This window comes from Pararhodobacter zhoushanensis (assembly GCF_003990445.1).
In the GTDB taxonomy this organism is placed as follows: Bacteria; Pseudomonadota; Alphaproteobacteria; order Rhodobacterales; family Rhodobacteraceae; genus Pararhodobacter; species Pararhodobacter zhoushanensis.
Genome location: NZ_REEZ01000002.1, coordinates 3121 through 57794, shown reverse-complemented (window position 1 = coordinate 57794; position 54674 = coordinate 3121). Strand labels below are relative to the sequence as shown.

Below are 54674 nucleotides of genomic sequence, written 5' to 3'. Positions count from 1 at the left end.
ATCGCGCCCGAGATCAGCAGCGCGGGCGTGGCGGTTGCGGTGTTCTCGAGCCCCGGTGCCAGTTGCAGCGCGGCAAAGCCCCAGACAACGGCGATCAGGGTAAAGATCAGACCGAAGCCCAGCACCCAGAAGATCATCCGCTTCATCGAGGCCATATCGCGCAGGATGAACAACCGCTGGCTGACCTGCGGGTTCGAGATGGCGAAGAAGAACCACGGCAGCGACAGGGCAACGAATGTGTTGAGGCTCCACAGGCCCGGACCGGGGACGCTGAGCCGCTCGCTTTGGGTTTCCATCGAAACGCGGGCGAATTCTCCCCAGCCGCCGATGGCCGCCACGGCGAAGCCGATTGCCAGCGCGGCCGAGACCACCATCACCACCGCCTGCACCGCATCCGTCCAGGCGACCGAGCGTAGACCGGCGAACAGCGTCCAGATTGCCGCCAGCAGCGCGCCGGTGGCGACGGCCTGAAAGAGCGAAATCTCACCGCCGGTGACACCCGACAGCAGCAGGCCGATACCGGCCATCTGTGTCGTGCAATAAGGCATCAGGAAGATCAGCCCGACCAGCGCCGCCGCCCGCGCGACCCAGACCGACCCGTAGCGTGCGCCGAGCATTTCCGCCGGCGAGATGAAGCCCCAGCGCTTGGCGGCCAGCCAGAAACGCGGGGCGAAGATGACCAGAAGGCCGAGACCGGCGAAATAGATCAGCTCGAACCCCAGCGCGCCGATGCCGCCGCGATAGGTCAGGCCGGTGAGCACGACCAGCATGAAGGCGGAATAGGTGGTGGCCGCATAGCTGAGCCCGGCGACGAGGCCGCCAAAGCTGCGGCCACCGAGGTAGTAATCCTCGGCCGTGCCGGTGTTTTCGCGCGTGGCGCGCCACGCAAGGCCAAGGCCAAAGACGGTAAACGCGGCGATCGCGGCCCAGATGGTGAGAGGTGACAGCATCATTCGTCCTTCCAGCCTTTGACGCCCGCGGCGATCAGCACCACCACGGCCAGACCAAAGCCGCCCCAGAAGAGCGTGGTGAACCAGCCCCGGTGACCGGCGAGCAGGCCGTAGGGGACAAATCCCCCGGCCACGACCAGAATGGCCAGGGCGGCCAGCCAGGGGCCGAAGTTGCGACCAGTGTTCATCGTTCCACTCTCCTTGCCCGTCTTTCGGGATGGGGTGGTTTAGGTGGGCACGGAAAGCCGTGCAAGAAGGAAACGGCTTTCTCTTTGAATTTGCTAGATTTTTGACTATACGGTCAAGCAATTGTCCCGGCAGTCAGGGTTTGCATCCGGCGCGGCGCGGCGCTAAACCGACGCCCGAGCAACCCCGGAGCGACCCCATGATCCTTTACCCCGCCATCGACCTGAAAGACGGCCAGTGCGTGCGCCTGTACAAAGGCGCGATGGAGCAGGCGACGGTGTTCAACGACGACCCGGCGGCGCAGGCCAAGGCCTTTGCCGATCAGGGGGCCGAGTGGATCCATCTGGTCGACCTCAACGGCGCTTTCGCCGGTAAACCGGTTAACGCGGGCGCGGTGGAGAGCATCCTCAAGACGGTCAGCGTACCCTGCCAGCTGGGCGGCGGCATCCGCGACATGGCGACGATCGAAGCGTGGCTGAGCAAGGGCCTGCGCCGGGTTATTCTGGGTACGGTGGCGGTGGAAAACCCGGCGCTGGTGCGCGAGGCGGCGCGGGCGTTTCCGGGGCAGGTGGCCGTGGGGATCGACGCGCGCCAGGGGCGCGTGGCGACGAAGGGCTGGGCGGAAGAGACGGATGTGATGGTGACCGACCTTGCCCGCGCGTTCGAGGACGCCGGGGTGGCCGCGATCATCTACACCGACATCGACCGCGACGGGGCGATGCAGGGGCCGAATGTCGAGGCAACGGCAGCGCTGGCGCGGGCGACCTCGATCCCGGTGATCGCGTCGGGCGGGGTGTCGTCGCTGGCCGACCTGATCGCGCTGCGCGACAGCGGTGCGCCGCTGGATGGCGCGATCTCGGGACGGGCGCTCTATGATGGCAAGCTGGATCTGGCTGAAGCGCTGGCGGCGTTGAAAGCGTAAGCGGGCGGTTTCGCCCTCGGCCGAGACGGCTGACGCCGCCGCGCCCTTGGGCGACCCGGCGCGCCGCTGGTGCGGCGCGCAAGAAGGGGGGGCTTCGGACCCCCCTCTTCGCTTGCAGCGAATTCACCCCCCGAGGATATTTAGGGACAGATGATCGGGCGCTCAGGCGGTGTCTTCGAGGCGTTGACGAAAGGCGCGCGGCGAAAGGCCGGTGGCGCGGGTGAAGACGCGGGTGAAATAGGCCGGGTCTTCGTATCCCAGCGCGTAGGCGATGCGCGATACGGGCAAGTTCGTGTAAACGAGGTTGCGGCGGGCTTCGCGGATCAGGCGATCCTCGATCAGGGCCGAGGCCGGGCGACCGGTGGCCGCGCGGGTGACGCGCGAGAGGTGGGCGGCGCTGACGGACAGTGCTTTGGCGTAGTCGGTCACGCCCCAGTGCCGCAGGTACTGCGCGTCGATCAACGTCTCGAACCGGGAGAGCAAGTCAGGGCTGGCATTGGTGCCGGTCATCGTGCCGAGCTGTGCCAGGGCGCGGGCGGTCTGGCCCAGCAGCAGCCCGGCCAGCGACCGCAGGATCTGCGCGCGGGCAAAATCGCGTCCGTCGTAAGCGCTGAAAATCGCCGCTATGGTGGGGGGGATATCCGCCTCGACCGTCAGGATCACCGGGTTTGCGAGGATTTCGCGCAGACCCTCGCCGCTCTGCAGGCTTTGGTCGAGCATCTCGGCGGCGAAGGTGACGACGAAGCCATGCGTCTCGGGGGTAAAGGAAAACCCGTGCACCACGCCCACCGGGACATTGACCAGCGAGCCGGGTGGCAGCGGGCGGCGCTGGCCATCCAGCGTGGCCGTTCCGCCGCCACTTTGCAGCAGCAACAACTGGTGCAGCCGGGCATGGCGGTGCACGCTGAGTTCCCAGTCGTGCAGGCGCGACCGGATGCCGATGGTTTCGCAATGCACCACGTCGGGCAGGTCGTCGGCCTCGCCGAAGAGGTTGAAGTTGGGGATCGGGGGGGCAGGGGCGCGGGTCATGCGCGATTTGTACAAGTTTTGGCCCGCCCAAGCCATTTCAAATATCCCGCATGCGCCTAATCTGGTCAGCAAGTGCTTCCTGGAGTCGGGGGCCTCGTGAGGAGGAGATCACCATGAAAACCCAAGTCTGTATCATTGGCGGCGGGCCGTCGGGGCTGCTGTTGAGCCAGCTTTTGCATCTCAAGGGCATCGACACGGTGGTTCTGGAGCGTCAGAGCCGCGAGTATGTGTTGGGCCGGATTCGCGCGGGCGTACTGGAGCAGGGCTTTACCGAGCTGATGCGTGAGGCGCAGTGCGGCGAGCGGATGGACCGCGAAGGCGAGATCCACGAGGGGTTCGAGCTGTCCGACAACGGCGTGATGCGGCAGGTCGATCTGAAGAAATACACCGGCGGCGAAACCGTGATGGTGTATGGTCAGACCGAGGTGACGCGGGATCTCTACGAGGCGCGCGAGGCGCTGGGCGGGGTGGTCATTCACAACGTCGAGGATGTGGCGCTGCATGATCTGAACGCCGACACCAAACCCTATGTGACCTATACGCTGAACGGCGAAGCGGTGCGGGTGGACTGCGATTATGTGGTGGGCGCGGACGGGTATCACGGACCGAGCCGCAAGGCGATCCCGGCGGATGTGCTGACCGAGTATGAGAAGGTCTATCCGTTCGGCTGGCTGGGCGTGTTGAGCCGCACCAAGCCGGTGAACCCGGAACTGATCTATGCCAAGCACGACCGCGGGTTTGCGCTGTGTTCGCTGCGCTCGCAGGTGCTGAGCCGGTATTACATTCAGGTGCCGCTGACCGACAGTGTCGAGGATTGGTCGGACGAAGCGTTCTGGGACGAGCTGAAGAAGCGTCTGCCCGAGGATGTCGCCGCGCGGCTGGAGACGGGGCCGTCGATCGAGAAGTCCATCGCGCCGCTGCGGTCTTATGTGGCCGAGCCGATGCGCTGGGGGAACCTGTTCCTGGCGGGGGATGCCGCGCATATCGTGCCGCCGACCGGGGCGAAGGGGCTGAACTCGGCCGCGTCGGATATCTATTATCTGTATCACGGTCTGGTCGCCCATTATCAGAACGGCGATGACAGCGGGCTGGACAGCTATTCGGAAAAGGCGCTGGCGCGGGTCTGGAAGGCGCAGCGGTTCAGCTGGTGGATGACCTCGATCCTGCACACTTTCCCGGACAATCTGCCCTATGACCAGAAGCTGCAGGGGACGGATATGGAGTATCTGTTCTCGTCCGAGGCTGCCATGACCTCGCTGGCCGAGAACTATGTCGGGCTGCCCTACTAAGGGATGTCCCACGATGGGACAGACCTGCGTTTCCTGAGATAACAACGGCTTGACCCGTCGCATTAACCCGGCCTTAGGATTTGTCCCAAGGCCGGGTTTCTTTGCGGCTACGCTGGTTTGCGGGTCTGGCGGAAGATCAGCACAGCAACCAGCGCCAGACCGACGAGACGGGCGGCGATGATTTGCGGTTCGCTGTCGGTGACCGGGCTGGGCCAGATGACCAGCGCCGAGCCGACGGCCAGAGCGAGGCGTTCCAGCCCCGACAAGGGGGCCAGGAACCAGCCGCCAAAGGCCAGCGTCAGACCGCTGACGCCGACGGCGGCCATAGCGGCAGAGAGGGTGATCTCTGTCGCGGTGCCCACCATCAACAGGCCCGGCATGGTGGCGAACAGGAACGGCACCAGCAGTTTTACAAAGCCCAGACGCACGGCTTCCACGGCGGTCTTGTTCGCATCCCCGCCCGAAATCGACGCCGCCGCATAGGCGGCCAGCGCGACCGGGGGCGTGATGGCCGAGACGAGGCCATAATAGAAGATGAACATATGGGCGACGATGGGCTCCATCCCCATGCGGGTCAGCGCGGGCGCGACCAGCACGGCGAGCAAGAGATACGCCGCCGAGGTCGGCAGGCCCATGCCCAGAAAGAACGACACCAGAGCGGTGAGGGCCAGCAGGCCAAAAAGGCTGCCCCCGGCGACATCGACGATCAGGCCCGACAGCATCAGCGCCAACCCGGTCAGGTTGAGCACGCCGATCACCACCCCGGCGGCGGCGACGGCAACGACAATGGGCAGCGTCGCCATCAGCGTGTCGCGGCAGACGAGGGTGAGAGCGACGAGGCCGACTCGCGTCTCGGCCCGGAACGGCGAGATGACCAGCGCGACCACCATGCACATCACGGCGGCGCGGGTGGGGGTGTAGCCCATGGCCAGAAAGCCGATCAGGCCCAGCAGCGGCAGCAGCAGATAGCCGCGCCGGATCAGCACATCCTTGAGCAGATGCAGCCCGGCGGAGGTGTCGCGCGCAAGGTTCAGACGACCGGCTTCCAGCCAGACGGCGATCATCAGGGCCAGCACGTAAAGCAGGCCGGGGATCAGCGCGGCCAGCGCGATGGTGGCATAGGGAACGCCGATGATCTCGGCCATCAGGAAGGCGGCAGCACCCATCACCGGGGGCAGGATTTGCCCGGCGGACGACGCTGCAGCCTCGATTGCGCCGGCAAGATTGGCCGAGTAGCCCGCGCGTTTCATCAGCGGGATGGTAAAGGTGCCGGTGGTCACCACATTGGCGACGGCCGAGCCGTTGATCGTGCCCAGCATTGTGGACGACAGCGCCGCCGTCAGGCCCGGCCCGCCGCGCATCCGCCCGGTGAGGCCGCGCGCGAGATCGACGAAAACCTCGCCGGTGCCGATCTTCATCAGCAAATTGCCGAGCAGGGCGAAGAGGAAAATATACTGCACGGCCACGCCCATCGGGACGCCGTAGATGCCCTCGGTTGAGAGCATCAGCATCGAGGCAAGGCGGCGCAGGGTATAGCCGCGATGGCCGTATTCGCCGGGGATCAGGTGGCCCAGCATGGCATAGCCGACGGCCAGCAGGACCAGAATGAGCAGCGCCCAGCCGACGCTGCGGATGACCAGCAGGACCAGCGCCGCCATCAGCCCGGCGAAGATCCACATATCAATGCTTTGCGCCATGCCACCGCGCATGACGATGGCCATGTAGCTGTCCTGGATGTGCAGGCCCGGTAGCAAGGCCAGCGGCGCCAGCGCATAGCTGAGGGCGCGCAGCCAGAGCCATTTGCTTTTGAGCCCCACCACCAGCAGGCCTCCGGCGGCGATCAGCGAAAAGAACATCGCGCGCAAGACGAGCGCGGTGATCAGGCCGAAATACGCGCCGTATATCACCAGTGCCGTGGCCGCCACCGCAAGGGTGGCGACCATGAGAGAGATCAGCGTGGTCTCGGCGGTTGAGCGGTTTGGCGCCTCAAGTCTGAGCGCCGAGAGCCAGTCGTTGATCATGGTTTCGTTCCGTTCAGTGAGCCGCGAAATAGGCAGCCGCGCCCGGATGCATCGGGATCGGCACGTTCATCGCGTCGGTGTTGTTGATCCGGCGGGCGATGCCGTGGACCTGGATCAGCTGGTCGAGGTGATCGAAGATGGCGGCGGTCATGCCCTCAACCAGAGCCGGGTCGGCATCCGTGCGGGTGAAGATCGTCGCCGGGTCGTTGATCACGGTCACGTCCTGCGTGACATCCGGGTAGGTGCCGCCGGGGATGTCGTAGAGCTGGTAGAACGGGAACTCTTCCAGCATGCCCGCCACGGTGGCCGGATCGACGCCGAGCAGCACCATATCGGCGCGCGCATCAAGGTCGATCAGCGCCGCGACCGGCGCACCGGCCAGCACGACAGCCGCATCGACAGTGCCGTTGGTCAGGGCATCGACGCCCTCGCTGTAGGACAGGAACTGCGCGTTGTTGGCGTCAAAAACGCCATAGGCTTCGAGCAGGCGCATGGCCAGCACGGCCGCGTTGGAACCCGGAGGGCCCATGCTGACCGGGTGCCCGGCGAGGTCCGAGATCGAGGTGATGCCGGTCTGCGCGGTCGTGGCGATCTGCAGCACCGCGGGGTAGAGATAGGCCATCGAGGCGACATCCTGCGGATCGCCTTCGAACGCGCCGATGCCGTTGGCGGCCTCGTACAGCGTCGACGAGGACGAGAAGCCCATCTCCATCTCACCGGCAGCGGTGCGGCGGATGTTCTCGACCGACGCGCCGGTGACTTCGGCGCGGGCGGTGGTGTCGGGCATGTGCTCGGTGATCAGGTCGGCCATGCCGGCGCCCAGCACGTAGAACAGCCCGCCGGTGCCGCCGGTGCCGATGGAGACGCGTTGCTGGGCCGTGGCGGGGACGGCGAGCGCGGTCGCCAGTGCCGCAAGGGCGAGAGTTTTGGTGAAATTCATGGTGTCCTCCCTGGGGTTGCAGAGCGTTCGGCTTTCGGGCCGGTGGGGCTCGGCGTGTCGGGCGAGTTAGTCGCAAATTGCGCCAATTGTCCAGTTGCGGGCGACAGGGGGGCTTAGAACAGCCGCTCGATTCCCGACCAGATCAGCCGTAGCGCCAGCAGGAACAGGATGATGTTCAGCGCCTGTTTGAAGCGGGCGTCGGTCAGGCGGTTGAGCACCCGTTTGCCGGTCCATGTGCCCGCCAGGCCGCACAGGATGAGGGCGGCGATGAACGGGGCCCAGGCGGCATAGGCGAAGCCGAGCGCGCCGAAGGCCACGGATTTGAGCAGGTGTTGCAGGGTCAACAGCGACGCGGTGGTCGCCACATGGGCGTGGCGGTCCATGTCGAGCGATTTGACATAGGTGTTCACGAAGGGGCCGGAAGCGCCGAAGAACATCGACAGGATGCTGGTGATCGTGCCCGTCACCAGCGGCCAGTCGCGCATCCATGCGGGCGGTTTGGCCAGCACCGTCCAGATCAGGAACAGCCCGACGCCGATCAGGAGGACCGAGGGCGGGATGGCGATGACGATGGATGCGCCGATGGCGATGCCAAGGATGATCCCGGCGGCGAACCACCAGACCGCGCTCCAGCGTATATAGCGCGTCATCATCGCCGTGCGCCCGGCGTTCGAGCCGAATTGCACCACGCCATGCACCGGCACCAGCGCCATGGGCGGCAACAGCGAGGCCATGACCGCCAGCATCAACCCGCCGCCGCCGATGCCGAAGGCGATGGTGATGAAGCTAGACAGGAAGCTCATCGCCATGAGGACAAGGGCGACGGTGAGCGAGACGTCGGGGGGCAGGTAGGGGGCGATCAGGTCCATAGCTGGGACTCGGCTGGCAAAAGATCAGACATTTGGCGGATCACGGTGTGAGATTGATTTTATGCTAGGTCTTCGACCGGTTTATCGGTCTGGTCGGCTTGGAATGTTGGAAAATTGCGATCATCGCCCCACCGCATAGGCCTGCATCAGCCGCGGTGTGGCCGCGCCGCGCAGCAGGCCGTCGGGGCGGCGGCTGACGGCGGTCAGGCGGCCTGCGGACCACGGGGCGGCGACTTGCAGGTCGTGTCCGGCGTCGCGCAGGGCTTGCAGCGTCGCCTGCGGAAAGGCCGGTTCGGCCAGCAGATGCGCCGCGCGAAAGCCGCGCGGGTCGAAGCTGGCCTGCAGATGCTCGGTGTGGAACAGCGGCGCGTCGATGGCCTCTTGCAGGTTCATGCCATGGTGAATGAGGCGCAGCAGGAAGGCCGATTGCCATTGGTCCTGCTGATCGCCGCCGGGTGTCCCGAAGGCCACGCGCGTCCCATCGGGGCCGCGCGCAAAGGACGGCGACAGCGTGGTGCGCGGGCGGCGACCGGGGGCGAGCGAGGTGGGCAAGCCCTCATCCAGCCAGAACATCTGGGCGCGCGAATTGAGCGGCATGCCCAGCCCCGGCACGACGGGCGAGCTTTGCAGCCAGCCGCCCGAGGGCGTGGCGCTGACCATGTTGCCCCAGCGGTCCACCACATCCAGATGCACGGTATCGCCGGGGGCTTTGAGGTGGCCCATCGTCGGCTCGCCAATCCCCGGCCCGGTGTTGTCGGCCCGCTTGGCCAGCCAGCGCTGGCGGAAGACGGCGGCGTCGGCCTGTCCCTCGAACCCGTGCAGCATCGAGGGGCGCAGCTGGTCCGAGGCGCGCTCGGAAATCAGCGCGCGGCGCTCAAGCCCATGGGCGCGCGAGAGCAGGATCTCGGCCGGGATCTCGGCATCGGCAGGGTCGCCGTAATGCGCCTCGCGGTCGGCGAAGGCGAGTTTGAGCGCCTCGGTGACAAGGTGAACGAACTGCGCACCGGTCGGGTCCATCGACGCGAGCGGGTCACCGGCAAGGGTTTGCAGCACCTGCAGAAGCACCGGGCCTTGCGACCAGAAGCCGCCCTTGTAGACCTGCCAGCCGCCATGACGCACAGTGAGCGCGGATTCGTAGCTGGCCGACCATCCGGCCATATCCTGCCCGGTGAGCACACCTTTATGACGCGCGCCGCTGGCGTCCATCACATGCGCCGTGCGCATCCAGTCGTCGATGGCCTGCGCAATGAAGCCTTGGGAGAACACTTTGCGGGCAGCGTCGATCTGCACCTCGCGGCCTTTGGTTCCGGCGACCTCGGCCAACAGGCGCTCCCATGTCGCGGCAAGATCGGGGTTGCAAAACAGCGCACCTGCCTTGGGCACCGCGTTATCCGGCAGCCAGACGGCGGCCGAGGTCGGCCATTCGTCGCGGAAGAAATCGGCCAGCCCCGCGATGGCGCTGGCGGCATTGGCCAGCATCGGCACGCCGTTGCGGGCATAGGCGATCGCGGGGGCGAGCACATCGGCCAGCGGCCATGTGCCATGGTCGCGCAGCATCAGCATCCACGCATCGAAGGCGCCGGGAATGACCGTGGCCAGCAGGCCCGAGCCGGGGATCAGGTCCAGCCCCTGATCGCGGTAATGGGTGATCGTGGCCCCGGCGGGGGCGGTGGCCTGACCGCAGATCATCGTCGGCTGGTCGTCATCGGCGGGCCAGATCATCGCGGGCATGTCGCCCAGGGGGCCGTTCAGATGCGGCTCGCAGACATGCAGCGTGAAGCCCATGGCAACGGCGGCGTCATAGGCGTTGCCGCCGCGCTCCAGCACCGACATGCCGACCGCTGAGGCGATCCAGTGGGTCGAGGACGTCATGCCGAAGGTGCCGGAGAGTTCGGGCCGGGTGGTGAAGCTCATGGCGCGTCCTTTTGACGGATGCGCATCAGGCGGGCGGCGATGGGAGCGCCGGTGATCACCAGAAGGATGCGCAGGATATGGTGGACAACCACATAGCCCAGATCCGCGCCCGCGACGATGGCCAAGACGGTCATCTCGGCCTGACCACCGGGGGCGAAGGCGAGAAACGCTTCGACCGAGTGGGCGAGGCCAAGGGAATAGACGATTTCCGACATGATCGCGGCCAGCAGGGCGAGGATCAGCACAAAGCCGACGCCCGCTGCCACGTCGCGCCGGATCTCGCGCATCGTGACGCCGGTGTAGCCGACGCCGATGGCCGAACCGATGAAGAACTGCGCGACATAGATCGCCTCGGCGGGCGGGCGGTGGTGGATGAACCCGGCCAGCGAGAGCGCGCCGGTGACGATCAGCGGGCCAAGGATCGACGCGCCAAAGAGGCCGATCTTCTCGCCGCCCTTCCAGCCGATCAGCCCGGCGGCGGCCATGATCAGCATCTCGCTGACCGGCAGATCGCGGGCGGGTTCGCCGACGGGGTGGGACATCGACGCGCCGAAGACCTGCGTGATCAGGATCGGGGCCAGCGTGACGATGATCAGCACGCGGGTGGCGTGGATCAGCGACAGGGTGCGCGGGTTGGCCCCGGCCTCGGCCCCGAAGATGATCATGTCCTGCAGCCCGCCGGGCATGGCTGAATACCACGCCGTCGCCGCGTCATAGCCGCAGACCTTGCGGAAGAAGGGCACGCCGATCAGGCCGATCAGCGCGATGTAGAGCGGGATCAGCAGGATCGAGCCGATCATCGACGGCAGGGTGGCGATCAGCGCCGGGGTCAGCGTGGCACCGACGGCGATGCCAAGGATCGTGCGCGCGCCGATGCCGATCTGGCCGGTGCCACGCAGGGGCAGGCCCAGCAGCGCGGCGAGCAGGCAGGCGAACATCGGGCCGAAGAGGAAAGGCAGGGGCAGGCCGATCATCCTGAACACGACAGCGCCGACCATGGCCAGCCCCAGTGTCAGCGCGCTGCGTTGCCAGGGTGAGAGCGAGGTGAGTCGGAGGGCGGGCATGTCAGCGTTCCTTGACGGGTATTGTGTGCGATTGTATACCTATGGATGCAATCTGCAAGGTGCCTATGAAACATTCCGAACCCAGTGCCGATCTGCCGCAAGGCCAAGACGCTTACCGCCGCCTGCTGGCCGAAATCCGCGCCGGGTCGCTGGTGCCCGGCGACCGGCTGCTTGAGGCGGATCTGGCCCGCCGTCTTGGCATCTCGCGCACCCCGGTGCGCGAGGCGATCCGCCAGCTTGAGGCGGACGGGCTGGTGATCCACGTCGCCCGTGTCGGCGCGGCGGTGCGCAGTCTGGACCCGGGCGAAGTCACTGAACTTTATGAGATGCGCGGCGTGCTGGAGGGGACGGCGGCGCGGCTGGCGGCGCGGGCGGCCTCGGTCGTCGAACTGGACGAGCTGGCGGCGATCAATGCCGAGATGGCGGCGGGGTTTGGCAATCCGGCGCGGCTGTATGAACTGAACCGGCAGTTCCACGCCGCCCTGCTGGACGCGGCGCGCAACCGCTATCTGGCGCGCTCGCTGGCCGGGTTGCAAAAGACGCTGTTGCTGCTGGGCCCGACGACACTGGAAGAGGATGAGCGCGCGCGCAACGCGGTGACCGAGCATGAGGCGGTGTTGGTGGCGCTGAGGGCGCGCGATGAGCTGGGCGCGGAAAGCGCGATGCGGGCGCATGTCGCCGCCGCGCATTCGATCCGGCTGCGGCAGTTCCGCAACCGGGCCGCGGGGACGGATCTGGAGAGCTGAGCGAAAGGCCCGGTGCCGGTGTGCTGGCGGGCCATGCAAAAGGCGCCCGGCGGGGTGCCGGGCGCCTTTCAGGGTTTTCAGAAGCGGTGAGGGGCTGCCAAGGGTGCCGTGGCGGCCGGTCTCAGCTCAGTCCAGATGGGTGATGAGGGAGTCGTGTGATTTGCGGACCTTGGCCATCGGCAGCAACCAGTCGCCAGCGGGTTCGCGGTAGCCCAGCGGCAACAGCACGACCGAGCGCAACCCGCGCTCGCGCAGGCCAAGGATCGCGTCCACGGCGTCCGGGCTGAACCCTTCCATCGGCGTGCTGTCGACTTCCTGCTCCGCCGCGGCCACCAGCGCAACACCCAGCGCGATATAGGCCTGACGCGCGGCGTGGGCATAGTTCACGTCGGCGTCACGCGGCAGGTACGCGGCTTTCAGACCTTCGTAATAGGTCGTGAGCGTCGGCGTTTCGCCGCGGGCTTCGACATTCAGCGCCAGCACTTCGTCGATACGCTCGGCGGTGTAGTTGTCCCACGCGGCGAAAACCAGAACATGCGAGCCGTCGGTGATCTGCGCCTGACCGCCCGCCGCTTTTGCAAGCTGCGCACGCAGTTCCGGGTTGGTCACGACGATCACTTCGAACGGTTGCACGCCGCTTGAGGTCGGGGCCATGCGGATCGCCTCGACGATGGCGTCGACCTTGTCTTGCGGCACTGCTTTCGCCGGGTCCATTTTCTTGGTTGCGTAGCGCCAGTTCAGGTGGTCGCTCAGGGTCTTGGTCGTCATGTCTTGGTTCCGATTGTCAAAGCCCGCAATGGGCGGTATTCTTTTGTAACCGACGATGTATTGAGAACCGAAGCGTGCTTCAAGAAGGCACATGTCTGACCCTCGGTTACAAAAAGGGAACCACCATGCTGGACAGCGAACAATGCCCTGACTGCAAACGGATCGGCGCCGTTCTGTCGCGGGTGGGCGACCGGTGGAGCGTGCTTGTCGTCGTCTCGCTGGCCGAGCACGGGACGTTGCGCTTCAACGAACTCAAGCGCACGCTGGGCATCTCGCAGCGCATGTTGAGCCTGACGCTGAAGGAAATGGAGCGCGACGGGCTGGTGAGCCGGACCTATCATCCGACCATCCCGCCCAAGGTGGAATACACGCTGACCGCGCTGGGCCAGTCGTTTCGCCAGCCGGTGACGGCGCTGAGCCGCTGGGCCATCGAAAATCTGGGCAGGATCGATGACGCACGGACGGCCTATGACGCGAGTGCAGCGCAATAAGGCGTGTGCCGCGCAGCGGTGACGCGCTGTCGGCGCGGCTTGCCGGGGTGCGCCTGACGAGGGAGGGGCGGACCCCCTCGCCTGTGGCTGGTTGCCGTGTTAACCAACCCTGAAACCAGCCGGAAACTGCCATGATCCAGATCTTTCTGACCACGCTGCCGATCTATCTGATGATCGTCTTCGGCTATGTTGCCGTGCGCAGTGGCTATCTCGGGCAGGGGCATATCGGCGCGCTGGCGCAGTTCGCACTCAAGATCTGCCTGCCCGCGCTGATCGTCTTTGCCGTAGCGATGCCACACGGCGAGGGCGGGCTGAACCCGTCGTTCTTTCTGGCCTATATGGGCGGGTCTGTGATCACGCTGCTGCTGGGCTACGCGGCGATGCGGCTGTTTCTGCGTCAGGCCGCGCCTGATTCATGGATTCTGGCGCTGGGCATGGCGAATTCCAATTCGGGCTTTCTGGGTTTTCCGATTGCCAGCCTGATCTTTGGCCCGCAGGGGGCAGTGGTTTTCGCGATGACCATGACGGTCGAGAACGCGGTGATCATTCCGCTGGTGCAGATCCTGACCGGGGTTTCGGGCTCGAACGAGCGCAAGCTGGGCGCGGTGCTGCGCGAGGCGCTGGGGCGGATCATCGCCAATCCGCTGCTGATCGCCGTGGCGCTGGCTCTGGTCTGGCGCGCGACCGGGCTGTCGATGGGCGTGCCGGTCGAGCGGGCGGTGACGGCGCTGGCGATGGCGGCGGCTCCCGTGGCGCTGTTCGTGATCGGCGGGACGGTGGCGTCGATGTCGGTGAGCGGGCATTGGCGGCGGGTCTCGGCGGTGAGCATCGGCAAGCTGGTGGTGCATCCGCTGCTGGTGGCGGCGCTGCTGTTCACCATACCCGGCGTGCCCGCCGATCTGATTCCGGTGGGGATCTTGTTCGCTGCCGTGCCGATGTTGACGATCTATCCGATCCTCGCCGCGCCGTTTGGCCTGCGCGAGGTCTGCTCGACGGCGCTGATCGTGGCGACGGGGTTGTCGGTGGTGACGGTGACCGGGGTGTTGGTGCTGCTCAACGTGCTCTGAGCCCGCCTGCCGCCGTATTGCGCGATCGGCCGGGCCGTGCCACCCTGCTAGCGATAACGCAGGGAGGGGCGGGATGCGGATCTGGGTGAGCGGCGTGGTCGTGGTGGTCGCCGGGGGCTTGGGCTTGCAGGCCGGGGGCACGGCAGGCACCGGGTTGCCCGCGCCGCTGAGCGACGCCGATTTCCGCCCGGTCGATCCGGCGGCGGCGGCGCTGGGGCAGCTGTTGTTCTACGATCCGATCCTGTCGGGCAACCGCGAAGTCGCCTGCGCAACCTGTCATCATCCGGCCTTTGGCACCTCGGACGGCGTGTCGCTGGGGCTGGGCGACGGCGGGATTGGTTTGGGGCCGCTGCGGCGCGCGGATGCGGATAATCTGCCCGAGGAACGCGTGCCCCGGAACGCGCAGGCGTTGTGGAATCTGGGCGCGGTCGAGTATCGCTCGATGTTTCATGACGGGCGGGTCGAGGTGGACCCATCGCGGCCAAACGGCATGCGGACACCGCTGGACGAGGATATGCTGGTCGGGTTCGACTCGATGCTGTCGGCGCAGACGATGTTCCCCGTGGTCTCGCCGGATGAAATGGCCGGGCATTATCAGGAGAACGAGATTTCCACCGCCGTGCGGCTGGGCATGCTGACCGGACCGGACGGGGCCTGGGCGCGGCTGGCGGCGCGGGTGGCGGCGGTGCCGGGCTATGCCGAGCGTTTCGCCGCCGTGTACCCTGAGATCGCGGCGGGGCGGGCGATCGGGTTTACCGATGTGAGCAACGCGATTGCGGCCTTCATGGAGTTCGAATTCCGCAGTGACAGCGCGCCGTTTGACGCGGTGCTGCGCGGCGAGGCGACGATGGGGCCTTTGGCGGGTGAGGGGATGGCGCTGTTTTACGGGCCTGCGGGCTGTTCGGGCTGCCATTCCGGGCCGTTCCTGACCGATCACAGCTTTCACGCGATGGGCGAGCCGCAGCTGGGGCCGGGCAAGGGCGCGCGGTTCGAGACGCATCACCGCGACGAGGGGCGCTACCGGGTGACCGGGGCGGCGGCGGACTGGTATGCGTTCCGCACGCCGGCGCTGCGCAATGTGGCGCTGACCGCGCCCTATGGGCACGCGGGGGCGCACCGGACGCTGGAGGCGTTTCTGGCCGGGCACGGGCAGGGCGCAGCGTTGGCGGGGTATGACCGCAGCGAAGCGGTGCTGCCTTCGCTGGCTGTCTCGGATTGGGCGGTGATGGACGACCCGGCGCAAGTGGCGGCGATTGCGGCGGCAGCAGAAGGCGGGCCGGTGCTGGAACCCGGGGAAATCGCGGCGCTGGTGGCGTTCTTGCAGACGCTGACCGATCCGGTGGCGGTTGAGGGACGGCTGGGGGTGCCCGAGGCGGTACCCTCGGGGCTGGTGGTGCCCAACCCCTAGGGCCGGGGCGGGTCGCCTGCGCGACCTCGGCCGCGACACCCGCCCGCCCGGCCTGCGCCCGTCAGCGCGTCAGGGTGAGCGATTGGTTGGGTGTCGCGTCGGTTTGCGTGGTCGTGCCATCCGGCCAGTCGACACGGATCTGCGCCGTGGTGGCGGGGCCGAGGCCGAAGTGGAGCGGCACCGATTGCCCCCCGGCGTGGCCGCCCCCGACGGTGACCTGTTGCGACTGGCTGCCGCTGTCGGTGGTGACGGTGACGCGCGCGCCGATGGCGCGGGTATTGCCGCCGGGTTGGCGCAGATCCACGGCAAGCCAGTGGCCGGTGTCGGCGGTGGTGTTGCGGTAGAGCTCCAACGGGGCACGGCGGTTGACGACGATCAGGTCGAGCAGGCCGTCATTGTCCAGATCAACCAGCGCCGCGCCGCGTGAGCGCTCGGCAGTGGCGATGCCCGCTTGGGTCGCTTGTTGGTGGAAGGTGCCATCCGGGGACTGCATCAGCAGGTCGTTGGGGTCGTGGATGGCATTGGTCGGCATCTGGTCGACATTGCCCTTGGCGATGAAAAGGTCTGACAATCCGTCGTTGTCAACATCACCGAATTGCGCGTGCCAGCCGGTCGAGGGGCGGCCGTCGCTGCCGTCATGCGGCAAGGTTGCATAAGTGCCAATCGAGTAGGGTGCTGCCGCGTAGGTTCCGTCGGGTTGTGCGATTTGTAGCAGTTGGTCGCCCATCGACGTGAGCATCACCTCGTCCCGTCCGTCGCCGGTCAGGTCGCGTGAGGCGATGCCCATGCCCCAGAGCGAGACGTGCTGCCAGCCGTCCTCGGGCGTCAGGAAGCGGTGCTCGGCGATGTCATACATCTGCTCATAGCCGCCGCGCACGTAGTAATGCCGATCGTTGGACATGCGCAGGGTGGGGCGGTCGCGCGCGTCGCGGGCGGCGAGCATGGAGAGGGCACAGAAGCCGGGTTCGAGCGGTTCGGCGCGCCAGCTTTCGCCTTGCGGGGTCAGCAGGGTGTTGGAGTCGCAGGCCTGAAACGGGCCGGAGGGATTGCCGCGATCGACGTAATGGCCGATGGCGAGCGTGGGGCGCTCGCCCTCCCACCAGGCGGTGAAGGCGGTGGTCCAGCGGTCCTGTTGCGGCAGGGTCCAGACCTCGGTCACGTCCTCAAAGCTGCAATCGGGGCCGCCGCGCAACACGCGGTCGGCACCGACGCGCAGGACGTAGAGGTCAAGAAATCCGTCGCCATCCATGTCCAGCGGGTAGGTGCCGGTGCTGTCGGTGATTGTTGGAAAAGGCGCAGGGGTGAACGCCATTTCCCCGCTGTTGAGCAGGAACAGCATCGGATTTGTGCCACCGGCGGCGAGCACTTCAGGCAACGCATCGCCGTTACAATCAAAGACCGCGACGCCACCGCCGACGAAATGCTCCCAGCCGCCGGCGTAGAGATGTTCGGGCAGGGTGGCGGAAAGATCCTCGAACTGCGGGGTGGCCAGGGCCGGGGAGGCCAGCAGAACCAGACCGAACCGCCAGATCATGCCACCGCTCCCTGACCAAGCGCTGTGTCGGTGACGTAACTGAGCGCTAGAGCGGCGGCGCCGCGCGCCCAGACCATATCCCCCCAGTTGTGGATCTCGATCCGGCAGGGCTGGCGGCCGTGGTTGAGGGTCAGGGCGAGGGTCTCGGCGATGACCTCGTCGGCGTAGAGATAGTCATAGCGCATGCGTTCGCCCGACAGGATGACCAGTTCAGGGTCGAAGATCTGGATGACATTGGACAGACCCAGCGCCAGATAACGCCCGGCGCGGCGAAAGATCGAACGGGCGGCCATGTTGCCGGTCTTGGCCTCGGCGAACAGGGCTTCGAGCATCGCTTGCGGGCTGGCCTGATTGCGCGGGTTGCGGCCCAACGCGGTAGCAGCCTCGCGGGCGAGGGCGTAATCGGCGAGATAGGCCTCAAGGCAGCCGCGCTGACCGCAGCGGCAGAGCGCGCCGTCGAGATGCACCTTGGTGTGGCCCAGTTCCATCCCCATGCCGCGCGTGCCGCGATAGAGCCGGTTGCCGACCACCAGCCCCATGCCGACGCCGTGCTCGATGGTGACGACGGCGAAATCGGACATGGCGCGCCCGGCACCGAACCACAGTTCGGCCAGCGTCAGCATGTTGGCATCGTTTTCGATCAGGACCGGGCGGCCCAGACGCTGCGTCAGCGCGTCGCGGGCGGGCAGGTCAGTGCCGATGAGCAGCGGCGACCATGGCACGGCGCCGGTTTCAGGCTCGACCAGACCCGACAGGCCGATGCCGATGGCCGAGATGGCGTCGAGGGGCAGGTCAGCCTCGGCCAGCAGGCGCGCGACCAGTTCGGCAGTTTCGTCGCAGATTTGGTCGAGCGATTTGCGCACCGGTGGGGTGGGCAGCATGGCTTCGGCCAGAATGGTGCCCGAGAAATCGGCCAGAACAGCGGTGTGGCGTTCGTCCGACAGCTTGATGCCGATGACGCGGTGCGCCTTGGGCACCACGGCGAGCGAGACGGCGGGGCGTCCGCGCGCCGGTTCGCGACGGTCGCGGGTGATTTCGGCGGTCTCGCACAGATAGCCTTGGGCGATCAGGTCCGAGGTCAGCTGCGTCACCGACCCGGCGCTGATCCCCAGCGCGCGCGAGACATCGGCGCGGGCGGCGATGCCGGTGGCGCGGACATGCTCGAACACGCGCTGGCGCAAGGGTTTGGAGTCGGTGGCGGGGCCGGGCAGCAGGGGGCCGCAGCCCGCGTATCCCTCGGGCGCGGTGACAACCGGAGGCAGAGGCGCGGGGGACATATGTTCATTCATCGAATTATTAACCCTCGCTGCGCTGCGGCGGAAACGCGATTGGCCTACGGTTCGCGCAAACTTATGGCGTATCACGCTAATCCGGCGGGTTTCGTAAGGCAATAAGGGAATATTTATTTTGACAGGTGAAAAAAAGATCCTATGCTTTTGCTGTCGGGTCAACCCCGCACCCCGGATTCGGGGCATCACCAGGGAGGAGATGCATGCGTAAAGCAGTATTCGCCGCTGTCGTTGCGACAGCGGGTATCACCACATCATTCGCAGCTCAGGCAATCACGGTTGGCGTCAGCTGGTCCAACTTTCAAGAGGAGCGCTGGCGCACCGACGAGGCGGCAATTGTCGCAGCGCTGGAAGCGGCAGGGGCCGAGTATGTGTCGTCGGACGCGCAGTCGTCCTCGGCCAAGCAGCTGAGCGACATCGAGGCGCTGATCGCGCAGGGTGTGGACGCGCTGATCGTTCTGGCGCAGGACGCGCAAGCCATCGGTCCGGCGGTGCAGGCCGCAGCGGATGAGGGCATCCCGGTGGTTGCCTATGACCGCCTGATCGAGGATTCGCGGGCCTTCTACCTGACCTTCGACAACGTCGAAGTTGGCCGGATGCAGGCCGAAGCCGTGTTCGCCGCCGCCCCCACGGGCCGCTATGTGATGATCAAGGGCTCGCCCACCGATCCGAACGCGGACTTCCTGCGCGGGGGTCAGCAAGAAGTGCTGCAGGCCGCGATTGACAGCGGTGCGATCACCATCGTCGGTGAGGCCTATACCGACGGCTGGCTGCCTGCCAACGCGCAGCGCAACATGGAGCAGATCCTGACCGCGACCGACAACGGCGTGGACGCGGTCGTGGCCTCGAACGACGGCACCGCTGGTGGTGTTGTCGCGGCGCTGACGGCGCAGGGGATGCAGGGCATTCCCGTCTCGGGTCAGGACGGCGACCATGCCGCACTGAACCGTGTGGCGCTGGGCACGCAGACCGTGTCGGTGTGGAAAGACGCGCGTGATCTGGGCCGGGTGGCCGCTGAGATCGCCGTGGCCATGGCCAACGGGACCGCGATGGCTGACATCGAGGGCGCGCAGGCCTGGACCTCGCCGTCGGGCACGGAAATGGTGTCGCGTTTCCTGGCACCGGTGCCGATCACTGCGGAAAACCTGGATGTGGTCGTCGATGCCGGCTGGATCACGCAAGAGGCCCTGTGCCAAGGCGTGACCAACGGCCCGGCACCGTGCAACTGATCTGACAGTCTGGCCCCGGCGATCGTTTTCGCCGGGGCCTTTCCCTGACGCACCGTGGCTTTGCCGGTGCCCGTCCGCCCCCCCCCTGAGTGAGAGAGACCGCCATGAGCGATACCGCGCGCCCCGTCGAGCAACCCCGGCGCCGCTCGCTGCTCGATTCCCTAGAGATCGACACGCGTCTGCTGGGCATGCTTCTTGCCTTTCTGGTGATCTGCCTTGCCTTCAATTACATGACCGGCGGGCGTTTCCTGAGCCCGCGCAACATTTTCAACCTGTCGATCCAGACGGTCAGCGTGGCGATCATGGCCACCGGGATGGTGTTCGTCATCGTGACGCGGCACATCGACCTGTCGGTCGGCGCGTTGCTGGCGACCTGTTCGGCCTTCATGGCGATGACGCAGCAAAACTGGTTGCCCGGCTATCTGGGGCTGGAGCTGGGCAGTCCGCTGATCGCGCCGGTTGCCATTGCCGTCGGGCTGGTTGCCGGAACGGTGATCGGGGCGGCGCAGGGCTGGTTGATCGGCTATCTGACGATCCCCTCCTTTATTGTCACGCTGGGCGGCTTGCTCGTCTGGCGCAACGTGGCGTGGTATCTGACCGGCGGCCAGACCATCGGCCCGCTGGATGAAACGTTTCAGCTGTTTGGCGGCATCAACGGCACGTTGGGCGTGACGCTCAGCTGGGTGCTGGCGGTTCTGGCCGCGGCGGCGGCGGTGTGGTCGGTGTTCTCGGCCCGGCGCGCCAAGCTGGCGCATGAGTTCCCGGTCAAGCCGCTGTGGGCCGAGGTCGTCATGGCGGCGATCTTTGCCGGTGCGATCCTTGGCTTCGTGGCGATCCTCAACGCCTATCAGGTGCCCGTCGGCCGCTTGCGCCGCATCTTCGAGGAACGCGGCGAGGTTCTGCCGCCCGATTTCGCGATGGGGTATGGTCTGCCGATCTCGGTCCTGTTGCTGATCGTGCTGGCCGTGGTGATGACGGTGATCGCCCGCAAGACGCGGCTGGGCCGCTATATCTTTGCCACCGGCGGCAACCCGGATTCGGCCGAGCTGTCGGGCATCAATACCCGCCTGCTGACCGTCAAGGTTTTCGCCCTGATGGGCTTTCTGTGCGGGCTGTCGGCGGTTGTCGCCTCGGCCCGTCTGACCAACCATGCCAACGACATCGGCACGCTGGACGAGCTGCGGGTGATCGCGGCGGCGGTGATCGGCGGCACAGCGCTGTCGGGCGGTATCGGCACGATCTATGGCGCGATCCTGGGGGCGCTGATCATGCAGTCGCTGCAATCGGGCATGGCGATGGTCGGTGTGGACGCGCCGTTCCAGAACATCGTTGTCGGTGTGGTGCTGGTCGAGGCCGTGCTGTTGGACATCGCCTACCGCGTGGCCGCGATCCGGCCCAAGGTTCTGGCGGTGCATCTGATCGTGCTGCCCGTGCTGATGTGGCTGTGGTTTGGCTGGCCGTTCGGGCTGGGGGCTGCTGTTCTGGCGGTGCTCGTGTGGCAATGGATGCGCAAGAAAGGGGTGATGTGATGGACCGGACGGGAACTCCTTTGATCGAGATGCGCGATATCTCGGTGTCTTTCGGCGGCATCAAGGCCGTGGACCGTGTGAGTGTGGATCTGTACCCCGGTGAGGTTGTCGGGTTGCTGGGCCACAATGGCGCGGGCAAATCGACGCTGATCAAATGCCTTTCGGGCGCGTATCGCAAGGATGCCGGGCAGATCTTTGTCGACGGGGTCGAGGTCGACATCCAGAACCCCCGCGACGCGCGGGAGTACAACATCGAGACGATCTACCAGACGCTGGCACTGGCCGATAACCTTGATGCGGCGGCAAACCTGTTTCTGGGCCGCGAGCTGACGACAAAACTGGGCTTTGTCGATGACGGCCGGATGGAGGCTGAGACGCGCAAGATCTTCGCCCGGCTCAACCCCAATTTCCGCAAGTTCAAGGCGCCGGTCTCGGCGCTGTCGGGCGGGCAACGGCAATCGGTGGCGATTGCGCGCGCGGTCTATTTCAACGCGCGCGTGCTGATCATGGACGAGCCGACCGCAGCGCTGGGTCCGCAAGAGACGCAGATGGTGGCCGATCTGATCAAGGAGCTGAAAAAGCAGGGGCTGGGCATCTTCCTGATCGACCACGATGTGCATGCGGTGAAAAAGCTGTGCGACCGGGCGGCGGTGATGAAGAACGGCGAGCTGGTCGGCGTGGTCAAAGTCGATGAAGTGACCGAGGATGATATTCTGGGAATGATCATTCTGGGCAAGAAACCTGACCATCTGGCGGCCTGAGTTATGTATATCGGACTGGATCTGGGAACGTCGTCGCTCAAGGCGATCCTGATGGATGATGACCAGCGCGTGCTGGCCGAGCATACCGTTGCGCTCAGCGTGCAGCGGCCGCATGACGGGTGGTCCGAGCAAGACCCCGCCTCGTGGGAGCGCGCGGCGACGGATGCGCTCAGGGCGATCCGCGCGCAGAACGACTGCCGGGGACTGCGCGGCATCGGGTTGTCGGGGCACATGCACGGCGCGGTTCTGCTGGACAAGAACGGCGACGTGCTGCGCCCCTGCATGCTGTGGAACGACACCCGCAGCCATGCCGAGGCCGCCGAGATGGACGCCGACCCGCGTTTCCGGGCGGTGACCGGGAATATCGTGTTCCCCGGTTTCACCGCGCCCAAGGTGGAATGGGTGCGGCGCAACGAGCCCGAGATCTTCGACAAGATCGCGATGATCCTGCTGCCCAAGGACTATCTGCGCTACGTGCTAACCGGCGAGTATGTCGCCGAGATGTCGGACGCGGCGGGGACCAGCTGGCTGGACACCGGCGCGCGTGACTGGTCGGACGAGCTGCTGGCGGCGTGCGGGCTGTCGCGGGCACAGATGCCGCGCCTGATCGAGGGCAGCGCAGCCAGCGGCGACCTGCGCGACAAGCTGGCGATTGATATTGACCTGCCAAGGCTCGTCGTTGCCGGCGGCGGCGGGGATAACGCGGCGGCGGCGATTGGCGCGGGCGTGGTGAAAGATGGCTCGGCATTTCTGAGCCTTGGGACATCCGGCGTTCTGTTCGCGGCGAATGATGGCTACCGGCCCGATCCGGCGACAGCGGTGCACACGTTCTGCCACGCGCTGCCGGAGACATGGCATCAGATGGGGGTCATTCTGGCGGCGACGGATGCGCTGAACTGGCTGTCCAAGCTGACCGGGCAGAGTGCCGCGCAGCTGACGCAGGGCCTGGGGGAGTTGCGCGCCCCGTCGCGCACGCTGTTCCTGCCCTATCTGGGCGGCGAGCGGACGCCGCATAATGACAGCGCGATACGCGGGCAGTTCCTGCATCTGGACCACGCGACCGACGCGCAGGCGGCGGCGCGGGCGGTGATGGAGGGGGTCAGTTATGCCTTTGCCGATTGCCGCGACGCGCTGGGCGCGACCGGCACGCGGATCGACCGGGCGCTGGCGATTGGCGGCGGGGCGCGGTCGGGGCACTGGCTGGACATGCTGGCGACGGTTCTGGGCTTCCCGCTGGACGTGCCCGAGCAGGGCGAGTTCGGCGCGGCTTTGGGCGCGGCGCGGCTGGGAATGATGGCGGCGACGGGGGCGGGGGCCGAGATCGCCACCCAGCCGCCGGTCGCGCGCAGCCACGAGCCGGACACGGCGCTGGCCCCGGCCTTTGCCGAGGGGCTGGCGCGGTATCGCGCGGCCTATGGGGCGTTGAAGGCGCTTTAACTTAGGCGGAGCAGGGGTTTGCGGCCACCGGGGCGTTGGGCCTCGGTCAGGGCTGCGCACCAGTCGGTCAGGGCGAACTCGGCGGTTTCCGGCAGGGGCGCGGTGCGCAGCAGCGGCCAGAGCCGGGCGAAACGGGTTTGCCACGCGGCGGGGCTGAGCGGGGCGAGGCTGTCGCGCAGGTGAAACCGCGCGTGGCGGGCGCGCACCGGGCCTGAAGGGCGCAGTGGCTGGCCGGTCAGCAAGCCGTAGCCGGTGAGCGCGGCCTCGGGGTGCAGGGCCTCCAGCACTGCGGTGGCGACCGGGCCGCCCAACGCATCGAACACCAGATCGGCACGGCGGGCGGCGTTCAGGACGGCAGCGGTGTCAGATTGCGCGACGGGGGTGATCCCGAGTGCTTGCAGGCGCGGGACGCGGGACGGCGAGCGAAAGAGGCCGGTGACCGAGGCCGCGCCCCGGGCGAGCGCCCAGAGGCCGAGATAATCGGCGCAACTGGACCCCGCGCCGCTGAGCAGCACATGACGCCCGGCGACGGGCCAGAGGTCGAGCATCGTCAACGCGGCGAGCGGGTTGATATAGGCGCGCGCGGCGGTGGTGTCGGGGATGTCACCCGGCACCGGGATGGCGAGAGCGGGGTCGGCGTGCAGATGGGTCTGCCAGGTGCCCTCGCCGCGCAGGGGCAGGACGCGCTGGCCGATCAGGGCCTTGTGCGCGGGCGGGGCGGCGATGACGCGGCCGACCCCCTCATAGCCCGCTGCCAGTGGCGGGGTGATGCGCTGGGCATAGGCGCCGGTGATCGGGATCAGGTCCGACGGGTTCACCGGGGCGAGGGTCATCGCGACGGTGAGCGCGTCGGGCGCTGGGGGCAGCTCGGTTTCGTCCAGCGTCAGCTGGTCGAGCGGGTGCCCGAAGGCGCGGTAGAGAAGGGTCTGGCGGCGCATGGGCGCGGTGTCGCGCCCCGCGCCGCCGGGGTCAAGGTCAGACGCGCTCGATGGCGATGGCGATGCCCTGACCGACGCCGATGCACATGGTAGCCAGCGCGCGACGACCGCCGGTTTCCATCAGCTCCAGCGCCGCCGAGCCGGTGATGCGAGCACCCGACATCCCCAGCGGGTGCCCCAGCGCGATGGCGCCGCCATTGCGGTTCACGCGGGCGTCGTCATCGGCGATGCCGAGCTGGCGCAGGGTGGCGAGGCCTTGCGAGGAGAAGGCCTCGTTCAGCTCGATCACGTCGAAATCGGCTTGGGTCAGGCCCAGACGGTCCATCAGCGCCTGAGACGCCGGGGCAGGCCCGATGCCCATGATGCGCGGCGGCACGCCCGCCGTTGCACCGCCCAGGATACGGGCGATGGGGGTCAGGCCGTATTTGCGCGCGGCGGCTTCCGAAGCGATGATCACCGCCGCCGCCCCGTCATTGACGCCCGAGGCATTGCCCGCCGTCACCGTGCCATCGGCGCGGACGATGGGTTTCAGGCGCTCCAGATCGGCCAGCGTGGTCTGCGGGCGCAGATGCTCGTCGGCGTCCACGGTGGTGATGCCCTTGCGGGTCTTGATCTCGACCGGCGTGATCTCGCGCGCCAGACGCCCCGAGGCCTGCGCCGCGCCCGCCTTTTGCTGCGAGCGCAGGGCGAAGGCGTCCTGATCGGCGCGGCTGATGCCGAAATCCTGCGCGACGTTCTCGCCGGTTTCGGGCATCGAATCCACACCATACGCCGCCTTCATCGCCGGGTTGATGAAGCGCCAGCCGATGGTGGTGTCGTAGACCGCGTTGTTGCGTGAGAAGGCGCTGTCGGCCTTGGGCATCACGAAGGGCGCGCGGGTCATGCTTTCGACGCCGCCGGCGATCATCAGTTCGGCCTCGCCTGCCTTGATAGCGCGGGCGGCGGTGATGATCGCGTCCATGCCCGAGCCACAGAGCCGGTTGATCGTGGTACCCGGCACAGAAACCGGCAGGCCCGCCAGCAAGGCAGCCATGCGCGCGACGTTGCGGTTATCCTCACCAGCCTGGTTGGCGCAGCCGAGGATCAGGTCACCCACCGCGTCCCAATCGACGCCGGGGTTGCGCGCCGCCAGCGCACGCAGCGGGATCGCGGCCAGATCATCGGTGCGCACGGGGGCCAGCGCGCCGCCGAAGCGGCCAATGGGGGTGCGGATATAGTCGCAGATATAGGCGTCGGTCATTTACAGCTCCGGGACGTTCAGGTCTTGCAGGGGGGTGTCGATGTGCAGGGGGGCACCGGTCAAGCTTTGCAGGTCATCGAGCGACAGCGCCGCCAGTTTCTCGCGCAGCACAAAGCGCCCGGCGTCGATATCAATCACCGCGAGCGAGGTATAGACCCGCGTGACGCAGGCCACGCCGGTCAGGGGCAGGGTGCAGTGCTCGACCAGCTTGGGTTCGCCCTTTTTGGTGGTGTGCTCGGTGATCACGGCGACGCGCTTGGCCCCGTGGACCAGATCCATCGCGCCACCGACGGCGGGCACGCCGCCCGGCCCGGTGGACCAGTTCGCCAGATCGCCCGATTGCGCGACCTGATACGCGCCAAGGATCGCCACATCCAGATGCCCGCCGCGCACCATGGCGAAGCTGTCGGCGTGGTGGAAGAAGGATGCACCGGGGTTCAGCGTCACGGCGCGTTTGCCGGCGTTGATCAGATCCCAGTCCTCTTGCCCCGCTGCCGGGGCCTGGCCGAAATCGAGCAGGCCGTTCTCGGTGTGATAGATCGCGCGGCGACCGGCGACTTGAAAACGCGCGACCATCTCAGGAAAGCCGATGCCGAGGTTGACGTAAGCGCCATCCTCGATGTCTTGCGCCGCGCGCCAGGCGATCTGGGCGCTGGTGAGTTTGACGGTGTCGAGCGTGCTCATGGATAGACCACCTGTTCGCGCGTCAGGACTTCTTCCTGCGCGGGGTTGGGAACGGCGACCACGGCGTTCACAAAGATGCCGGGGGTGATGACATGCTCGGGGTTGATGGCCCCGAGCGGCACGATGCGGCTGGCCTGCACGATGGTGTGCGCGGCGGCCATCGCCATCAGCGGCGCGAAATTGCGCGCGGCCATGCGGTAGGTGAGGTTGCCGTGCTGGTCGGCCTCTTCGGCCTTGATCAGCGCGATGTCGGCTTTCAGCCAGCGTTCGAGCACATACATGCGGCCGTCGAAGTCGTGCTGCGGTTTGCCCTTGGCCAGATCGGTGCCATAGCCGGTGGGGGTGTAAAACGCAGGAATGCCTGCACCACCGGCGCGGATACGCTCGGCCAGCGTGCCTTGCGGGACCAGTTCCAGCTCGATCTGACCGGCGAGATAGGCGGCGTTGAACACCTCGGCATTGGCCGAGCGCGGGAACGAGCAGATCATCTTGCGCACGCGGCCCTGTTCGATCAGCGCGGCCAGCCCGGCGTGGCCGGTGCCTGCGTTGTTGTTGATCACCGTCAGGTCGCGCGCGCCGTGGTCGATCAGCGCGTGGATCAGCTCGATCGGCGAGCCGGCGCCGCCGAAGCCGCCGATCATCACCGTCATGCCATCGCGGATATCCGCCACGGCGGCGGCGAGCGAGTCGCGTGTCTTGTCCATAGAGGGCTCCTCTGAAACTGGCTCAGCGATAGCGCGCGGGGGTTGACGGACAAAGCGGATTATTCGGATAGTGAACTTTGTTCGGATATTGAGGGGTAATGTTCGCATGGCGATCAAATCCACCGATTTCATCGGCTCATTGGCCAAGGGGCTGGCGGTGCTGGAGGGGTTTGGCGCGCAGGGGGCGCGGCTGTCGGTGTCGCAAGCCGCCGAGGCGGCGGGGCTTGACCGCGCCGGTGCACGGCGCTGTCTGCTGACACTGGCCGAGCTGGGCTATCTGCAGCACGACGGCAAGTTCTTTACCCTGACGCCCAAGGTCTTGCGGTTGGGGATCGGCGCTTTGGCGGCGATGCCCTTGGCGCAGGTGGTGCAGCCGTGGCTGGAGCAACTGTCGGAACGGATCGGCGAGAGCGTCTCGGTCAGCGTGCTGGACGAGACCGAGATCGTCTATGTCGCCCGCGCGGCGCAGAAGCGGGTGATGTCGATCGGGCTGATGCCGGGCTCGCGCTTGCCGGCGCATTGCACGTCGATGGGGCGGGTGCTGCTGGCGGCGCTGCCCGAGGGGCGGGCGTGGAGGTTGCTGGAACGCTCGGATCTGGCACCGCGGACGGTCTATAGCGTGACGGATCTTGAGGCGGTGAAGGCGCTGCTGGTTCAGGTGCGCGGGCAGGGCTTTGCGCTGGTGGATCAGGAGGTCGAGATCGGCCTGCGCTCTCTGGCGGTGCCGCTGCGCAATGGGCACGGGACGGTGGTCGCGGCGCTGAATGTCGGCGTGGCGGCGGCGCAGCGCAGCGCGACAGAGCTGGTTGACGCCGTCCTGCCGCAGCTGAAGGCGGTGCAGGACGGCGTCGCGCGGGTGTTGTTCTAGGCCGCGCGTCAGACCGGCGCGTTCCAGCGGCCATCGAAGGCATGGGCGCGGAAATGCTCGACCAGCGCGTCGATGAACAGGCGCGTGCGCGCGGGCAGGTGGACGCGCGAGGGGAAGACCACATTGGTGGTCAGGCGCGGCAGATCCCAGTCGGGCAGCACGCGCACCAGCCGTCCGGCATCAAGATCGGCGTCGATCACATAAATCGGCTGGGTCAGGATGCCGATCCCGTCCAGCGCCGCGCGGCGCAAAAGCTGGCCGTCATTGGCGGTGATGCGGCCCTTGACCGGCAGGCGGAGGGTCTCGGACCCGCGGGTGAAGGAAAGGTGTTCCCAGTCATCCGACAGGGTGTAGAGCAGCAGGTCATGCGCGGCCAGATCGGCGGGGGTTTGCGGCGTGCCATGGGTCTTGAGGTAGTCGGGCGAGGCGGCCAGCACCCGCGGGATCTCGGCCAGTTTACGGATGGTGACCGAGCTGTCCATCTCGACCCGGCGAATGCGGATCGCCAGATCGAGGTCGCTGTCGATCACGTCGAAATACCGGTTCGAGATTTGCAGATCGACGTCAACCTGCGGATAGCGGCGGGTAAAGGCGCGGATCACCGGCATCAGGTGGATCTGCGCAAAGGACAGCGAGGCCCCGACACGCAAAACTCCGCGCGGTTCGACCGAGACACGGCTGATGCTGTCCTCGGCCTGCGACAGCGTGGCGAGGATGTCGCGGGCATGCTCGGCGAAGCGCTCGCCCTCGGGTGTGAGTGACAGATGGCGGGTGGTGCGCTGGACCAGCCGCACGCCCAGCCGGTTCTCCAGCCCGCTGAGGTGACGGCTGACGCCCGAGACCGACATGCCCAGCGTATCGGCGGCGCGGGTCAGGCTGCGTTCGTCTGCGACACGCACAAAAGCGGTCAGTTCCGAGAAGCGGTCCATTGTTGACCTCAGCGCAAGAAATTTAAGGGAATATTCACATAAACTGCGGGGGCGCTCAAGGCGCGGCTCTGGCGGCTGGCGGAATTCTTGCATGTGTTGCAAAAGTGTTTCCCAATTAACGTGATTTATCCCGCAACTATGCAGTGCCACACTCAGCCACCTGAGTTTGGTCTGGACCCGATGACGCAAGACAATGCCCCCCTGCACGCGGCCGGCCCCGTGCCCCTTCCGGGTTACGATGGCCGGGGCTTCACCTATGTTGCCCGCCCCGGACGCGTGGTGTTCGGCACCGGCACACTGGCGCAACTGCCCGCCGAGGTGGACGCGCTGGGGGCCAGCCGCGCGTTGATCCTGTCGACGCCGCAGCAACGCGGCCAAGCCGACGCGGTGGCGCAGTTGCTGGGCGCGCGGGCGGTGGGGATCTTTGACGGCGCGGCCATGCACACGCCGGTCGAGGTGACGCAAACCGCGCTGGGCGTGCTGGGCGACGTCAAGGCGGATGTGCTGATCGCGATTGGCGGCGGCTCGACGACCGGGCTGGGCAAGGCCCTGGCCCTGCGCACGGATTTGCCACAGGTGGTGTTGCCCACGACCTATGCCGGGTCCGAGATGACGCCGATCCTGGGCGAGACCGAGGGCGGCGTGAAGCGCACGCAGAGCAGCGACAAGGTGCTGCCCGAGGTGGTGATCTATGATGTGGCGCTGACGCTGGGCCTGCCGGTGTCGATGTCGGTGACCAGCGGGCTGAACGCCATCGCCCACGCGGTCGAGGCGCTCTATGCCCAGAACGCCAATCCGGTGGTCGATCTGATGGCGCTTGAGGCGATCGGCGCGATCAGCGCCGCGCTGCCGGTGATCGTGCGCGAGCCGGGCAACGGGCAGGCGCGGTCGCAGGCGCTGTATGGCGCGTGGCTGTGCGGCATCTGTCTGGGGGCGGTCGGCATGGCGCTGCATCACAAGCTTTGTCACACGCTGGGCGGCAGCTTCGGGCTGCCCCACGCCGAAACCCACACCGTCATCCTGCCGCATGCGCTGGCCTATAACGCCCCGGCGATCCCCGGCGTGATGGCGCGGCTGGCGCGGGTGCTGGGGCCGGACCCGGCGCGGGCGCTGTTCACGCTGGCGGCTGAGGGGGGTGTGCCGACCTCGCTGGCGGCGCTGGGCATGCCCGAGGACGGGCTGGACCGCGCCACCGCGCTGGCGCTGGCCAATCCCTATTGGAACCCGCGCGCGCTGGAGGCGGCCCCCTTGCGGGCGTTGCTGGCCCGCGCGCAGGCGGGCGCACCGCCGATGCTGGAGGAGAGAGCATGAGCGCCTATCTGACCGAAGAGACCTCGACCCAGACAGTCAACGCCCGGATGAGCGACGGTGCGGACCCGCGCCTGCGCCGGGTGATGGGGGCACTGGTCGAACACCTGCACGCCTTCATCAAGGACGTAGAGCTGACCGAAGAGGAATGGGGCGTGGCCGTCGATTTCCTGACCCGGACCGGTCAGATCTGTGGCGATACGCGGCAGGAATTCGTGTTGCTGTCGGATGTGCTGGGCGTGTCGATGCTGGTCGATGCGATCAACCACCGCGTCGAGCAGGGCGCGACGCCGACCACGGTTTTCGGCCCGTTCCACGTCGAGGGCGCGCCTGAGCGGGCGATGGGCGCGTGCATCAGCGCCGATGGCAAGGGCGAGATTTGTCTGTTCGAGGGGCGGGTGACCGATCTGGACGGCAACCCGGTCGAAGGTGCCTCTCTGGACGTCTGGTCCGACAATGCCGACGGGTTCTATGACGTGCAGCAGCCCGGCATCCAGCCGCAATGGAACAACCGCGGGATTTTCCGCACCGGACCGGACGGGCGCTATGCGTTTCGCGGTATCCGCCCGATCTCGTACCCGATCCCCGATGACGGGCCGGTCGGCAAGATGCTGGCGGCGCTGGGGCGGCATCCGTGGCGGCCCGCGCATATGCATTTTCTGGTTTCCGCCCCGGGCTTTCGCCGCGTGATCACCCACACTTTCGTGGCGGGCGATCCCTACCTGACCTCGGACGCCGTGTTCGGCGTCAAGGATGCGCTGATCGTCGATTTCGAGCGGGTCGATACCGCGTCCGAGATCTGGCGCGCGCCGTTCGATTTCATTTTGCAGCGCGCCTGAGCGCTGCGGTTTCCCGTTCCTTTTTACAGAAAGACAGCGACATGAAGATCAGCCCCCCTGACGCCCTCGTCTCGGATATCGCGCCGGCGGTTGCCGATTTCCTCACGGCTCCCAAGATGCTGATCGGCCGCGATCAGGTCGCAGCGGCCAAGGGCGCGACCTATCCGGTCTATAACCCCGCAACCGGGTTGGAACTGGCACAGGTTCCGGCTGGTACGGCGGAAGATGTGGATCTGGCTGTGCGCGCGGCGCAGGCGGCGTTCACCGGGCCGTGGTCGCAGATGCTGCCGGTCACGCGGCAGACCCTGATGCTGAAACTGGCGCAGCTGATCGACGACAACGGCGAGGAACTCGCGCAGCTGGAGACGCTGAACAACGGCAAGTCGATCATGCTCTCGCGTCTGGTCGAGGTGCAATCCTCGGCCGAGTACATCCGCTATATGGCGGGCTGGGCGACGAAGATCCAGGGCGCGACGCTGGATGTGTCCATCGCGATCCCGCCGGGCATGCAGTATCAGGCCTATACCCGCAAAGAGGCGGTCGGCGTGGTGGCCGCGATCACGCCGTGGAACTTCCCGCTGAACATGGCGGTGTGGAAGATCGCGCCCGCGCTGGCGGCGGGGTGCACGGTGGTGCTGAAACCGGCGGAAGAGACGCCGCTGACCTCGATCCGTCTGGCGCAGCTGTGTCTTGAGGCCGGGTTCCCCGAGGGCGTGGTCAATGTGATCACCGGCATGGGCGAGGATGCGGGCGCGCCGCTGGTGGCGCATCCGGGCATCGCGAAGATCACCTTCACCGGCTCGACCGAGACCGGCAAGCTGATCGGTGTGCAGGCGATGAAGGACATGAAGCGCGTCACGCTGGAGCTGGGCGGCAAGGCCCCGATGGTGATGTTCGACGATATGGATCTGGACCTGCTGGGGGCGGCGGCGGGGATCGGCGCGTTCTTCAACTCGGGGCAGACCTGCTGCGCCGGGACGCGGATCTATGCGCAGAAAGGCATCTATGAGAAGGCGCTGGAGGTGATCGCCAATGTCACCCGCAGCCTGCCGATCGGCCCCGGCCTGAACCCCGGCAACCAGATCAACCCGGTGGTCTCGGCCCGGCATCAGGCGCATGTCAAAGCCTGCATCGCGCGCGGGATCGAGCAGGGGGCGACGCCCGTCATCGGTGGCAGCGCGCCCGAGGCCGGTTTCTACGTCGCACCCGAGCTGTTCACCGATGTGCGTCAGGACATGGGCCTGATGCAGGAAGAGATTTTCGGCCCCGTCGTCACCATGACGCCCTTTGACGACCCCGAGGACGCGATCCGCATGGCCAATGACACGCGCTATGGTCTGGGCGCGTCGATCTGGACCAGCGATCTCAACAAGATGATGCGCTATGTGCCGCGCATTCAGGCCGGGACGGTCTGGGTCAACAGCCACAACATTCCCGACCAGAACATGCCGTTCGGGGGCGTCAAGCAATCGGGCATCGGGCGCGAGCATGGGGCGGGGGCGCTGGACAATTACCTCGAAACCAAGGCGGTCTGCATCGCGTATCGCTAACACCAAAAAGGGGCGGCCTGCGGGCCGCCCCTTTTGCTATGTTTCGCGTGACCTCAGGGTTTCATCAGCATCGACTTGGACGGATAGTCCGACGCCCAGGTCGCGGGCAGCGGGGCAACAAAGACGTTCTCGGTCCGCGTCCGGGTGATGCGCCACTGGCCGTCGGCCTCTTTGCGGAACCCGTTGAACAGCCGCGACGAGCGCAGCAGCGCCTTGCCGTCGGAAAAGAGCCAGGGCTGCATGTGGACCCACTGTCCATCCGCCGTGACGCCATCGGCGTTCACGTAGATCTGCTCGGACGTCAGGTAATGGCAGTTCAGGATCAGCGCCGGGTCTTGCTTGCCGCCCCAGAAGCCCTCGAAGTGCTTGCGGATCGCCGGAGCACCGACGGCGCGGCCGAACTGGTTGTCGTAGTATTCGCCCACGCCTTCCCAGACGGCATCTTCGGTATAAAGCGCCATGATCAGGTCGATGCGTTCGGCATCATCGGCGACGCCGAATTCCGGCATCGGCGTGTCGCACAGGAACATGTAGCGGGCTTGAATCCGGCGGATCTCGGCCTCGGCTTCGAGGATCTCGATGCGGCGGGTGAGGGCGGCGAGTTGGGTGTCTTGGGTCATGGGGCCTCCTGAGCATCGGCCGTTGGGGGCCGGGGGATGATGCGGGAACGGTAAAGACACTGGGTCTCGGGTCAAGCGGTAATATTCACGTAAATCCGATCGTACCGCCGCAAAACAGTCTTGCGAATTGCGCAAAAGATAACGGTAATATTCATGTTATCGTTAGAAAGATGATCGCCCGAAGACAGGGCGCTCCCTGGCTGGTCCGCCACAGGCGACCGGCCCGCAGTGCTGTGTGCTTGACCTCATAAGCCCATGAAAAAACAGCAAATCATACGAAATTGGTGCTTGATCGCTTCTCCATTTACAGTAATTTTCACGTAGTAAATCACGCAATGAAAAGCCGACTCACCCATGTCCCTCCGCCCGACTGTTGCAAAACACGCTCTTGTCGCCCCGCTGGATCTGGGCGGTGACGGCCTGCGCGTGGTGGTCAAGGATTGCATTGATATTGCCGGTTACGCGACGCGCTGCGGCTCTCGCGCCTTTGACGACGCAGTGCCTGCTGACCGTCATGCCGATGTGGTGCAGGCGTTGCTGAACGCCGGGTGCCGGATCACCGGCAAGACCAACATGCACGAGCTGGCCTACGGCATGACCGGGGTGAACGAGGCTTACGGCACGCCGGTCAACCCGCACTGGCCGGACCGGATACCGGGTGGCTCGTCCTCGGGCTCGGCGGTGGCGGTGGCGGCGGGGATCTGCGATTTCGGCGTTGGCACGGATACCGGCGGTTCGGTGCGCCAACCGGCGATCTGCTGCGGCGTCTATGGCATCAAGCCGACCTATGGGCGGATCTCGCGCAGGGGGCTGAGCCCGGCGACGTCGTCGCTGGATTGCGTCGGCGCTTTCGCCCGCGACATGGACATGCTGATCGCCGCGATGCAGGCGATGGACCCGAGCTTTGCCCGCGTTACCCTGACCGCCGCGCCGCGTCTGGCGCGCATCAAGGCCGAGCTGGACGACGAGGTCGGTCAGGCGCTGGTCTATGCCCTGATGGAAGGCGCGCCCGAGGTCGACTACGTGACGCTGCCCTCGCTGGAGGCGGCGTTTGCGGCGGGCATGACGGTGATCGGCGCGGAAACCGTCGCGGCCTTCGGGCATCTGCTGGATGAGGGCGCGCCGTTGGGTGCTGACATCCGTGCCCGCCTGACCGCCAGCCGCGCGATCACCCCCGACCAGCTGGCGCAGGCCGAAGCCGTGCGCGCCGCGTTCACCGCCGAGGTCGACGCCGTGCTCGCGACGGCTGAGGCGCTGATCACCCCGGCGCTGCCGATGGTGCCGCCGACGCTGACCGAGGCGCAAGACCCCAAGACCGTGCTGCCGCTGACGCGCTTTTTGCGCCCGTTCAACCTGAGCGGCCACCCCGCGATCGTGATCCCCTCGCGCCGCCCGTCCGACGGGCTGCCGGTCGGGCTGCAACTGGTGGGGCGCAAGAATGACGATGCCCGGCTGTGCGCCATTGCGAAATGGCTGGCCGAAAGCCTTCCGGCCTTCAAGGAAAAGGACGCTGTCTGATGAGTGTGACAACCGAGCTGAAACCCGATCTGGCGGCGGAGAAAGCCCGCGTGCTGGCACAGATCCGCGCCCGGCGGGCCGAGTTCACCGCGCTGCGCCATGTGCCGGTCGATATGGTGGCCGAGCTGAAGAAGATCGGTGTTTACCGCGCCTTTGTGCCCGAGCGGTTTGGCGGCGACGGGCTGACCCCGTCGCAGTTTTGCCGTCTGATCGAGGATATCTCTGCCGCCGACGCCTCGACCGGCTGGGTGGCCAGCTTCGGGGTTTCGGCGACCTATCTGGCCGCGCTGCCGGTCGACACCTACGCCCAGATCTTCGCCAAGAACCCCGACACGGTGTTCGCGGGCGCGATGTTCCCGCCGCAACCGGCCGAGATTGTCGACGGCGGGTTCAAGGTGCGCGGGCGCTGGCCGTGGTGCTCGGGCGTGATGGGGGCCGATATCGTCGGTGCCGGGATCAAGGTGAGCGGCGACAACAGCCCGCTGCCGCGCGTCGCGGTGATGCCGCGCAGCAAGGTGACGGTGGACGAGACCTGGCGTTCGGTCGGTCTGTCGGCGACCGGCAGCCACGACACGGTGGTCGAGGATGTCGTGGTCGCGCCCGAGTGGACCTTTATCCGCGGGGGCAAGCCGATGATGGAGGACCGTGTGTTCCACTATCCGGCGATGGCGCTGGCGGCGCAGGTGCTGTCCGTTGTCGCGCTGGGCACTGCGCGCGAGGCGCTGGACTGGCTGCACGGCGACGCGATGCGCCGGGCGTCGATCACCGGTGCCCCCAGCCCGGGCGCGCGCCCTTATGTGCAGGCCGAATACGCCAAGGCCGAGGGTCTGCTGATGGGCGCGCGGGCGGCGTTTTACGACACGATTGATCAGGCCTGGGAGCAGATGCTCTCCAAGGGCGAGGTCGACCGCCAGACCCATGTGCGTCTGCGGATGGTAGCCAGCAAGGCCGCGCGCGACGGGGCCGAGGCCGCGCGGCTGGCCTTCGTTCTGGGCGGCTCGGACGCGATGTTCACCGGGCATCCGCTGGGCCGCTGCATGATCGACGCGGCCTGCGTCGCCCAGCACGCCTTTATGGGCGAGGGCACCTGGACCGCTGCCGGGGCCACGCTGTTCGAGCAGCCTACTGTGCCCGGCTTCCCCTGATCCGCCCCCTGCGGGCTGCCCCTGATTTTCCGAAAGGACCGTTTCATGACTGACCAGACCCCGATCCGCACCTTGCTGTGCATGAACAACCACCAGAGCTTTTTCGATCTGCCCTTCGACCAGATCGGCAAGGTCTGGAAGGCAACCCAGGCCTATATGTCAGGCGTCGCCGGTATCGAGGGGGCCACGATCATCGGCACCTTCGATGATGACCAGACGATGGTCGGCACCTCGCGCGGGTTTCCCTTCACCTGGTACATGCTGGTCGATTTCCCCAACCGCGACGCGGTCAAGGCTGCCTGCAACCTGCTGCGCACCATCGAGGTGAGCGACGAGGGGCACCGCCTTTGGAAATACATGAGCGTCGAGGCCCGTCTGGGCCGCGCGCTGGAAATCCCTCAAGCCCACAGGAGCTGAACCCATGTCCCTGGACACGCCAAAATTCAGCGATCTCGACGCGCTTTACAGTGCCGACTCCAAAATCGCGACCGCGATGTACGAAGACCCTGAGCTGTTCGCCGAAGAGATGGAGCGCGTCTTCAAGCGGACCTGGGTCTGGGTCGCGCATGAAAGCGAATTCCCCGACAAGGGCTCGTTCAAGCTGTCCACCGTCGGGCTTGAGCCGGTGATCGTGGTGCGCGACCGCAAGGACAAGATCCACGTCATGGTCAACCGCTGCCGCCACCGGGCGGCGACGGTCTGTGAGGTCAAGAAGGGCAAGACCAGCTCGTTCCAGTGCCCGTATCACGGCTGGGGCTATGGTCTGGACGGCAGCCTGCGCGCCGTGCCGTACCCTGAGCAATACGGCGATGATTTCGACAAGGCGCAGCACGGTCTGCTCAAGCTGCGGGCCGAAAGCTACAACGGCATGGTGTTCGCGACCTTCAACGAGGACGCCGAGCCGCTGGTCGATTTCCTTGGCCCGCAGGTGTGCCGCTACATCGACCTGTTCATGAAGCAGGGCGGCGGGTTCCCGATCAAGGTGCTGGGCGAGCATCAGTTCACTGTGCCGATGAACTGGAAGGTTCAGCTGGAGAACACCACCGACGGCTACCACTTCCCGGTCGTGCACAAGAGCTTCATGCAGACGCTCGACGGCGAGACGAACGACATGTTCGACTTTCTCGAAAAGGGCAAAGGCTGGATCGAGGATCTGGGCAACGGCCATTCGGTGATGGTGATGATCCCCGAGCTGGTCGATCTGGATGACAATCTCGACGCGCCGATCCCCGACCGCTTTGCCGAGCTGGCGCAGGAGCTGCGTGACGACGGGTATCCCGAGGCTCAGGTCAAGAAGATCGTGCGCGCCGTTGGCGGGGCCGGGTTCAACCTGAACCTGTTCCCCAACGTGTCCTTCAGTCTGGCCTTCTTCCGCGTGCTGACCCCGGTCACCGTCGAGCGCACCGATATCCGCCACCTGGCGCTGGGCATGGACGGCGGTCCTGCCGCCGCCAACCGGATGCGTTTGCGGCTGCATGAGCATTTTCAGGGCCCGATGGGCTTTGGCTCGCCCGATGACGCCGAGGTCTGGGAGCGCGTGCAGCGCGGGACCAAGGGCGGCGAGGCGCTGCCGATTCTGGTGAACCGCGGGCTGATCGACGAGGTGCCCGGCGAAGTGGGGCCGAAGGGGCATATCAGCGCCGAAACCGGCATGCGCGCGGCCTACGCGATGTGGAAAAGGATGATGGCGCAATGAAGGACGTGACCAACACTCAGGATCTTGCGCTGCTGTCGCAGGTCGCCGCCTTCATCTGGGCCGAGGCCGATATGCTCGACGCCAAGGCCTATGAGGACTGGCTGGAGCTGTGGACCAAGGATGGGCTCTACATCATGCCGATGGGCGAGGGCGAGGATTACGCCAACAGCCTGAACCTGTGCTACGACAACGACAAGATGCGGCGGGACCGCATCGGGCGCTTCCGGCAAGGGTTCTCTATCTCGTCCGCGCCTGCGGCGCAGACGGTGCGGGCGATGTCGCGCTTCGTGATCGAGAAAGTCGAGGGCGATGCCGTCACCGTCCGCTGCGCCGAGCAGCTGGTCGAAGACAAGTTCGGCCGCCAGCGCCTGTTCGCCGCCAACACCACCTACACGCTGATCCGCCAGCCCGACGGCGGGTTCAAGATCGCGCAGAAGGTGGCGCGGTTGCTCAATTCTGACGGGATGCTGACCTCGCTCAGCTATCTGTTCTGATGGGGGCCCCATTGCCAGAGCAAATCCAGACCGCCGTGATCACCGGCGCGGCGAACGGCTTTGGTGCCGTTGCCGCCCGCGCGCTGCACCGCGCGGGCTACCGCGTCATCATCACCGACATCGTGCACGAACCGGCGCTGGCACTGGCCAACGCGCTGGATCTGGCGGGCGACACGGCGGTTGCCGCGACGCTGGACGTCACAAAGCCTGAGGATTTTCAGGCGGTGCTGGACAAGGTGGTGGATCGCTGGGGCTCGGTCGAGGTGCTGGTCAACAACGCCGCGCGCACGGCGGTCAAGCCGGTGCTCGACATCGACCCGGCCGATTTCAACGCCATCCTGACCACCAACGCGGGCGGCACCTTTGCCGGCAGCCAGATCTTTGGCCGCTATTTCAAGACGCGCGGCTATGGGCGGATCGTCAACATGGCCTCGCTGGCCGGGCAGAACGGCGGCACGGCGACGGGTGCGCATTATGCGGCCTCGAAAGGCGCGATCCTGACACTGACCAAGGTATTCGCGCGCGATCTGGCGGCGTTCGGGGTGACCTGCAACGCCATCGCGCCGGGGCCGATGGACACGCCGCTGGTGCGTGAGGTGCTGGGTGACGGCATCGACAAGGCCATGGCGGCCATTCCGGTGGGCCGGTTGGGCGATCCTGACTTCGTGGCCGAGATGGTGGTGATGCTGGCCAGCCCCAAGGCGGCGTTCGTCAATGGCGCGTGCTGGGACGTGAACGGCGGGATCTATCCGCGATGAGCACTGGCACCCCCCTGACCCTGCGCGTCACCGAGCGGCTGGATGACCGCGGCGCAATCGCCCGCATCCGGTTGGAGCCGGTGCAGGGCACCTTGGTGCCGTTCACCGCGGGCGCGCATCTGGACCTGCATCTGGTCGAGCACACGCTTGACCTGTGGCGGCAATATTCGCTGTGCTCGGATCCGGCGGAAACCGGGTTTTACGAGATCGGTGTGCTCAAAGACCCGGCCAGCCGGGGCGGCTCGGAGGCTGTGCACAGGCTTGCGGTCGTCGGGGCCGAGCTGAGCGTCGAGGGTCCGCGCAATCATTTCCCGCTGGCCGAGGACGCCGCGCAATCGGTGCTGATCGGCGGCGGGATCGGCATCACGCCGATGATCGCCATGGCCCAGCGGCTGCACGCGCTGGGCCGGGATTTCGTGCTGCATTACTGCACGCGCTCTGAGGGCGTCACTGCGTTTCTGGATACGCTGCGCGACGCGCCTTTTGCCGACAGGGTTGTGTTCCACTTCGACGATGGCGCGGCAGAGCAGAAGCTGGATCTGGCCCGCGATCTGCCCGCCCCGGCGGCGGACACGCATCTTTATGTCTGCGGGCCGCAGGGTTTCATGGACTGGGTTCTGGGCGCGGCCGAGACGGCTGGGCACGCCAGCGGGCAGGTGCACCGCGAGTATTTCTCGGCGGATGTGGATCTGACCGGCGCGGGGTTCGAGGTCGAGGCGCGCGCTTCGGGGATCACGGTCACGGTCGGTCCCAAGGACACCATCGCCAAGGCGCTGATGGCGGCGGGTGTGAAGCTTGAGGTCAAATGCGAAGAGGGCGTCTGCGGCACCTGTGTCACCGACGTGCTTGAGGGCGAGATCGACCACCGCGACCAGTTTCTGACCGACGACGAACGCGAAGACGGCGATCTGATCTGCGCCTGCTGCTCGCGCGCCAAGGGTGCGCGGCTGGTGCTGGACATCTGAAAGGGGACAGCGCGATGGAACTGACCGAGACACAACAGGCGTTCCGCGAGGGCATGAGCCGTCTGGGCGCTGCGGTGAACCTGATCACCACCGATGGGCCGGGCGGGCGGCATGGCATCACCGCCTCGGCAGTGTGCTCGGTCACCGACAACCCGCCGACGCTGCTGGTCTGCATCAACCGCAACGCCTTTGCGCATGACCGGTTCGTGCAGAACGCGGTGCTCTGCGTCAACGTGCTGGCCGCCGACCATCAGGCGCTGTCGGGTCTGTTCGCGCGCTATGTCGAAGGCGTGGACCGCTTTTCCCATGGCGACTGGACGCTGGCCGAGACCGGCTCGCCGGTGCTGGCCGATGCCAATGTCGCCTTCGATTGCAAGGTGACAGCGAGCCACGCGCAGGGCACCCACACGGTGTTTTTCTGCGAGGTCGTCGCGGTGCGGATGCGCGAGACCGCGCGGCAGGGGCTGGTGTGGTTCAGCCGGGACTATCACCATCTGGCGACAGAACGCTGAGATGGGCGCGCAGGGATCAGAGCTTTTGCAACTGGATCTGCGCCTTTTCCAGCAAGGTGTTCAACTGCGCGACCTCGTCGTCGGTAAAAGCCTCGAAGGTCGCCTCGAAGATCCGCTTTGCCTCTTCCATCGCAGCTTTGCGCAGACGGTCGCCGTCGGGCGTCAGGCACACCTCGGTCACGCGCCCGTCGCTGGGGCGCACGCGGGTGGTGACCAGCTTCTCGCCGATCATCCGCTGCACGATCTTGGTCGTGGTGTTCAGCTTGAGCGCCGAGAAATCCGCGATTTCCGAGATCGACAGGTATTCGTCTTCAAACAGGCACATCAGCGCGCGCCAGCGGGCGATGTCCAGCCCCAGCGGTTTGATCCGCCGTTCCAGTGCGTTCACGTAGCCCGCGCTGACATGGCTGACCCAGAAGAACGGCCAGTGGCGTTTGAATTGGCTGGGATTTTCATCCAGGCGCGGTTGGTTCGTCATCGCTCGAAGTCCTCAGACAGCCCGCGCCGCGCAGTGCCGCGCTGCTTGCCCGCGACCGGCTAGCGCCAGAGCGGGCCCAGTTTTGCCTAACTATAACACTCAACAACAGGAAGGAACGTGAAAATGAATGCAATCTCGAAATTACTCGGCGTCACCGGGCTGGCATCCGCGCTGGCGTTTGGCGGGGCTGAGGCACAGACGGTTCTGACGCTCAACAGCTGGCTGCCGCCCTCGCATCCGCAGGTCGCGCAGCTGATGGTGCCCTTCGCCGAGGATGTCGCGCGGGTCACCGAGGGCCGCGTGCAGATCCAGATCCTGCCCGCGCCGCTGGGGCCGCCCTCGGCGGCGTTCGATCTGGCGCTGAACGGCGTCGCGGACATCACCTATTCGGTGCAGGGCTATACGCCGGGCCGGTTCCGCACGGCGGCGCTGGCGGAACTGCCGTTCCTGAGCGATGACGCGGTGGTGTCGTCGGTGGCCTATTGGCGCGTGCAGGACGCGATGCTGGCGCAAGCCGGCGAATACGCGGGGGTCAAGGTGCTGTCGGTGTTCACCCATGGACCGGGCGAGATCTTCTCGTCCTCGCCCATCGAAAGCGTCGATGACATCGACGGGCTGAAGATCCGCGTCGGCTCGACCGTGGCGCATGATCTGGCGACGCTGCTGGGGGCGGTGCCGATCGAAGGGCCGTCGTCGCGGGCCTATGAGCTGCTCAGTCAGGGCGTGGCGGACGGGATCTTTTTCCCGTTCGAGACGGTGAATTTCTTCAACCTGCAGGATCTGGTGAGCAGTGCCTTCACCGCGCCGGGCGGCCTCTATAACACCGCGATGTTCATGGTGATGAACCAGGGCGCGTGGGACCGTCTGTCGGCCGAGGATCAGGCCGCGATCGAACCCCTGCTGGGTGAGGCGCTGGCGCGCCGCGCCGGAGAGATGTGGAACGCTGCCGACGCGGCGGGCCGCGCGGCGATGGAGGACAGCGTGACGCTCCATCAGGCGACCGAGGCCGACGTGGCGCAGCTGCGCGCGCGGTTTGCCCCGGTGGTCGCGGCCAATCTGGCGCTGGTCAGCGAGACCGGCGTGGACGGAGCGGCGGCGTATCAGATGCTGCAGGACGAAGTGGCGGCACTTGAGGCCGGACACTGATGCAATCCTGGCTCGACAAGGCCAGCAGCTTTGGCGCGCTCCCCGATCGGGGGGCGCGTCTGCTGAAACTGGCGATCCAGATCGTCTGCAGCGTGCTGCTGATGGTGATGATGGTGCTGACCGTGACCGATGTGCTGGGCCGCTATCTGTTCAGCGCGCCGGTTCGGGGGGCGACGGAAGTGACGGAACTGTTGCTGGCGGCGGTGATTTTTGTCGGGCTGCCCGCAACCACGCTGGACCGCGAGCATGTCACGGTTGACCTGCTGACAGGGCGCATGCCCGGCTGGCTGCGCGCGGTGATCGAGCCTTTGGTGCTGTTGGCCTCGGCCGGGGTGCTGGCAGCGATTGCCTGGCGGCTTTGGGTCGTGGGCGTGCAGATCGGCGGCTACAACGGCACAACCCAGTCGCTGAAAGTCCCGCTGGCCCCGGTGATCGAAGGCATGGCCGTGCTTTGCGGGCTGGCCGTGCTGATCACGCTGGCCCAGCTCTTGCCGCGTCGCAAGGAGCACGCCGATGGCTGAGTGGGAAATCGGAATCGCGGTGCTCTTTGCCTTGCTGTTGCTGGGCGTGCCGATCAGCTTTGCGCTGGCGCTTGTCGGCACCGTCGGCACTGCGTCGATCATCGGCATCAACCCGGCGCTGTCGTTGCTGGGTCAAACCTATGCCGAGAACAGCCGCAGCTACACGCTGTCGATCCTGCCGTTGTTCCTGATGATGGGCAATTTCGTGGTGCAATCGGGCATCGCGCAGGATCTGTACACGGCTGCCTATGCCTGGCTCAGGCACAAGCGCGGCGGGCTGGCGATTGCCACGGTGGTCGCCTGCGGCGGGTTCTCGTCGGTCTGTGGCTCGTCGCTGGCGACGGCCTCGACCATGGCCAAGATCGCCATGCCGTCGATGCGGCGTTTCAGCTATCCCGACCATCTGTCGACCGCGTCCATCGCGGCGGGCGGCACGCTGGGCATTCTGATCCCGCCGTCGGTCATTCTGGTGTTCTACGGGATCATGACGCAGCAGGACATCGGCAAGCTGTTTCTGGCCGGAATCCTGCCGGGCATTCTGGGCGTTCTGCTCTATGCGCTGGCGGTGCGGATTTCGGTGGCACGGCTGCAAACCGATCTGCCGGTCGAGCCTAAACTGCCGCTGATCGAGCGTATCCGGGCGCTCAAGGGCATCACCGGCGCGCTGGGCCTGTTCGTCTTTGTGATGGGCGGGATTTACCTTGGCGTCTTCACCCCGACCGAAAGTGCCGGGATGGGGGCAGGGGGCGCGTTTCTGCTTGCGCTGGTGCAGGGTCGTCTGACCCTGCAAGACACGATGAACACGCTCTATGAAACCGCCAAGACCACGGCGATGATGTTCTTCATCCTGTTCGGCGCGCTGACGTTTGCCAATTACGTCAACCTCTCGGGGATGACGCGCGACGTGCAGTCACTGGTGATGTCGATCAACGATCCGCTGCTGGCGCTGCTGGCGATCACCGCGATCTATCTGCTGCTGGGCTGCGTGCTTGAGGGATTGTCGATGATCACCCTGACGGTGCCGATCTTTTACCCGATCGTGTCGGCCTTGGGCTATGACCTGATCTGGTTCGGCATCTTCGTCGTGATCGTGACCGAGGTCAGCTATATCACCCCGCCGGTCGGGCTGAATGCCTTTGTGCTGCGCGCGGTGGTCAAGGATGTGCCGCTGGGCACGATCTTTCGCGGGCTGACGCCGTTTCTGGCGGTGGATGTACTGCGGGTGGCGCTGATCGTGGCCTTCCCGATCATCGTCCTGCTGATCCCCAACATGATGTGACCCTACGCGTCCGGCTCTTGCGGGCCGGGCGCGTTTTCCTCCCAGCCTTTGCGCGCACGCCAGAAGGCGGTGCCATCGGCGTAGCCCAGCGCCGTGGCGACATCGCCGACGCGGGTTCCCAGCGCCAGAAGCCGGTCGGCGGTGGCGCGGCGGCGGTCGGTGACGATCTGGCGCAGACTGGTCCCTTCCTGCGACAGCTTACGCTGCAACGTGCGCGGCGATTCCCCCATCCGCGCGGCCAGCGCGACCAGCGTGACCGGCGCGCGGCCGAGGGTAGCCGAGACCAGCGCCTCGATCTGCTGGGTCACGGTGTCAGCCTCGGGGATCAGGCCGATCAGTTCCGCGATGTGGCGCTCGAGCGCCGTGATCAGCGGTTCATCCTCGACCCGGACGCCCTGTTTCGAGAATTCTGGGTCAATCAGGATGCGGTTGGCGGCCTGCCCGAACTGCAGCGGACAGCGAAAGCATTTCTCCAGCACGCTGGTATCGGCGGGGGCCGGGTGCTCGAACTGCACGCCCAGCGGCGGTGTGCGGCTGCCGAACCCGCTGCGCAGGATCTGCATCAGCGAGACCATCGAAAACTCGGCATCTTGCTCGCGTGGCCAGGCTTTGTCGGTGGCGATCCGGTACGAGAACACATGCGCATCGGCGGTCTCGACGAACGAGGCTTCGGTCATGTGCTGCAAGGCGCTGGTATAGCGGGCGAAGCGGTGCAACCCGGTGGCAATGCTGCTTGACAGCGACAGCAGGATGCCGACCGGGCCGACATCGCCCGCGCGAATCTCAAGCCCCAGCCGCGCGCCAAGCGCCGGGTCGCGCATTTGCACCGTTGCGTCATCGAAGAACGCAAGATACGCGCCCATCGGCACCGCGCCATACGGATCGTCCAGCAGGCTGCGGCTGATGCCGTGGCGGCGTAGCAGAAGGTCTGTGTTCTGGCGCGAGTCATCAAGCTTGCGCGCAATCGTCGCCAGAACCGAGCTGCGCACGGCGGCAAAGAGCGACGAAGAAGGCAGATTTGCAGGCTGCATGGCGCAAATTATCGGATAATTGGCGCGTGTTCCAATGGTTTTTGGACCGAGTCCTGCGAGACTTTTCGCAGGATTCCGGGCGCGGGATCAGGTCAGACTGGCCCGAGCGCGCTCAGGCCCCCCTTAAACGCAGACAGGACCAGCGCGATGCTTGACCGCAATAACTTTCTGAAGGACCAGAACACCCTTCACCAATTCCACCCGATGACGCACCCGCTGATTTCGCGTGAGCATCGCCCGCAGATCATCGTCGACAGTGATGGCTGTTATGTGACGGATATCGACGGAAACCGCATGGTCGATGGTCTGGGCGGTTTGTGGAACGTCAACGTCGGCCACAACCGGGCCGAGGTGAAAGCCGCGATCGTCACGCAGATGGACCGCATCAGCTATTATTCTTCCTTTGCCGGGACGGCCACCGCGCCGTCAATCGAGCTGTCGGCGCGGGTGTGTCAGATGGGCGCGACCGAGGAGGTCGACAAGGTGATGTTCTCGGCCAATGGCTCGGACGCGGTGGAAACCGCGCTCAAGCTGGCGCGGCAATACTGGAAGCTGGTCGGTGAGCCGATGCGCACCAAGTTCATCTCGCTCAAACAGGGCTATCACGGCGTGCATTTCGGCGGGCTTTCGGTGAACGGCACGCCCTATTACCGCACCGTGTACGAGCCGCTGCTGCCCGGCTGTTTTCAGATCGACTCGCCCTGGACCTATCGCAACCCCTATTCCGAAGACCCGGCCGAGCTGACCAACGCGGTGATCACCCAGTTGGAGCGCACGATCTATCACGAGGGTGCAGGCACCATCGCCGCCTTCATCGCCGAGCCCATTCAGGGCGCGGGCGGGGTCATCGTGCCGCCGGCGGATTTCTGGCCGCGGCTGCGGGCGGTCTGTGACCAGCACGGCATCCTGTTGATCGCGGATGAAGTGGTCACCGGTTTTGGCCGCAGCGGGTCGATGTTCGGCGCGCGCGGTTGGGGGGTGAAGCCCGACATCATGTGTCTGGCCAAGGGGATTACCTCGGGCTACGTGCCCTTGGGCGCGACCACGCTGAACAAGCGTGTAGCCTCGGCCTGGTACGACGGGTTCACGCCCGAGGGCGTGATCATGCATGGCTATACCTCGACCGGGCATCCGCTGGCCTGCGCCGCGGCGCTGGCGGTTCTGGATATCGTCGAAGGCGAGGATCTGCCGGGAAATGCCGCCCGCATGGGCGAACGGCTGATGGCCGGGCTGAAACCGCTGGCCGATACGTGCTCGGTGGTCGGCGAGGTGCGTGGCAAGGGGCTGATGATCGGGCTGGATTTCGTGTCCGACAAGAAGACCCGCACGCCGATTGATCCCGGCACCGGCATTGTCGAGCGCATCGCCGGCTATGCCCGCGAAAAGGGCGCGATTGTGCGTCCTGCGGGCTCGGTCATCATCCTGTCGCCGCCGCTGGTGATTGGCGAGGCCGAGATCGACGTGATCATCGAAGCGCTGACCTATGGCTGTGCGCGCTACGATGCCGAAACCCGGGCGTAAGGTCCGGGCTCAGCCTGACCCGGATGCCAGCAAGACGCGTTCTGGATGTCCAAAGGATATGCACACCGCGAATTCGGGTCAGGTTGCAATAAAAAGAACGTGAAATACGATATAAAAACCACCACTATGGACCCCAACAGGAGCCAAACCATGACAAAAACGCTGCTAACCGTCTCAACCGCGCTGCTCGCCCTGATGCCGCTGGCCGCTGCCGCCGAATACCCCGAGCGCCCGGTCGAATTCATCGTGCCCTGGCCGCCGGGCGATCTTGAGGACGTGCTGACCCGCATGATCGCCGACCGCTTCCAGGAGACCTATGGCGTCCCGGCTGCCGTGGTGAACAAGCCCGGCGGCGGCGGCGGTCCGTTCCCCGGCGCGGTCGATGTGGCGCTGGCCCCGGCGGATGGCTACACGGTCGGCTCGTTCGTGATCGACGTGCCGCTGGTCGGTCCGCATATCGGCATCCCGCCGCTGACGCCCGATCCCTTCGATCCGATCGGTATCTTTGTGACCTATCCCTTTGTCATCGCTACCTCGGGCGATGCGCCCTATCAGACGCTTGAAGAGCTGGCGGCTTATGCGCAGGACCATGCGGTCACCCTGGGCCATTTCGGCGACGAGACGACGCCCGCGCGGCACTCGATGGCTTTGGCGCAGGCTCTGGGCTTTTCCTATGCCAGCACCTCGGCGTTTGATGCGCTCGACTGCAACACGCTGGCTTCGGGCGATGCGGATGTGATCAACACCACGCTGCAACTGATCCGCCCCTGTCTGGACGATCTGACGGTTCTGGCCACCGTGACCAACCAGCGGATCTCGATCCTGCCCGACGTGCCGACAGCCGGCGAAGTGGTGCCCGAGCTGGATCTGTCGACCTGGAACGGCCTGTTCGTGCGCAGCGACACGCCGCAGGACGCCCGCGATCGCATCGCAGCGGTGGCGGCGGAAGTGATGGCCTCGGACGAGGCCGCGCAGCTGGCCGCGGACACGGGTGCGCTGATCTACTGGATGGATGCCGCCGCGTCCGAAGAGCAGATGGCCCGTGACACCGAGACGCTGGGTCGTATCAGCGCCTTCCTGGGCGAGTGATCCGCCGATCCTGAAAACCGCATGACGGGGTCCGGGTTGTCCGGGCCCCGCACCACTTGAGGGATCATCATGCAGCGCGTCCTCAGCTTTCTGGAAATGTTCCGCCGGTCGCGTCGGCCGGGCGATCTGATCTTTGCCTTGGGGTTTGTTGCCCTGTCAGCCGTTCTGGCTGCCCTGCTTCCGTGGCAGGTGCGCTGGCTGCCGCGGCTGCCCGCTCCGGCACAACCGGCGTTCTGGCCGACCATCGGCGTTGCGATGATGCTGGGCTTTGGCCTGCTGCATCTGGCCGCGACATGGGTGTCGCCCCGGCTGGCCGGACGGCGCGAGGAGGTGCTGCTCTGGCTGCGCTCGCTCGAATATGTCGGGTGGTTCGTCGCTTATGTGGTGATCGTACCGCTGCTTGGCTACCTGCCCGCAACGGTGCTGTTTGCCATGACGCTCAGCTGGCGGCTGGGTTATCGCACGGGGCGGACGCTGGGGCTGGCGGCGTTGTTCGGGCTGGGCACGGTGCTGGTGTTCAAGGCCGGGCTGGGCGTGCGCATCCCGGCGGGGGCGTTGTACAGCGGATTGCCCGACAGCATCCGGTCTTTCGCCATGAGCCGGCTGTAAGGGGGCAACCATGTCAGACATCATTTCCGCCGTTCACCTGTTGATGCAGTGGCAGGTCATCGCGGCCTTGCTGGTCGGCTCTGTCGGCGGGGTCATCATTGGCGCCATTCCGGGGATCGGCCCGGCCGTCGCCATCGCGATCCTGCTGCCCGCCACGTTCTCGCTGGACCCGCTGGTCGGGCTGGCGCTGCTGTTGGGTATCTATGGATCCTCCATGTATGGCGGTTCGCTCCCCGCCGTGCTTATCAACACGCCCGGCACCGCTGTCAACGCGCTGACCACCTATGACGGTTACCCGATGACCCAGCAGGGTCAGGCCCTGCGCGCGCTGGGGCTGGCGTATGGCGCGTCGTTCTTCAGTGCGATCGTCTCTATTCTGGCGCTGGTCTTGCTGTCCTCGGTTCTGGCCAAGGTCGCGCCGCTGTTCGGCTCACGCGAGATCTTTCTGGCGGCGCTGCTGGGGGTCGTTCTGGTGATCACTGCACACAAGGGGCAGGTCGCTGCCGCCGGGATGATGGCCGGGCTGGGCATCTTGCTGCAATCGGTCGGCATGGAGCCCGTGCAATACACCATGCGCTTCACCTTCGGGCAGGACTGGCTGATTCAGGGGCTGGATCTGATCGTGGTGGTGCTGGGGCTGTTCGCGTTCTCGCAAGCTTTCGTGCTGATGGTCGAGCCCGAGGATAAACCGACGGCCAAACCCATCGAAGGGTCCATGTTCCGCGCGATTGGCGAGGTGTTTCGCTACTGGCGCACCGCGCTGACCGGCAGCGGCTATGGCGTGCTGATGGGGATCATCCCCGGCGTGGGCGAGTTCACCGCGCAGTTTCTCAGCTACACCACCGCGCGCAAACGCTCAAAAACGCCCGAGATGTTCGGCAAGGGCAGCCCCGAAGGGCTTGTGGCCTCGGAGAGCGCCAACAACGCCGTGCCGGCCGCGGCGATGATCCCGCTTCTGGCGCTGGGCATTCCGGGGGAGGCGCTGACGGCGATGATGCTGTCGGTGTTCTACGTGCACAACGTCATCCCCGGCCCGGCGCTGTTCCGCGATCAGCTGGATTTCGTTTATGCGCTGTATCTGGCGCTGCTGGTGCTGAACGTGATCGTCATCCTGTTCATGCTGGTGTCGTCGAACTTCCTGATCAAGGTGATCCGCATCCCGACGCGCTATCTGGGGATGATGATCCTGCTGCTCAGCTTTGTGGGCGTCTACAGCCTGCGCAATTCGGTGATCGACTGCATGCTGGCTGCCGGGTTCGGGGTGTTCGGGCTGATCCTGAAACGGCTCAACCTGCCGATTGTGCCGCTGATTTTGGGCATGGTTCTGGGCTCGATCATGGAGGTCAAGCTGCGGGCCGCGATGGGCCGGGTCGACGGGCTGGCCGATTTCGTCTCGCGCCCGATCTCGGCGCTGTTGGTGATCGCGATCATCTGGCTGGTGTTCAACGCCATCCGCACCGGTGTGCGGGACATGCGGGTGCGGGCGGCCCTGGCGGCCGAATAGACCGTAACGCATCGGGCTTTTCGCGCCGGGCGGTCCGTGACAGGATCGCCCGGCGTTTTCCGTTCGGGGGCTTGGATGTCGGCTGAAGCTGCGTTTGCCGGGGTGGTCGGGGCCGAGCATGTGCTGGGGCCCGCGCGTCTGGCCCTGCGCGATCCCGGCTGGTGCGCGGGCTCGCAGGGGGCGGGGCTGCTGGTGCGGCCCGCGTCGGTGGGTGAGCTGTCGGGCGTGATGCGTGTGGCCGCTGCCGAGGGCCTGTCGGTGGTGGCGCAGGGCGGGCTGACCGGGTTGGTTGACGGGACATCGAGCGCGCCGGGACAGGTCATCGTCTCGTTCGAGCGCATGGCGCGGATTGTCGATCTGGACGCGGCGCAGGGCGTGGCGGTGGTGGAGCCGGGGGTGACCTTGGCCGGTTTGGATGCCGCGCTGGAACCGTTGGGCCTGATCGCAGGCGTCGATATTGCTTCGCGCGACAGTTGCACGATTGGCGGGATGGTGGCGACGAATGCCGGGGGCACGCGGGTGCTGCGTTACGGGATGACGCGCGCCTCGGTGCTGGGGCTTGAGGTGGTGCTGGCTGATGGGACGGTGCTGGACCTGATGGTGCCGCTTCTCAAGAACAACGCAGGCTATGATCTGAAACAGGTGTTTATCGGGTCCGAGGGGACTCTGGGGCTGGTCAGCAAAGTGGCGCTGCGCGTGTTTCCGCGTCCGGTGGGAAGTGCCTGTGCGCTGATCGGGCTGGAACCGGGCGCTTTGGGCGCGGTGATGGTCGCGCTGCGGGCGGGGCTGGGCGAAGGGCTGGCGGCGATCGAGGCGATGTGGCCGGGCTATTTTGACACCGTTGCCGGGCTGATGGGGCTGACGCGGCTGCCGATGGCGGGGCAGGGGCTGTATGTGATTGTCGAGGCGACGGGGGCGAGTGATCTTGCTGCCCGTTCTGCGTTGGAGACCTGTCTTGAGCCGCTCTTGGAAGCCGGGCTGCTGGCCGACGCTGTGATCGCGCAGTCGCAGGCCGACCGGGCGGTGATCTGGCGCATCCGCGAGGAGAGCGGGGCGATTGATGCGGCCTACGGCGTGGCGCTCAGCTATGACGTGGGGCTACGGCTGGCGGATTTGCAGGGCTATGTCGAGCGGCTGACGGCGCGCTCGCCCACGCTGCCGCTGGTGTTCGGCCATGTCGGTGACGGCAATCTACATGTGATGTTCGCACTGCCCGAAGGGACCGGGCGCGCGCCGTTTGACGCGCTGGTGTATGACACGCTGGCGGAATTTTCCGGCTCGACGGTCTCGGCCGAGCATGGCATCGGGCTGGAAAAACGCGCCGCCCTGCACGCCGCGTTGCCGCCGCCGGTGCTGGCGGCGATGCGGGCGCTCAAGGCGGCATTTGATCCGCAGAACCGGCTGAACCCGGGAAAGGTGCTGTAAATGTCCAACCTCGACCCCGAAAACTGGGATGAGTACCGCCAGCAGGCTCATGCGCTGCTCGATGCCTGCATCGACCGGCTGGCGAGCGCGCGGGAGCATCCATGGCAGCCGCTGCCCGAGGCCGTCCGCGCCAGCTATGCGCTGGACGGTGTGGCGCGCGGTGAGGGGGCTTTGGCGCAGGAACTGGCCGAGAGCGTGCTGCCGCATGGCACCGGCAACACGCATCCGCGCTTCTGGGGCTGGGTGCATGGCACGGGGCTGGCCAGCGGCGTGATGGCCGAGATGGTCGCGGCGACGATGAACGCGAACCTTGGCGGGCGAGCGCATGGCGCGGTCGAGATCGAGCGCGCGGTGATCGACTGGACGCGGCAGGTGATGGGGTTTCCTGAGGGTTCAAGCGGGGTGTTCGTGACCGGCACGTCGCAGGCGACGGTGATCGCGCTGGCTTCGGCCCGCGTGGCGGTGATGCCCGAGGTCCGCGCACGCGGGCAGGGGGCGGTGCCGCTGACCGCCTATGCCGGGGCCGGGGCGCATAACGCGGCGCGCAAGGCGATGGAGCTGCTGGGCATGGGCCACGACGCGCTGCGCCTGATCCCCGAGGGGCCGCAGGGCATGGACCTGCACGCGCTGGCCGAGCGGATCGAGGCGGATCGCGACGCGGGGCGACAACCGTTTGCGGTGGTCGGCACGGCGGGGTCGGTGGATCTGGGGCGCTTCGATGACCTGAACGCGCTGGCCGATCTGGCGCAGGCGCAGGGGCTGTGGCTGCACATCGACGGGGCATTCGGGGCGTGGACCCGGCTGGCGGGCGCGCCATGGCGGGCGCTGAGCGACGGGATCGGACGGGCGGACTCGCTGGCCTGCGATTTCCACAAATGGATGTTCGTGCCCTATGATTGCGGGCTGGTGCTGATCCGCGACGAGGCCACGCACCGCGCCGCCTTTGCCGCGCGCCCGGCTTATCTGGCGGCGCAATCGGCGGGGCTGGGCGGCGGCGAGCCGTGGTTTTGCGATTACGGCGTGGATCTGTCGCGGGGAAACCGCGCGCTCAAGGCGTGGTCAGCGATCCGCGCGCATGGGGCCGACGGGCTGGGGGCGGCGATCACCCGGTGCTGTATGCTGGCAAAGGCGATGGGCGACGGCGTGAGTGCCCGCGCGCCCATGGCGCTGATGGCGCCGGTGGTGTCGAACCTGTGCGTGTTCACGGCGGATGCGGGCTTGTCGGAAGCGGAACAATCCGCGCTCAACACCCGCATCGCGCAGGCGTTGCAGCTGGCGGGGGTGGCGGTGTTCTCGACCACTTCGGTCAACGGAGTCACCTGCCTGCGTGCAGCGATCACCAATCACCGCACGACAGCGGCGGATATTGAGGCCGCGTTACAGGCGGTGGCCGACGAACGCTGATCTCACGAATGTTTTATGCAGTTTTTCGCGCGCGACACGAAACATTCCGGTCTCTAGGCTCGTAAGGTCACTTGAACGCAGATGCGCACCGCAAGGAGATCCGCTTATGGCCTATCGCTGGAAGAACGACCTTTCCCCCACCGACGTCACGCCCAAGGGGCTGTGGCTGAACCGGCGGCAACTGATGGCGGGTGTCGGCGGCACGGCCGCGCTGGCCATGGCCGGCGGCTCGGCCCGGGCGCAGGCGCTTGAGCCGAACACGCTCGAGCAGATCTCGACCTACAATAACTATTACGAATTCGGCACCGGCAAGGATGATCCGGCGGCCTATGCCAGTGCGCTGGTCACCGACCCGTGGGCGATCACGGTTGACGGGATGGTGGACCGCCCCGGTGAATACTCGCTGGCCGATCTGATGAGCGGCCTCACCGTTGAGGAGCGCATCTACCGTTTCCGCTGCGTCGAGGCGTGGTCGATGGTCGTGCCGTGGAACGGTGTCGAGCTGGCCGATGTGCTCGACAAGGTCGGCGTGCAATCAAGCGCGCGCTATGTCGCCTTTGAGACCGTGGTGCAGCCGGAAAACATGCCGGGCGTCGCGCGGCAGGTCATTCCCTTCCCCTATGTCGAGGGGCTGCGTCTGGATGAGGCGCGCCACCCGCTGACCCTGCTGGCGACCGGGATCTATGGCCAACCGATGCCCAAGCAGAACGGCGCACCGATCCGCGTGGTTGTGCCGTGGAAATACGGCTTCAAGTCGATCAAGTCGATCGTCCGCATCACCCTGACCGATACCCAGCCGCCGACCACCTGGAACCGTCTGAACCGTCGCGAGTACGGCTTCTATTCCAACGTGAACCCGGAAGTGGATCACCCCCGCTGGTCGCAGGCCAGCGAGCGGCGCATTGGTGGCGGGATCTTTTCCAGCCGTCAGGACACGCTGATGTTCAACGGCTACGGCGATCAGGTTGCCTCGCTCTATGACGGCATGGACCTGCAGGAGAACTACTGAGATGGACATCGCGCAACGCCTTAACCGGGCCACCCGGCGGGTTCCTGCGTGGCCCGTCTATCTGATCGGTGCCGCATGGGCGGGCTGGCTGTTCTGGCTGGGCGTTTCCGGCCAGCTGGGGCCCGAGCCGATCAACGCGCTGGAACGCCGCTATGGGCTGGTCGCCTTGCAGGTGCTGGTGGCCGTGCTGGCGGTGACACCGCTCAGGGTTTGGACCGGGATCAGCCTGATCAAGTTCCGGCGCGCGCTGGGGGTCACGGCCTTCGGCTTTGTGCTGGCGCATTTTCTGGTCTGGGCGGTGCTCGACCTGCAAAGCCTCGCCCGGATCGGCGGCGAGATCGTCAAGCGGCCCTATATCACCATCGGCTTTGGCGCGTTCCTGATGCTGATCCCGCTGGCGATCACCTCGAACAACGCGTCGATCCGCAAACTCGGCGGCGCTGCATGGCGCAGGCTGCACAAGCTGACCTATCCGGCGGTGCTGCTGGGGGCGATCCACTTTGTCTGGCTGGTGAAGGGCTACCCGATGGAGCCGTTCCTCTATCTGGGCGCGGTGATCTTCCTGCTTGCCCTGCGTCTGGTGCCCAAACGCAAACCCGTAGCGCGCACAGCGCCGCAGGCAACGGCGACCGCCCGGTAAATCCGGGCGGCCAGCCGCTCTTATTCGGTAATCTCGGCGACGATCCCGGCCAGCAACGCGTTGACCGGTGCCATGCTCTCGGCGTCGCGGCGCATATAGCCGATCATCACCTCTTCCCCCGGACGCTCGATCACGTCGATCCCGTAAGGACAGTAGGCGATGTTGCGCCAGTCCGCCTCCATCACTTCGCGCGAGGTGGTGGCCGAGCAGAACATGAAGATCTCGGCATTGGTAAACAGCACCACATCGCTGCCGACATCGGCGCGGGTGCGCTCCAGCATCTCGCCGACATGGCTGGTGTAGTCGATATTCAGGCCCCGGCCGACGATGGCCGATTCCAGCGCGAAGGTGGTGTCCTCATAGGACATGCCGCTGGGGGTCAGCACGAACTCGTCAGCAGATGCGATGCCGGGCAGCGAAGCGGCCAGCAGGGCGGCGTACAGGGGGGTGCGGAACAGATGGGTCATGAGTGTCCTCCTCGATGCAGGGGCAGGGGCTGCCGCCGCGTGATATTCCCAATGATGCATATTGCCGGGCAGATTGCACGGGGGCTGAACGGACAGCCGACAGATTCGGCGGATTTCAGGGGCAGGGGCCTGCATGAGTCGCGAATCCGGCGGGTGATTCTGGTCTGGCAGGGGGACGATTCGAGCCAATCCTGTCCGTATGGTCAGGAAGTTGCGCCCCGAATCCCGCTCGCGCAACATCGTTCACGCCCCTCAATCGCGCAAGATTTGGGCGGCCGGCAGTCTGACCCAGTAAAACAAGGCTCTGTGACGGCTTTGCGAAAAACTTCGCCGAAGGACG

General features: G+C 66.3%; 53 protein-coding genes (1 of these 53 running past the window's edge). 33 read left to right on the top strand and 20 right to left on the bottom strand.

What is annotated here, in order from left to right; genetic code table 11:
- Nucleotides 1-953, bottom strand: partial view of a sodium:solute symporter family protein gene (locus EAE28_RS04885; RefSeq protein ID WP_220443890.1) — the 5' portion only. It extends 517 nt beyond the left edge of the window; the window shows 953 of its 1470 coding nt (coding positions 1-953); its start codon is at nt 951-953; its stop codon lies off the left edge, out of view.
- Nucleotides 950-1138 (bottom strand): hypothetical protein, encoded by a 189-nt coding sequence (locus EAE28_RS04880; protein ID WP_127104721.1) that lies wholly within the window; start codon nt 1136-1138, stop codon nt 950-952. The genes EAE28_RS04885 and EAE28_RS04880 overlap by 4 nt, the downstream gene beginning before the upstream one ends.
- A gap of 197 nt (nt 1139-1335) precedes the next feature.
- On the opposite strand from EAE28_RS04880, the gene hisA reads away from it, so the two are divergent.
- On the top strand, nt 1336-2058 hold the full coding sequence (gene hisA / locus EAE28_RS04875; RefSeq protein ID WP_127104720.1) for a 1-(5-phosphoribosyl)-5-[(5-phosphoribosylamino)methylideneamino]imidazole-4-carboxamide isomerase: 723 nt from the start codon (nt 1336-1338) through the stop codon (nt 2056-2058).
- 162 nt (nt 2059-2220) lie between these two features.
- Here the strand turns inward: hisA and EAE28_RS04870 are convergent, their stop codons facing one another.
- Complete coding sequence (locus EAE28_RS04870; protein WP_246022277.1) at nt 2221-3087, bottom strand: helix-turn-helix domain-containing protein; 867 nt, start codon at nt 3085-3087, stop codon at nt 2221-2223.
- A 113-nt stretch (nt 3088-3200) separates the two neighbouring features.
- On the opposite strand from EAE28_RS04870, the gene pobA reads away from it, so the two are divergent.
- Nucleotides 3201-4376, top strand: a complete 1176-nt coding sequence (pobA, locus tag EAE28_RS04865; RefSeq protein WP_127104718.1) for a 4-hydroxybenzoate 3-monooxygenase — start codon at nt 3201-3203, stop codon at nt 4374-4376.
- Between the two features lie 107 nt (nt 4377-4483).
- Here pobA and EAE28_RS04860 read toward each other — a convergent pair whose 3' ends face one another.
- The 5 genes from EAE28_RS04860 to EAE28_RS04840 form a co-directional block, all read right to left on the bottom strand.
- The gene (locus EAE28_RS04860) at nt 4484-6397 is read right to left on the bottom strand and encodes a TRAP transporter permease (RefSeq protein WP_127104717.1); all 1914 of its coding nucleotides are present in this window, start codon (nt 6395-6397) and stop codon (nt 4484-4486) included.
- A 13-nt stretch (nt 6398-6410) separates the two neighbouring features.
- Nucleotides 6411-7337 carry a TAXI family TRAP transporter solute-binding subunit gene (locus EAE28_RS04855; RefSeq protein ID WP_127104716.1) on the bottom strand — a complete coding sequence of 309 codons (927 nt, stop codon included), beginning with the start codon at nt 7335-7337 and terminating at the stop codon, nt 6411-6413.
- A gap of 113 nt (nt 7338-7450) precedes the next feature.
- Nucleotides 7451-8206 carry a sulfite exporter TauE/SafE family protein gene (locus EAE28_RS04850; protein WP_127104715.1) on the bottom strand — a complete coding sequence of 252 codons (756 nt, stop codon included), beginning with the start codon at nt 8204-8206 and terminating at the stop codon, nt 7451-7453.
- Nucleotides 8207-8326: 120 nt separating this feature from the next.
- Nucleotides 8327-10120 (bottom strand): gamma-glutamyltransferase family protein, encoded by a 1794-nt coding sequence (locus EAE28_RS04845; protein WP_127104714.1) that lies wholly within the window; start codon nt 10118-10120, stop codon nt 8327-8329.
- Nucleotides 10117-11184, bottom strand: coding sequence for an AbrB family transcriptional regulator (locus EAE28_RS04840; protein ID WP_127104713.1), 1068 nt, complete (start codon nt 11182-11184; stop codon nt 10117-10119). Before EAE28_RS04840 ends, EAE28_RS04845 begins: the two co-directional genes overlap by 4 nt.
- A 65-nt stretch (nt 11185-11249) precedes the next feature.
- On the opposite strand from EAE28_RS04840, the gene EAE28_RS04835 reads away from it, so the two are divergent.
- Nucleotides 11250-11930, top strand: a complete 681-nt coding sequence (locus tag EAE28_RS04835; RefSeq protein ID WP_127104712.1) for a GntR family transcriptional regulator — start codon at nt 11250-11252, stop codon at nt 11928-11930.
- A 126-nt stretch (nt 11931-12056) separates the two neighbouring features.
- Here the strand turns inward: EAE28_RS04835 and EAE28_RS04830 are convergent, their stop codons facing one another.
- Entirely contained in the window at nt 12057-12698 is a 642-nt protein-coding gene (locus EAE28_RS04830) for a nitroreductase family protein (RefSeq protein WP_127104711.1), read from the bottom strand.
- Nucleotides 12699-12823: 125 nt separating this feature from the next.
- Here EAE28_RS04830 and EAE28_RS04825 point away from each other — a divergent pair, with 125 nt between their 5' ends.
- The 3 genes from EAE28_RS04825 (at nt 12824) to EAE28_RS04815 (ending at nt 15664) form a co-directional block, all read left to right on the top strand.
- Nucleotides 12824-13189 carry a winged helix-turn-helix transcriptional regulator gene (locus tag EAE28_RS04825; protein WP_127104710.1) on the top strand — a complete coding sequence of 122 codons (366 nt, stop codon included), beginning with the start codon at nt 12824-12826 and terminating at the stop codon, nt 13187-13189.
- A 131-nt stretch (nt 13190-13320) separates the two neighbouring features.
- Nucleotides 13321-14256, top strand: coding sequence for an AEC family transporter (locus tag EAE28_RS04820; RefSeq protein ID WP_127104709.1), 936 nt, complete (start codon nt 13321-13323; stop codon nt 14254-14256).
- Between the two features lie 73 nt (nt 14257-14329).
- On the top strand, nt 14330-15664 hold the full coding sequence (locus EAE28_RS04815) for a cytochrome-c peroxidase (RefSeq protein ID WP_127104708.1): 1335 nt from the start codon (nt 14330-14332) through the stop codon (nt 15662-15664).
- Nucleotides 15665-15725: 61 nt separating this feature from the next.
- Here EAE28_RS04815 and EAE28_RS04810 read toward each other — a convergent pair whose 3' ends face one another.
- Both EAE28_RS04810 and EAE28_RS04805 read right to left on the bottom strand, forming a co-directional pair.
- Nucleotides 15726-17198: a CRTAC1 family protein gene (locus tag EAE28_RS04810; RefSeq protein ID WP_127104707.1), complete on the bottom strand. Its 1473-nt coding sequence runs from the start codon at nt 17196-17198 to the stop codon at nt 15726-15728.
- Nucleotides 17195-18475 (bottom strand): ROK family protein, encoded by a 1281-nt coding sequence (locus EAE28_RS04805; protein WP_127104706.1) that lies wholly within the window; start codon nt 18473-18475, stop codon nt 17195-17197. The genes EAE28_RS04810 and EAE28_RS04805 overlap by 4 nt, the downstream gene beginning before the upstream one ends.
- 215 nt (nt 18476-18690) lie before the next feature.
- Between EAE28_RS04805 and xylF the strand changes: the two genes are divergently transcribed.
- The 4 genes from xylF to xylB all read left to right on the top strand — a co-directional run bounded on the left by xylF (nt 18691) and on the right by xylB (nt 23443).
- On the top strand, nt 18691-19716 hold the full coding sequence (gene xylF / locus EAE28_RS04800) for a D-xylose ABC transporter substrate-binding protein (RefSeq protein WP_127104705.1): 1026 nt from the start codon (nt 18691-18693) through the stop codon (nt 19714-19716).
- A 104-nt stretch (nt 19717-19820) separates the two neighbouring features.
- Entirely contained in the window at nt 19821-21245 is a 1425-nt protein-coding gene (locus tag EAE28_RS04795) for a sugar ABC transporter permease (protein WP_127104704.1), read from the top strand.
- The gene (locus EAE28_RS04790; RefSeq protein WP_127104703.1) at nt 21245-22006 is read left to right on the top strand and encodes an ATP-binding cassette domain-containing protein; all 762 of its coding nucleotides are present in this window, start codon (nt 21245-21247) and stop codon (nt 22004-22006) included. Before EAE28_RS04795 ends, EAE28_RS04790 begins: the two co-directional genes overlap by 1 nt.
- A 3-nt stretch (nt 22007-22009) precedes the next feature.
- Nucleotides 22010-23443: a xylulokinase gene (gene xylB, locus EAE28_RS04785; protein WP_127104702.1), complete on the top strand. Its 1434-nt coding sequence runs from the start codon at nt 22010-22012 to the stop codon at nt 23441-23443.
- On the opposite strand, the gene EAE28_RS04780 is transcribed toward xylB, so the two are convergent.
- The 4 genes from EAE28_RS04780 to EAE28_RS04765 are packed head-to-tail and all read right to left on the bottom strand — an operon-like array spanning nt 23440 to nt 27009.
- The gene (locus tag EAE28_RS04780; RefSeq protein WP_127104701.1) at nt 23440-24381 is read right to left on the bottom strand and encodes a zinc-dependent alcohol dehydrogenase family protein; all 942 of its coding nucleotides are present in this window, start codon (nt 24379-24381) and stop codon (nt 23440-23442) included. The genes xylB and EAE28_RS04780 overlap by 4 nt on opposite strands.
- A 37-nt stretch (nt 24382-24418) precedes the next feature.
- Entirely contained in the window at nt 24419-25621 is a 1203-nt protein-coding gene (gene pcaF / locus EAE28_RS04775; protein WP_127104700.1) for a 3-oxoadipyl-CoA thiolase, read from the bottom strand.
- Nucleotides 25622-26305: a 3-oxoacid CoA-transferase subunit B gene (locus tag EAE28_RS04770; protein WP_127104699.1), complete on the bottom strand. Its 684-nt coding sequence runs from the start codon at nt 26303-26305 to the stop codon at nt 25622-25624.
- Nucleotides 26302-27009 (bottom strand): 3-oxoacid CoA-transferase subunit A, encoded by a 708-nt coding sequence (locus EAE28_RS04765; RefSeq protein WP_127104698.1) that lies wholly within the window; start codon nt 27007-27009, stop codon nt 26302-26304. The genes EAE28_RS04770 and EAE28_RS04765 overlap by 4 nt, the downstream gene beginning before the upstream one ends.
- A 106-nt stretch (nt 27010-27115) precedes the next feature.
- Between EAE28_RS04765 and EAE28_RS04760 the strand changes: the two genes are divergently transcribed.
- Nucleotides 27116-27877 carry an IclR family transcriptional regulator domain-containing protein gene (locus EAE28_RS04760; RefSeq protein WP_127104697.1) on the top strand — a complete coding sequence of 254 codons (762 nt, stop codon included), beginning with the start codon at nt 27116-27118 and terminating at the stop codon, nt 27875-27877.
- 8 nt (nt 27878-27885) lie between these two features.
- On the opposite strand, the gene EAE28_RS04755 is transcribed toward EAE28_RS04760, so the two are convergent.
- Entirely contained in the window at nt 27886-28806 is a 921-nt protein-coding gene (locus EAE28_RS04755; protein ID WP_127104696.1) for a LysR family transcriptional regulator, read from the bottom strand.
- A gap of 219 nt (nt 28807-29025) precedes the next feature.
- Between EAE28_RS04755 and EAE28_RS04750 the strand changes: the two genes are divergently transcribed.
- Genes EAE28_RS04750 through EAE28_RS04740 form a run of 3 tightly spaced genes read left to right on the top strand, consistent with a single transcriptional unit; the run spans nt 29026 to nt 32503 of the window.
- Nucleotides 29026-30117 (top strand): maleylacetate reductase, encoded by a 1092-nt coding sequence (locus tag EAE28_RS04750; protein ID WP_246022276.1) that lies wholly within the window; start codon nt 29026-29028, stop codon nt 30115-30117.
- A complete protein-coding gene (locus tag EAE28_RS04745; RefSeq protein WP_127104694.1) occupies nt 30114-30953 on the top strand; it encodes an intradiol ring-cleavage dioxygenase in 840 nt (279 codons plus the stop codon). Before EAE28_RS04750 ends, EAE28_RS04745 begins: the two co-directional genes overlap by 4 nt.
- Nucleotides 30954-30994: 41 nt before the next feature.
- Nucleotides 30995-32503, top strand: coding sequence for an aldehyde dehydrogenase family protein (locus tag EAE28_RS04740; RefSeq protein WP_127104693.1), 1509 nt, complete (start codon nt 30995-30997; stop codon nt 32501-32503).
- A 53-nt stretch (nt 32504-32556) separates the two neighbouring features.
- Here EAE28_RS04740 and EAE28_RS04735 read toward each other — a convergent pair whose 3' ends face one another.
- Nucleotides 32557-33123 (bottom strand): nuclear transport factor 2 family protein, encoded by a 567-nt coding sequence (locus tag EAE28_RS04735; protein ID WP_127104692.1) that lies wholly within the window; start codon nt 33121-33123, stop codon nt 32557-32559.
- Nucleotides 33124-33477: 354 nt separating this feature from the next.
- Here EAE28_RS04735 and EAE28_RS04730 point away from each other — a divergent pair, with 354 nt between their 5' ends.
- From EAE28_RS04730 to EAE28_RS04695, 8 genes are read left to right on the top strand one after another with little or no spacing between them, the layout of a single operon-like run.
- Nucleotides 33478-34641, top strand: coding sequence for an amidase (locus EAE28_RS04730; protein ID WP_127104691.1), 1164 nt, complete (start codon nt 33478-33480; stop codon nt 34639-34641).
- A complete protein-coding gene (locus EAE28_RS04725; RefSeq protein ID WP_127104690.1) occupies nt 34641-35786 on the top strand; it encodes an acyl-CoA dehydrogenase family protein in 1146 nt (381 codons plus the stop codon). The genes EAE28_RS04730 and EAE28_RS04725 overlap by 1 nt, the downstream gene beginning before the upstream one ends.
- 45 nt (nt 35787-35831) lie before the next feature.
- Complete coding sequence (locus tag EAE28_RS04720) at nt 35832-36203, top strand: hypothetical protein (protein WP_127104689.1); 372 nt, start codon at nt 35832-35834, stop codon at nt 36201-36203.
- 4 nt (nt 36204-36207) lie between these two features.
- Entirely contained in the window at nt 36208-37482 is a 1275-nt protein-coding gene (locus tag EAE28_RS04715) for an aromatic ring-hydroxylating dioxygenase subunit alpha (RefSeq protein WP_127104688.1), read from the top strand.
- Nucleotides 37479-37976: an aromatic-ring-hydroxylating dioxygenase subunit beta gene (locus EAE28_RS04710; protein ID WP_127104687.1), complete on the top strand. Its 498-nt coding sequence runs from the start codon at nt 37479-37481 to the stop codon at nt 37974-37976. Before EAE28_RS04715 ends, EAE28_RS04710 begins: the two co-directional genes overlap by 4 nt.
- A gap of 11 nt (nt 37977-37987) precedes the next feature.
- Nucleotides 37988-38734: an SDR family NAD(P)-dependent oxidoreductase gene (locus EAE28_RS04705; protein WP_246022275.1), complete on the top strand. Its 747-nt coding sequence runs from the start codon at nt 37988-37990 to the stop codon at nt 38732-38734.
- A complete protein-coding gene (locus EAE28_RS04700; protein ID WP_127104685.1) occupies nt 38731-39699 on the top strand; it encodes a PDR/VanB family oxidoreductase in 969 nt (322 codons plus the stop codon). Before EAE28_RS04705 ends, EAE28_RS04700 begins: the two co-directional genes overlap by 4 nt.
- Before the next feature lie 14 nt (nt 39700-39713).
- Nucleotides 39714-40211 (top strand): flavin reductase, encoded by a 498-nt coding sequence (locus EAE28_RS04695; RefSeq protein ID WP_127104684.1) that lies wholly within the window; start codon nt 39714-39716, stop codon nt 40209-40211.
- Between the two features lie 16 nt (nt 40212-40227).
- On the opposite strand, the gene EAE28_RS04690 is transcribed toward EAE28_RS04695, so the two are convergent.
- A complete protein-coding gene (locus EAE28_RS04690; protein WP_127104683.1) occupies nt 40228-40689 on the bottom strand; it encodes a MarR family winged helix-turn-helix transcriptional regulator in 462 nt (153 codons plus the stop codon).
- A gap of 123 nt (nt 40690-40812) precedes the next feature.
- Between EAE28_RS04690 and EAE28_RS04685 the strand changes: the two genes are divergently transcribed.
- From EAE28_RS04685 to EAE28_RS04675, 3 genes are read left to right on the top strand one after another with little or no spacing between them, the layout of a single operon-like run.
- Nucleotides 40813-41835, top strand: a complete 1023-nt coding sequence (locus tag EAE28_RS04685) for a TRAP transporter substrate-binding protein (protein WP_127105307.1) — start codon at nt 40813-40815, stop codon at nt 41833-41835.
- Nucleotides 41835-42356, top strand: a complete 522-nt coding sequence (locus EAE28_RS04680) for a TRAP transporter small permease (protein ID WP_127104682.1) — start codon at nt 41835-41837, stop codon at nt 42354-42356. The genes EAE28_RS04685 and EAE28_RS04680 overlap by 1 nt, the downstream gene beginning before the upstream one ends.
- Nucleotides 42349-43635 carry a TRAP transporter large permease gene (locus EAE28_RS04675; protein WP_127104681.1) on the top strand — a complete coding sequence of 429 codons (1287 nt, stop codon included), beginning with the start codon at nt 42349-42351 and terminating at the stop codon, nt 43633-43635. Before EAE28_RS04680 ends, EAE28_RS04675 begins: the two co-directional genes overlap by 8 nt.
- A 2-nt stretch (nt 43636-43637) precedes the next feature.
- On the opposite strand, the gene EAE28_RS04670 is transcribed toward EAE28_RS04675, so the two are convergent.
- Nucleotides 43638-44666: an AraC family transcriptional regulator gene (locus tag EAE28_RS04670; protein ID WP_127104680.1), complete on the bottom strand. Its 1029-nt coding sequence runs from the start codon at nt 44664-44666 to the stop codon at nt 43638-43640.
- A gap of 147 nt (nt 44667-44813) precedes the next feature.
- Between EAE28_RS04670 and EAE28_RS04665 the strand changes: the two genes are divergently transcribed.
- The 8 genes from EAE28_RS04665 to msrQ all read left to right on the top strand — a co-directional run bounded on the left by EAE28_RS04665 (nt 44814) and on the right by msrQ (nt 53867).
- Entirely contained in the window at nt 44814-46187 is a 1374-nt protein-coding gene (locus tag EAE28_RS04665) for an aminotransferase class III-fold pyridoxal phosphate-dependent enzyme (protein ID WP_127104679.1), read from the top strand.
- 150 nt (nt 46188-46337) lie between these two features.
- A complete protein-coding gene (locus tag EAE28_RS04660) occupies nt 46338-47276 on the top strand; it encodes a tripartite tricarboxylate transporter substrate binding protein (RefSeq protein WP_127104678.1) in 939 nt (312 codons plus the stop codon).
- A gap of 69 nt (nt 47277-47345) precedes the next feature.
- Nucleotides 47346-47885: a tripartite tricarboxylate transporter TctB family protein gene (locus EAE28_RS04655; protein WP_127104677.1), complete on the top strand. Its 540-nt coding sequence runs from the start codon at nt 47346-47348 to the stop codon at nt 47883-47885.
- Nucleotides 47886-47895: 10 nt separating this feature from the next.
- Nucleotides 47896-49389 (top strand): tripartite tricarboxylate transporter permease, encoded by a 1494-nt coding sequence (locus tag EAE28_RS04650; protein ID WP_127104676.1) that lies wholly within the window; start codon nt 47896-47898, stop codon nt 49387-49389.
- A gap of 75 nt (nt 49390-49464) precedes the next feature.
- Nucleotides 49465-50814, top strand: a complete 1350-nt coding sequence (locus tag EAE28_RS04645; RefSeq protein WP_127104675.1) for an FAD-binding oxidoreductase — start codon at nt 49465-49467, stop codon at nt 50812-50814.
- Entirely contained in the window at nt 50815-52218 is a 1404-nt protein-coding gene (locus EAE28_RS04640) for a pyridoxal phosphate-dependent decarboxylase family protein (protein WP_127104674.1), read from the top strand.
- A 106-nt stretch (nt 52219-52324) separates the two neighbouring features.
- The gene (gene msrP, locus EAE28_RS04635; RefSeq protein WP_127104673.1) at nt 52325-53227 is read left to right on the top strand and encodes a protein-methionine-sulfoxide reductase catalytic subunit MsrP; all 903 of its coding nucleotides are present in this window, start codon (nt 52325-52327) and stop codon (nt 53225-53227) included.
- A 1-nt stretch (nt 53228) separates the two neighbouring features.
- Entirely contained in the window at nt 53229-53867 is a 639-nt protein-coding gene (msrQ, locus tag EAE28_RS04630; protein ID WP_127104672.1) for a protein-methionine-sulfoxide reductase heme-binding subunit MsrQ, read from the top strand.
- A 20-nt stretch (nt 53868-53887) separates the two neighbouring features.
- Here msrQ and EAE28_RS23970 read toward each other — a convergent pair whose 3' ends face one another.
- The gene (locus tag EAE28_RS23970; RefSeq protein WP_181954477.1) at nt 53888-54334 is read right to left on the bottom strand and encodes a DUF302 domain-containing protein; all 447 of its coding nucleotides are present in this window, start codon (nt 54332-54334) and stop codon (nt 53888-53890) included.
- Between the last annotated feature and the right edge of the window lie 340 nt (nt 54335-54674).

Excerpts from the sequence above, each read along its gene's own strand:
- EAE28_RS04680 (WP_127104682.1), top strand. The coding sequence starts at position 41,835 with ATGCAATCCTGGCTCGACAAGGCCAGCAGCTTTGGCGCGCTCCCCGAT.
- EAE28_RS04675 (WP_127104681.1), top strand. The coding sequence starts at position 42,349 with ATGGCTGAGTGGGAAATCGGAATCGCGGTGCTCTTTGCCTTGCTGTTG.
- EAE28_RS04655 (WP_127104677.1), top strand. The coding sequence starts at position 47,346 with ATGCAGCGCGTCCTCAGCTTTCTGGAAATGTTCCGCCGGTCGCGTCGG.
- EAE28_RS04860 (WP_127104717.1), bottom strand. The coding sequence starts at position 6,397 with ATGATCAACGACTGGCTCTCGGCGCTCAGACTTGAGGCGCCAAACCGC.
- EAE28_RS04855 (WP_127104716.1), bottom strand. The coding sequence starts at position 7,337 with ATGAATTTCACCAAAACTCTCGCCCTTGCGGCACTGGCGACCGCGCTC.
- EAE28_RS04825 (WP_127104710.1), top strand. The coding sequence starts at position 12,824 with ATGCTGGACAGCGAACAATGCCCTGACTGCAAACGGATCGGCGCCGTT.
- EAE28_RS04870 (WP_246022277.1), bottom strand. The coding sequence starts at position 3,087 with ATGACCCGCGCCCCTGCCCCCCCGATCCCCAACTTCAACCTCTTCGGC.
- EAE28_RS04765 (WP_127104698.1), bottom strand. The coding sequence starts at position 27,009 with ATGGACAAGACACGCGACTCGCTCGCCGCCGCCGTGGCGGATATCCGC.
- xylB (WP_127104702.1), top strand. The coding sequence starts at position 22,010 with ATGTATATCGGACTGGATCTGGGAACGTCGTCGCTCAAGGCGATCCTG.
- EAE28_RS04755 (WP_127104696.1), bottom strand. The coding sequence starts at position 28,806 with ATGGACCGCTTCTCGGAACTGACCGCTTTTGTGCGTGTCGCAGACGAA.
- EAE28_RS04720 (WP_127104689.1), top strand. The coding sequence starts at position 35,832 with ATGACTGACCAGACCCCGATCCGCACCTTGCTGTGCATGAACAACCAC.
- EAE28_RS04805 (WP_127104706.1), bottom strand. The coding sequence starts at position 18,475 with ATGTCCCCCGCGCCTCTGCCTCCGGTTGTCACCGCGCCCGAGGGATAC.
- EAE28_RS04830 (WP_127104711.1), bottom strand. The coding sequence starts at position 12,698 with ATGACGACCAAGACCCTGAGCGACCACCTGAACTGGCGCTACGCAACC.
- EAE28_RS04665 (WP_127104679.1), top strand. The coding sequence starts at position 44,814 with ATGCTTGACCGCAATAACTTTCTGAAGGACCAGAACACCCTTCACCAA.
- EAE28_RS04780 (WP_127104701.1), bottom strand. The coding sequence starts at position 24,381 with ATGCGCCGCCAGACCCTTCTCTACCGCGCCTTCGGGCACCCGCTCGAC.
- EAE28_RS04685 (WP_127105307.1), top strand. The coding sequence starts at position 40,813 with ATGAATGCAATCTCGAAATTACTCGGCGTCACCGGGCTGGCATCCGCG.
- pcaF (WP_127104700.1), bottom strand. The coding sequence starts at position 25,621 with ATGACCGACGCCTATATCTGCGACTATATCCGCACCCCCATTGGCCGC.
- EAE28_RS04745 (WP_127104694.1), top strand. The coding sequence starts at position 30,114 with ATGAGCGCCTATCTGACCGAAGAGACCTCGACCCAGACAGTCAACGCC.
- pobA (WP_127104718.1), top strand. The coding sequence starts at position 3,201 with ATGAAAACCCAAGTCTGTATCATTGGCGGCGGGCCGTCGGGGCTGCTG.
- EAE28_RS04815 (WP_127104708.1), top strand. The coding sequence starts at position 14,330 with ATGCGGATCTGGGTGAGCGGCGTGGTCGTGGTGGTCGCCGGGGGCTTG.
- EAE28_RS04790 (WP_127104703.1), top strand. The coding sequence starts at position 21,245 with ATGGACCGGACGGGAACTCCTTTGATCGAGATGCGCGATATCTCGGTG.
- EAE28_RS04820 (WP_127104709.1), top strand. The coding sequence starts at position 13,321 with ATGATCCAGATCTTTCTGACCACGCTGCCGATCTATCTGATGATCGTC.
- EAE28_RS04660 (WP_127104678.1), top strand. The coding sequence starts at position 46,338 with ATGACAAAAACGCTGCTAACCGTCTCAACCGCGCTGCTCGCCCTGATG.
- EAE28_RS04650 (WP_127104676.1), top strand. The coding sequence starts at position 47,896 with ATGTCAGACATCATTTCCGCCGTTCACCTGTTGATGCAGTGGCAGGTC.
- EAE28_RS04695 (WP_127104684.1), top strand. The coding sequence starts at position 39,714 with ATGGAACTGACCGAGACACAACAGGCGTTCCGCGAGGGCATGAGCCGT.
- EAE28_RS04845 (WP_127104714.1), bottom strand. The coding sequence starts at position 10,120 with ATGAGCTTCACCACCCGGCCCGAACTCTCCGGCACCTTCGGCATGACG.
- EAE28_RS04810 (WP_127104707.1), bottom strand. The coding sequence starts at position 17,198 with ATGATCTGGCGGTTCGGTCTGGTTCTGCTGGCCTCCCCGGCCCTGGCC.
- EAE28_RS04740 (WP_127104693.1), top strand. The coding sequence starts at position 30,995 with ATGAAGATCAGCCCCCCTGACGCCCTCGTCTCGGATATCGCGCCGGCG.
- EAE28_RS04700 (WP_127104685.1), top strand. The coding sequence starts at position 38,731 with ATGAGCACTGGCACCCCCCTGACCCTGCGCGTCACCGAGCGGCTGGAT.
- EAE28_RS04690 (WP_127104683.1), bottom strand. The coding sequence starts at position 40,689 with ATGACGAACCAACCGCGCCTGGATGAAAATCCCAGCCAATTCAAACGC.
- EAE28_RS23970 (WP_181954477.1), bottom strand. The coding sequence starts at position 54,334 with ATGACCCATCTGTTCCGCACCCCCCTGTACGCCGCCCTGCTGGCCGCT.
- hisA (WP_127104720.1), top strand. The coding sequence starts at position 1,336 with ATGATCCTTTACCCCGCCATCGACCTGAAAGACGGCCAGTGCGTGCGC.
- EAE28_RS04850 (WP_127104715.1), bottom strand. The coding sequence starts at position 8,206 with ATGGACCTGATCGCCCCCTACCTGCCCCCCGACGTCTCGCTCACCGTC.
- EAE28_RS04710 (WP_127104687.1), top strand. The coding sequence starts at position 37,479 with ATGAAGGACGTGACCAACACTCAGGATCTTGCGCTGCTGTCGCAGGTC.
- xylF (WP_127104705.1), top strand. The coding sequence starts at position 18,691 with ATGCGTAAAGCAGTATTCGCCGCTGTCGTTGCGACAGCGGGTATCACC.
- EAE28_RS04795 (WP_127104704.1), top strand. The coding sequence starts at position 19,821 with ATGAGCGATACCGCGCGCCCCGTCGAGCAACCCCGGCGCCGCTCGCTG.
- msrQ (WP_127104672.1), top strand. The coding sequence starts at position 53,229 with ATGGACATCGCGCAACGCCTTAACCGGGCCACCCGGCGGGTTCCTGCG.
- EAE28_RS04880 (WP_127104721.1), bottom strand. The coding sequence starts at position 1,138 with ATGAACACTGGTCGCAACTTCGGCCCCTGGCTGGCCGCCCTGGCCATT.
- EAE28_RS04645 (WP_127104675.1), top strand. The coding sequence starts at position 49,465 with ATGTCGGCTGAAGCTGCGTTTGCCGGGGTGGTCGGGGCCGAGCATGTG.
- msrP (WP_127104673.1), top strand. The coding sequence starts at position 52,325 with ATGGCCTATCGCTGGAAGAACGACCTTTCCCCCACCGACGTCACGCCC.
- EAE28_RS04835 (WP_127104712.1), top strand. The coding sequence starts at position 11,250 with ATGAAACATTCCGAACCCAGTGCCGATCTGCCGCAAGGCCAAGACGCT.
- EAE28_RS04735 (WP_127104692.1), bottom strand. The coding sequence starts at position 33,123 with ATGACCCAAGACACCCAACTCGCCGCCCTCACCCGCCGCATCGAGATC.
- EAE28_RS04715 (WP_127104688.1), top strand. The coding sequence starts at position 36,208 with ATGTCCCTGGACACGCCAAAATTCAGCGATCTCGACGCGCTTTACAGT.
- EAE28_RS04670 (WP_127104680.1), bottom strand. The coding sequence starts at position 44,666 with ATGCAGCCTGCAAATCTGCCTTCTTCGTCGCTCTTTGCCGCCGTGCGC.
- EAE28_RS04760 (WP_127104697.1), top strand. The coding sequence starts at position 27,116 with ATGGCGATCAAATCCACCGATTTCATCGGCTCATTGGCCAAGGGGCTG.
- EAE28_RS04725 (WP_127104690.1), top strand. The coding sequence starts at position 34,641 with ATGAGTGTGACAACCGAGCTGAAACCCGATCTGGCGGCGGAGAAAGCC.
- EAE28_RS04640 (WP_127104674.1), top strand. The coding sequence starts at position 50,815 with ATGTCCAACCTCGACCCCGAAAACTGGGATGAGTACCGCCAGCAGGCT.
- EAE28_RS04730 (WP_127104691.1), top strand. The coding sequence starts at position 33,478 with ATGTCCCTCCGCCCGACTGTTGCAAAACACGCTCTTGTCGCCCCGCTG.
- EAE28_RS04770 (WP_127104699.1), bottom strand. The coding sequence starts at position 26,305 with ATGAGCACGCTCGACACCGTCAAACTCACCAGCGCCCAGATCGCCTGG.
- EAE28_RS04840 (WP_127104713.1), bottom strand. The coding sequence starts at position 11,184 with ATGCCCGCCCTCCGACTCACCTCGCTCTCACCCTGGCAACGCAGCGCG.